This is a genomic window from Enterobacter cloacae complex sp. SYL003 (genome assembly GCF_049236925.1).
Classification (GTDB): Bacteria; Pseudomonadota; Gammaproteobacteria; order Enterobacterales; family Enterobacteriaceae; genus Enterobacter; species Enterobacter intestinihominis.
On sequence record NZ_JBMKJK010000013.1, the window covers coordinates 1 to 56,146 of the forward strand.

General features: G+C 56.2%; 58 protein-coding genes. 18 read left to right on the forward strand and 40 right to left on the reverse strand.

Annotation, left to right across the window (positions count from 1 at the left end; translation table 11 throughout):
* From ACOT1A_RS16550 to fkpA, 9 genes are all read right to left on the reverse strand, one after another.
* Positions 1-667: GTP-binding protein (locus ACOT1A_RS16550; RefSeq protein ID WP_074147656.1), on the reverse strand; the 667-nt coding region annotated here is incomplete at its 3' end.
* Positions 668-736: 69 nt separating this feature from the next.
* The gene (gene fusA / locus ACOT1A_RS16555; RefSeq protein ID WP_022649591.1) at positions 737-2,851 is read right to left on the reverse strand and encodes an elongation factor G; all 2,115 of its coding nucleotides are present in this window, start codon (positions 2,849-2,851) and stop codon (positions 737-739) included.
* Positions 2,852-2,947: 96 nt separating this feature from the next.
* Positions 2,948-3,418 carry a 30S ribosomal protein S7 gene (gene rpsG / locus ACOT1A_RS16560; protein WP_003861706.1) on the reverse strand — a complete coding sequence of 157 codons (471 nt, stop codon included), beginning with the start codon at positions 3,416-3,418 and terminating at the stop codon, positions 2,948-2,950.
* Between the two features lie 96 nt (positions 3,419-3,514).
* Positions 3,515-3,889: a 30S ribosomal protein S12 gene (rpsL, locus tag ACOT1A_RS16565; RefSeq protein WP_000246815.1), complete on the reverse strand. Its 375-nt coding sequence runs from the start codon at positions 3,887-3,889 to the stop codon at positions 3,515-3,517.
* Between the two features lie 124 nt (positions 3,890-4,013).
* A complete protein-coding gene (gene tusB / locus ACOT1A_RS16570) occupies positions 4,014-4,301 on the reverse strand; it encodes a sulfurtransferase complex subunit TusB (RefSeq protein WP_022649592.1) in 288 nt (95 codons plus the stop codon).
* A gap of 7 nt (positions 4,302-4,308) precedes the next feature.
* Positions 4,309-4,668 carry a sulfurtransferase complex subunit TusC gene (tusC, locus tag ACOT1A_RS16575; RefSeq protein ID WP_023298759.1) on the reverse strand — a complete coding sequence of 120 codons (360 nt, stop codon included), beginning with the start codon at positions 4,666-4,668 and terminating at the stop codon, positions 4,309-4,311.
* Positions 4,668-5,054: a sulfurtransferase complex subunit TusD gene (gene tusD, locus ACOT1A_RS16580; protein WP_193129826.1), complete on the reverse strand. Its 387-nt coding sequence runs from the start codon at positions 5,052-5,054 to the stop codon at positions 4,668-4,670. The genes tusC and tusD overlap by 1 nt, the downstream gene beginning before the upstream one ends.
* Positions 5,054-5,776, reverse strand: a complete 723-nt coding sequence (locus tag ACOT1A_RS16585) for a helix-turn-helix transcriptional regulator (RefSeq protein ID WP_003861697.1) — start codon at positions 5,774-5,776, stop codon at positions 5,054-5,056. The genes tusD and ACOT1A_RS16585 overlap by 1 nt, the downstream gene beginning before the upstream one ends.
* Before the next feature lie 167 nt (positions 5,777-5,943).
* Positions 5,944-6,762 carry an FKBP-type peptidyl-prolyl cis-trans isomerase gene (gene fkpA / locus ACOT1A_RS16590; RefSeq protein WP_003861695.1) on the reverse strand — a complete coding sequence of 273 codons (819 nt, stop codon included), beginning with the start codon at positions 6,760-6,762 and terminating at the stop codon, positions 5,944-5,946.
* Positions 6,763-7,000: 238 nt separating this feature from the next.
* Between fkpA and ACOT1A_RS16595 the strand changes: the two genes are divergently transcribed.
* Complete coding sequence (locus ACOT1A_RS16595; protein WP_023298761.1) at positions 7,001-7,219, forward strand: protein SlyX; 219 nt, start codon at positions 7,001-7,003, stop codon at positions 7,217-7,219.
* Positions 7,220-7,270: 51 nt separating this feature from the next.
* Here the strand turns inward: ACOT1A_RS16595 and slyD are convergent, their stop codons facing one another.
* From slyD to kefG, 4 genes are all read right to left on the reverse strand, one after another.
* A complete protein-coding gene (gene slyD / locus ACOT1A_RS16600; protein ID WP_003861691.1) occupies positions 7,271-7,861 on the reverse strand; it encodes a peptidylprolyl isomerase in 591 nt (196 codons plus the stop codon).
* Between the two features lie 94 nt (positions 7,862-7,955).
* On the reverse strand, positions 7,956-8,156 hold the full coding sequence (locus ACOT1A_RS16605; RefSeq protein WP_022649597.1) for a YheV family putative zinc ribbon protein: 201 nt from the start codon (positions 8,154-8,156) through the stop codon (positions 7,956-7,958).
* Positions 8,157-8,169: 13 nt separating this feature from the next.
* Positions 8,170-9,975, reverse strand: a complete 1,806-nt coding sequence (gene kefB / locus ACOT1A_RS16610; protein ID WP_003861688.1) for a glutathione-regulated potassium-efflux system protein KefB — start codon at positions 9,973-9,975, stop codon at positions 8,170-8,172.
* Positions 9,975-10,526 (reverse strand): glutathione-regulated potassium-efflux system ancillary protein KefG, encoded by a 552-nt coding sequence (gene kefG / locus ACOT1A_RS16615; protein ID WP_003861686.1) that lies wholly within the window; start codon positions 10,524-10,526, stop codon positions 9,975-9,977. The genes kefB and kefG overlap by 1 nt, the downstream gene beginning before the upstream one ends.
* Positions 10,527-10,658: 132 nt before the next feature.
* On the opposite strand from kefG, the gene ACOT1A_RS16620 reads away from it, so the two are divergent.
* Both ACOT1A_RS16620 and ACOT1A_RS16625 read left to right on the forward strand, forming a co-directional pair.
* Positions 10,659-12,563: an ABC transporter ATP-binding protein gene (locus ACOT1A_RS16620; protein WP_171936176.1), complete on the forward strand. Its 1,905-nt coding sequence runs from the start codon at positions 10,659-10,661 to the stop codon at positions 12,561-12,563.
* A gap of 15 nt (positions 12,564-12,578) precedes the next feature.
* Positions 12,579-13,511 (forward strand): LysR substrate-binding domain-containing protein, encoded by a 933-nt coding sequence (locus ACOT1A_RS16625; protein WP_022649599.1) that lies wholly within the window; start codon positions 12,579-12,581, stop codon positions 13,509-13,511.
* Positions 13,512-13,613: 102 nt separating this feature from the next.
* On the opposite strand, the gene mdcH is transcribed toward ACOT1A_RS16625, so the two are convergent.
* The 8 genes from mdcH to mdcA all read right to left on the reverse strand — a co-directional run bounded on the left by mdcH (position 13,614) and on the right by mdcA (position 20,660).
* On the reverse strand, positions 13,614-14,510 hold the full coding sequence (gene mdcH, locus ACOT1A_RS16630) for a malonate decarboxylase subunit epsilon (protein WP_171936177.1): 897 nt from the start codon (positions 14,508-14,510) through the stop codon (positions 13,614-13,616).
* Entirely contained in the window at positions 14,510-15,127 is a 618-nt protein-coding gene (locus ACOT1A_RS16635; RefSeq protein ID WP_171936178.1) for a malonate decarboxylase holo-ACP synthase, read from the reverse strand. The genes mdcH and ACOT1A_RS16635 overlap by 1 nt, the downstream gene beginning before the upstream one ends.
* A 2-nt stretch (positions 15,128-15,129) precedes the next feature.
* Complete coding sequence (locus ACOT1A_RS16640) at positions 15,130-16,089, reverse strand: AEC family transporter (RefSeq protein ID WP_023307100.1); 960 nt, start codon at positions 16,087-16,089, stop codon at positions 15,130-15,132.
* Between the two features lie 123 nt (positions 16,090-16,212).
* Positions 16,213-17,013, reverse strand: a complete 801-nt coding sequence (mdcE, locus tag ACOT1A_RS16645; RefSeq protein WP_003861675.1) for a biotin-independent malonate decarboxylase subunit gamma — start codon at positions 17,011-17,013, stop codon at positions 16,213-16,215.
* On the reverse strand, positions 17,013-17,846 hold the full coding sequence (locus ACOT1A_RS16650; RefSeq protein WP_003861672.1) for a biotin-independent malonate decarboxylase subunit beta: 834 nt from the start codon (positions 17,844-17,846) through the stop codon (positions 17,013-17,015). Before ACOT1A_RS16650 ends, mdcE begins: the two co-directional genes overlap by 1 nt.
* Complete coding sequence (mdcC, locus tag ACOT1A_RS16655) at positions 17,839-18,138, reverse strand: malonate decarboxylase acyl carrier protein (protein ID WP_000411786.1); 300 nt, start codon at positions 18,136-18,138, stop codon at positions 17,839-17,841. The genes ACOT1A_RS16650 and mdcC overlap by 8 nt, the downstream gene beginning before the upstream one ends.
* 9 nt (positions 18,139-18,147) lie before the next feature.
* Complete coding sequence (locus tag ACOT1A_RS16660; protein ID WP_022649605.1) at positions 18,148-19,005, reverse strand: triphosphoribosyl-dephospho-CoA synthase; 858 nt, start codon at positions 19,003-19,005, stop codon at positions 18,148-18,150.
* On the reverse strand, positions 19,005-20,660 hold the full coding sequence (gene mdcA / locus ACOT1A_RS16665; protein WP_023298766.1) for a malonate decarboxylase subunit alpha: 1,656 nt from the start codon (positions 20,658-20,660) through the stop codon (positions 19,005-19,007). Before mdcA ends, ACOT1A_RS16660 begins: the two co-directional genes overlap by 1 nt.
* Before the next feature lie 228 nt (positions 20,661-20,888).
* On the opposite strand from mdcA, the gene ACOT1A_RS16670 reads away from it, so the two are divergent.
* Genes ACOT1A_RS16670 through ACOT1A_RS16680 form a run of 3 tightly spaced genes read left to right on the forward strand, consistent with a single transcriptional unit; the run spans position 20,889 to position 23,025 of the window.
* Positions 20,889-21,911 carry a hydrolase gene (locus tag ACOT1A_RS16670; RefSeq protein ID WP_048966613.1) on the forward strand — a complete coding sequence of 341 codons (1,023 nt, stop codon included), beginning with the start codon at positions 20,889-20,891 and terminating at the stop codon, positions 21,909-21,911.
* Positions 21,908-22,126, forward strand: a complete 219-nt coding sequence (locus ACOT1A_RS16675) for a YheU family protein (RefSeq protein ID WP_022649608.1) — start codon at positions 21,908-21,910, stop codon at positions 22,124-22,126. Before ACOT1A_RS16670 ends, ACOT1A_RS16675 begins: the two co-directional genes overlap by 4 nt.
* A 29-nt stretch (positions 22,127-22,155) precedes the next feature.
* Positions 22,156-23,025, forward strand: coding sequence for a phosphoribulokinase (locus tag ACOT1A_RS16680; RefSeq protein ID WP_003861663.1), 870 nt, complete (start codon positions 22,156-22,158; stop codon positions 23,023-23,025).
* An 85-nt stretch (positions 23,026-23,110) separates the two neighbouring features.
* On the opposite strand, the gene ACOT1A_RS16685 is transcribed toward ACOT1A_RS16680, so the two are convergent.
* Positions 23,111-23,515 carry an OsmC family protein gene (locus tag ACOT1A_RS16685; protein ID WP_022649609.1) on the reverse strand — a complete coding sequence of 135 codons (405 nt, stop codon included), beginning with the start codon at positions 23,513-23,515 and terminating at the stop codon, positions 23,111-23,113.
* Between the two features lie 310 nt (positions 23,516-23,825).
* On the opposite strand from ACOT1A_RS16685, the gene crp reads away from it, so the two are divergent.
* On the forward strand, positions 23,826-24,458 hold the full coding sequence (gene crp / locus ACOT1A_RS16690) for a cAMP-activated global transcriptional regulator CRP (protein WP_000242758.1): 633 nt from the start codon (positions 23,826-23,828) through the stop codon (positions 24,456-24,458).
* 57 nt (positions 24,459-24,515) lie between these two features.
* On the forward strand, positions 24,516-26,603 hold the full coding sequence (locus ACOT1A_RS16695; protein WP_250116727.1) for a YccS/YhfK family putative transporter: 2,088 nt from the start codon (positions 24,516-24,518) through the stop codon (positions 26,601-26,603).
* On the opposite strand, the gene argD is transcribed toward ACOT1A_RS16695, so the two are convergent.
* From argD to ppiA, 4 genes are all read right to left on the reverse strand, one after another.
* The gene (gene argD / locus ACOT1A_RS16700) at positions 26,600-27,820 is read right to left on the reverse strand and encodes a bifunctional acetylornithine/succinyldiaminopimelate transaminase (protein ID WP_276170017.1); all 1,221 of its coding nucleotides are present in this window, start codon (positions 27,818-27,820) and stop codon (positions 26,600-26,602) included. The genes ACOT1A_RS16695 and argD overlap by 4 nt on opposite strands.
* Positions 27,821-27,907: 87 nt before the next feature.
* Positions 27,908-28,471 (reverse strand): aminodeoxychorismate synthase component 2, encoded by a 564-nt coding sequence (gene pabA, locus ACOT1A_RS16705; RefSeq protein ID WP_022649612.1) that lies wholly within the window; start codon positions 28,469-28,471, stop codon positions 27,908-27,910.
* A 30-nt stretch (positions 28,472-28,501) separates the two neighbouring features.
* On the reverse strand, positions 28,502-29,086 hold the full coding sequence (locus ACOT1A_RS16710) for a putative adenosine monophosphate-protein transferase Fic (protein ID WP_023298771.1): 585 nt from the start codon (positions 29,084-29,086) through the stop codon (positions 28,502-28,504).
* A gap of 105 nt (positions 29,087-29,191) precedes the next feature.
* Complete coding sequence (gene ppiA, locus ACOT1A_RS16715; protein WP_022649614.1) at positions 29,192-29,764, reverse strand: peptidylprolyl isomerase A; 573 nt, start codon at positions 29,762-29,764, stop codon at positions 29,192-29,194.
* Between the two features lie 278 nt (positions 29,765-30,042).
* On the opposite strand from ppiA, the gene tsgA reads away from it, so the two are divergent.
* From tsgA to ACOT1A_RS16740, 5 genes are all read left to right on the forward strand, one after another.
* A complete protein-coding gene (tsgA, locus tag ACOT1A_RS16720) occupies positions 30,043-31,227 on the forward strand; it encodes an MFS transporter TsgA (protein WP_038416837.1) in 1,185 nt (394 codons plus the stop codon).
* A 260-nt stretch (positions 31,228-31,487) separates the two neighbouring features.
* Positions 31,488-34,031, forward strand: coding sequence for a nitrite reductase large subunit NirB (gene nirB, locus ACOT1A_RS16725; RefSeq protein ID WP_022649616.1), 2,544 nt, complete (start codon positions 31,488-31,490; stop codon positions 34,029-34,031).
* On the forward strand, positions 34,028-34,354 hold the full coding sequence (gene nirD, locus ACOT1A_RS16730) for a nitrite reductase small subunit NirD (protein WP_022649617.1): 327 nt from the start codon (positions 34,028-34,030) through the stop codon (positions 34,352-34,354). The genes nirB and nirD overlap by 4 nt, the downstream gene beginning before the upstream one ends.
* A gap of 134 nt (positions 34,355-34,488) precedes the next feature.
* On the forward strand, positions 34,489-35,862 hold the full coding sequence (gene cysG, locus ACOT1A_RS16735) for a siroheme synthase CysG (RefSeq protein ID WP_022649618.1): 1,374 nt from the start codon (positions 34,489-34,491) through the stop codon (positions 35,860-35,862).
* Between the two features lie 146 nt (positions 35,863-36,008).
* Positions 36,009-36,179, forward strand: a complete 171-nt coding sequence (locus tag ACOT1A_RS16740; protein WP_003861638.1) for a YhfL family protein — start codon at positions 36,009-36,011, stop codon at positions 36,177-36,179.
* A gap of 134 nt (positions 36,180-36,313) precedes the next feature.
* On the opposite strand, the gene trpS is transcribed toward ACOT1A_RS16740, so the two are convergent.
* From trpS to pilM, 12 genes are all read right to left on the reverse strand, one after another.
* Positions 36,314-37,318, reverse strand: coding sequence for a tryptophan--tRNA ligase (trpS, locus tag ACOT1A_RS16745; protein ID WP_032626783.1), 1,005 nt, complete (start codon positions 37,316-37,318; stop codon positions 36,314-36,316).
* Positions 37,311-38,072, reverse strand: a complete 762-nt coding sequence (gph, locus tag ACOT1A_RS16750; RefSeq protein ID WP_017384158.1) for a phosphoglycolate phosphatase — start codon at positions 38,070-38,072, stop codon at positions 37,311-37,313. Before gph ends, trpS begins: the two co-directional genes overlap by 8 nt.
* On the reverse strand, positions 38,065-38,742 hold the full coding sequence (gene rpe / locus ACOT1A_RS16755; protein ID WP_003861634.1) for a ribulose-phosphate 3-epimerase: 678 nt from the start codon (positions 38,740-38,742) through the stop codon (positions 38,065-38,067). Before rpe ends, gph begins: the two co-directional genes overlap by 8 nt.
* A gap of 38 nt (positions 38,743-38,780) precedes the next feature.
* Positions 38,781-39,593: an adenine-specific DNA-methyltransferase gene (gene dam, locus ACOT1A_RS16760; RefSeq protein ID WP_022649620.1), complete on the reverse strand. Its 813-nt coding sequence runs from the start codon at positions 39,591-39,593 to the stop codon at positions 38,781-38,783.
* Between the two features lie 67 nt (positions 39,594-39,660).
* Positions 39,661-40,959 (reverse strand): cell division protein DamX, encoded by a 1,299-nt coding sequence (gene damX, locus ACOT1A_RS16765; protein ID WP_058645882.1) that lies wholly within the window; start codon positions 40,957-40,959, stop codon positions 39,661-39,663.
* 92 nt (positions 40,960-41,051) lie between these two features.
* The gene (aroB, locus tag ACOT1A_RS16770; protein ID WP_022649622.1) at positions 41,052-42,140 is read right to left on the reverse strand and encodes a 3-dehydroquinate synthase; all 1,089 of its coding nucleotides are present in this window, start codon (positions 42,138-42,140) and stop codon (positions 41,052-41,054) included.
* Between the two features lie 57 nt (positions 42,141-42,197).
* Entirely contained in the window at positions 42,198-42,719 is a 522-nt protein-coding gene (gene aroK, locus ACOT1A_RS16775; RefSeq protein WP_003861630.1) for a shikimate kinase AroK, read from the reverse strand.
* Positions 42,720-43,005: 286 nt separating this feature from the next.
* Entirely contained in the window at positions 43,006-44,244 is a 1,239-nt protein-coding gene (hofQ, locus tag ACOT1A_RS16780) for a DNA uptake porin HofQ (RefSeq protein WP_045308978.1), read from the reverse strand.
* Positions 44,156-44,560: a HofP DNA utilization family protein gene (locus tag ACOT1A_RS16785; protein ID WP_058645883.1), complete on the reverse strand. Its 405-nt coding sequence runs from the start codon at positions 44,558-44,560 to the stop codon at positions 44,156-44,158. The genes hofQ and ACOT1A_RS16785 overlap by 89 nt, the downstream gene beginning before the upstream one ends.
* Positions 44,550-45,002, reverse strand: a complete 453-nt coding sequence (locus ACOT1A_RS16790; protein WP_058645885.1) for a hypothetical protein — start codon at positions 45,000-45,002, stop codon at positions 44,550-44,552. Before ACOT1A_RS16790 ends, ACOT1A_RS16785 begins: the two co-directional genes overlap by 11 nt.
* A 3-nt stretch (positions 45,003-45,005) precedes the next feature.
* Positions 45,006-45,500 carry a PilN domain-containing protein gene (locus ACOT1A_RS16795; protein WP_023307110.1) on the reverse strand — a complete coding sequence of 165 codons (495 nt, stop codon included), beginning with the start codon at positions 45,498-45,500 and terminating at the stop codon, positions 45,006-45,008.
* Positions 45,500-46,273 carry a pilus assembly protein PilM gene (pilM, locus tag ACOT1A_RS16800; RefSeq protein ID WP_022649626.1) on the reverse strand — a complete coding sequence of 258 codons (774 nt, stop codon included), beginning with the start codon at positions 46,271-46,273 and terminating at the stop codon, positions 45,500-45,502. Before pilM ends, ACOT1A_RS16795 begins: the two co-directional genes overlap by 1 nt.
* A 120-nt stretch (positions 46,274-46,393) precedes the next feature.
* Between pilM and mrcA the strand changes: the two genes are divergently transcribed.
* Positions 46,394-48,946, forward strand: coding sequence for a peptidoglycan glycosyltransferase/peptidoglycan DD-transpeptidase MrcA (gene mrcA, locus ACOT1A_RS16805; RefSeq protein ID WP_045308980.1), 2,553 nt, complete (start codon positions 46,394-46,396; stop codon positions 48,944-48,946).
* Positions 48,947-49,039: 93 nt separating this feature from the next.
* On the opposite strand, the gene nudE is transcribed toward mrcA, so the two are convergent.
* Entirely contained in the window at positions 49,040-49,600 is a 561-nt protein-coding gene (nudE, locus tag ACOT1A_RS16810) for an ADP compounds hydrolase NudE (protein WP_003861622.1), read from the reverse strand.
* Positions 49,601-49,927: 327 nt separating this feature from the next.
* Between nudE and ACOT1A_RS16815 the strand changes: the two genes are divergently transcribed.
* The 4 genes from ACOT1A_RS16815 (at position 49,928) to hslO (ending at position 54,115) form a co-directional block, all read left to right on the forward strand.
* A complete protein-coding gene (locus ACOT1A_RS16815; RefSeq protein ID WP_276170016.1) occupies positions 49,928-52,066 on the forward strand; it encodes an intracellular growth attenuator family protein in 2,139 nt (712 codons plus the stop codon).
* Positions 52,067-52,130: 64 nt separating this feature from the next.
* A complete protein-coding gene (gene yrfG / locus ACOT1A_RS16820; protein ID WP_003861619.1) occupies positions 52,131-52,814 on the forward strand; it encodes a GMP/IMP nucleotidase in 684 nt (227 codons plus the stop codon).
* Positions 52,811-53,212: a ribosome-associated heat shock protein Hsp15 gene (gene hslR / locus ACOT1A_RS16825; RefSeq protein ID WP_003861618.1), complete on the forward strand. Its 402-nt coding sequence runs from the start codon at positions 52,811-52,813 to the stop codon at positions 53,210-53,212. The genes yrfG and hslR overlap by 4 nt, the downstream gene beginning before the upstream one ends.
* An 18-nt stretch (positions 53,213-53,230) precedes the next feature.
* On the forward strand, positions 53,231-54,115 hold the full coding sequence (gene hslO / locus ACOT1A_RS16830; protein WP_006812239.1) for an Hsp33 family molecular chaperone HslO: 885 nt from the start codon (positions 53,231-53,233) through the stop codon (positions 54,113-54,115).
* Between the two features lie 122 nt (positions 54,116-54,237).
* Here the strand turns inward: hslO and ACOT1A_RS16835 are convergent, their stop codons facing one another.
* Positions 54,238-55,833, reverse strand: a complete 1,596-nt coding sequence (locus ACOT1A_RS16835; RefSeq protein ID WP_276170015.1) for a DUF4153 domain-containing protein — start codon at positions 55,831-55,833, stop codon at positions 54,238-54,240.
* Positions 55,834-56,146: the final 313 nt, after the last annotated feature.

The following is a 56,146-nucleotide window of genomic DNA, read 5'->3' on the forward strand; positions in this document are numbered from 1 at the left end:
CGGAGATGGAGAATACGTCTTCGATTGGCAGCAGGAATGGCTTGTCAATCGCACGCTCTGGTTCTGGGATGTAAGAATCCAGGTAGCCAGCCAGTTCGATGATTTTCTCTTCCCACTCTGCTTCGCCTTCCAGCGCTTTCAGCGCGGAACCACGAACGATTGGGGTATCGTCGCCTGGGAAATCGTACTGAGACAGCAGTTCACGAACTTCCATCTCTACCAGTTCCAGCAGCTCTTCGTCATCAACCATGTCGCATTTGTTCAGGAACACGATGATGAAAGGAACGCCTACCTGACGACCCAGCAGGATGTGCTCACGAGTCTGAGGCATAGGGCCGTCAGTCGCAGCAACAACCAGGATCGCGCCGTCCATCTGCGCAGCACCGGTGATCATGTTTTTAACATAGTCGGCGTGGCCTGGGCAGTCTACGTGTGCGTAGTGGCGAGTCGGGGTGTCATACTCAACGTGAGAAGTGTTGATGGTGATACCACGAGCTTTTTCTTCTGGTGCGTTATCGATCTGGTCGAAAGCACGAGCAGCACCGCCGTAGGTTTTAGCCAGTACGGTAGTGATTGCAGCAGTCAGGGTAGTTTTACCATGGTCAACGTGGCCGATAGTACCAACGTTGACGTGCGGTTTTGTACGTTCAAATTTTTCTTTAGACACGGCTATATTCCTTACTATAGTGCTCTCCCCTTCGGAGAGAGCACGGGACTTAGGTTTTAATCCTGTGGATTACTTACCACGGGCTTCGATAACGGCCTGAGCAACGTTGTTCGGCGCATCATCATACTTCAGGAATTCCATAGTGTATGATGCACGACCTTTGGTCAGAGAACGCAGCTGAGTTGCATATCCGAACATTTCAGACAGCGGAACTTCAGCGTGGATCTTAACGCCAGTTACTTCGGATTCCTGACCACGCAGCATACCGCGACGACGGCTCAAGTCACCGATAACGTCACCGGTGTTCTCTTCCGGAGTTTCTACTTCAACCTTCATGATTGGCTCAAGCAGAACTGGTTTTGCTTTCTTAAAGCCTTCTTTAAAGGCAATAGACGCAGCCAGTTTAAACGCCAGTTCAGAGGAGTCAACGTCGTGGTAAGAACCGAAGTGCAGACGAACACCCATGTCTACAACCGGGTAACCAGCCAGAGGACCAGCTTTCAGCTGCTCCTGGATGCCTTTATCAACGGCAGGGATGTATTCGCCAGGAATCACACCACCTTTGATGTCGTTGATGAACTCGTAACCTTTAGGGTTAGAGCCCGGCTCCAGTGGGTACATGTCGATCACAACGTGACCGTACTGACCGCGACCACCAGACTGCTTAGCGTGTTTACCTTCAACATCGGTAACTTTCGCGCGAATCGCTTCGCGGTAAGCAACCTGAGGTTTACCCACGTTCGCTTCAACGTTGAATTCACGCTTCATACGGTCAACGATGATGTCCAGGTGCAGTTCACCCATACCAGCGATGATGGTCTGGTTAGATTCTTCATCAGTCCATACGCGGAATGATGGGTCTTCTTTCGCCAGACGGCCCAGAGCCAGACCCATTTTTTCCTGGTCAGCTTTGGTTTTTGGTTCAACCGCGATGGAGATTACCGGCTCAGGGAATTCCATACGCTCCAGAATGATCGGGTGATCCGGGTCACACAGGGTGTCACCAGTAGTCACGTCTTTCAGACCGATAGCAGCAGCGATGTCGCCCGCACGAACTTCTTTGATCTCTTCACGTTTGTTAGCGTGCATCTGTACGATACGGCCAAAACGTTCACGCGCCGATTTCACGGAGTTCAGGATGGTGTCACCGGAGTTAACCACACCAGAGTAAACGCGGAAGAAGGTCAGGTTACCCACGAATGGGTCGGTAGCAATTTTGAACGCCAGCGCAGAGAACGGCTCGTCATCACTTGCGTGACGCTCAGCCGGAGTATCTTTACCGTCGTCCAGGATGCCGTTGATCGCAGGAACGTCAACCGGGGATGGCAGGTAGTCAACTACCGCATCCAGCATTGCCTGAACACCTTTGTTCTTGAACGCAGAACCACAGGTTACCAGGATGATTTCGTTGTTCAGAACACGCTGACGCAGAGCAGATTTGATCTCTTGCTCAGTCAGTTCTTCACCACCCAGGTATTTCTCCATCAGCTCTTCAGAAGCTTCTGCTGCGGATTCGATCAGGTTCTGGTGCCATTCGTCAGCCAGGTCCTGCATCTCTGCCGGGATATCTTCGTATTCGAAGGTAACGCCCGCATCTGCTTCGTTCCAGTTGATGGCTTTCATTTTCACCAGGTCGATAACACCGGTGAAGCCTTCTTCAGCACCAATTGCCAGCTGAAGCGGAACAGGGTTCGCGCCCAGACGGGTTTTGATCTGGCCAACAACTTTCAGGAAGTTAGCACCCATACGGTCCATTTTGTTAACGAACGCGATGCGTGGAACTTTATATTTGTTAGCCTGACGCCATACGGTTTCAGACTGTGGCTGAACACCACCAACTGCGCAATAAACCATTACCGCGCCGTCAAGAACACGCATGGAACGTTCTACTTCGATGGTGAAGTCAACGTGCCCTGGGGTGTCGATGATGTTTACGCGATGCGGTTCGTACTGCTTAGCCATACCTGACCAGAAAGCAGTAGTCGCTGCGGAGGTGATAGTAATACCACGCTCCTGCTCCTGTTCCATCCAGTCCATGGTGGCTGCGCCGTCATGAACTTCACCGATTTTATGGTTTACACCGGTGTAGAACAGAATACGTTCGGTAGTAGTGGTTTTACCGGCGTCGATGTGCGCACTGATACCGATGTTACGGTAGCGTGCGATGGGTGTTGTACGAGCCATTTGATTCCTCGTTTATATCTTTAGGCGTTCAGTTAAGTTACCCAGAGCGGGCGGCTTCTCTGAAGCGCCCGCCTGGTGACTACGACTCCGAAGGGATTACCAACGGTAGTGTGCGAACGCCTTGTTGGCTTCTGCCATACGGTGAACGTCTTCACGTTTCTTAACTGCAGTACCTTTGTTTTCTGCAGCATCAGAAAGTTCGTTCGCCAGACGCAGAGCCATGGATTTATCACCGCGTTTACGAGCAGCTTCAACGATCCAACGCATTGCCAGAGCATTACGACGAACCGGACGAACTTCAACTGGAACCTGATAAGTAGAACCACCAACGCGGCGAGACTTAACTTCTACAGTCGGGCGCACGTTGTCGAGAGCGACTTCGAAAGCTTCCAGTTCATTTTTACCAGAACGCTGAGCCAGGGTCTCCAGCGCGCTGTATACGATTGCTTCTGCAGTAGATTTTTTACCATCTACCATCAGGATATTTACAAATTTTGCCAGCAGTTCTGATCCGAATTTCGGATCTGGAAGAATTTTACGCTGACCAATGACGCGACGACGTGGCATGGGATTACTCCGTTGTTAATTCAGGATTGTCCAAAACTCTACGAGTTTAGTTTGACATTAAGATAAATCAGTTTGGCCTTACTTAACGGAGAACCATTAAGCCTTAGGACGCTTCACGCCGTACTTGGAGCGAGCCTGCTTACGGTCTTTAACACCTGAGCAGTCCAGCGCACCACGAACGGTGTGGTAACGAACACCCGGAAGGTCTTTAACACGACCGCCACGGATCAGGATCACGGAGTGCTCCTGAAGGTTGTGACCTTCACCACCGATGTAGGAAGTCACTTCGAAACCGTTAGTCAAACGCACACGGCATACTTTACGCAGTGCGGAGTTTGGTTTTTTAGGAGTGGTGGTATATACACGAGTACATACGCCACGTTTCTGCGGGCAGGCTTCCAGCGCAGGCACGTTGCTTTTTGCAACTTTGCGTGCACGTGGTTTGCGTACCAGCTGGTTAACTGTTGCCATTAAATAGCTCCTGGTTTTAGCTTTTGCTTCGTAAACACGTAATAAAACGACCTCATACAATATGAGGACGCGAAATTTTAGGGCTACGTCGAAAAGGTGTCAAGAAATATACAGCGATCTCAAATCACCAGTTCATTTGACTGGCGTGCGTCACAGTAAGATTGACGAAATCAGTATAGCCAACCACGTCAATTTTGGCTGAAATTTGACCAGAAAGACCCCGCGCATCCAGATCCTCTTTAAGCGCAGAGACTGTTATGGGGGCATTAGCGAGGATTTCAACAAAACGGCTGCCATCAAGCGCCGCGAGCACGCCATCCTGAATCAGCAGCAGATCATCGCCTTCGCGCAGCATGCTCAGTAACGTGTCGATATCGCATTGCCACGGTGAACGGCTCAGGGTATGGAGCATGACAGCCTCAGAAAGTCAGAACGGTATCGTAGTGAGAAAGTTGTTCGCGCAGCGCAGAAGATGTCAGGATCGTCACGTCCAGCACGAACGGTATTTTCTCATTTAACCCACGAGCGGCCAGCGAGTCGGCGCACACATAGAAGGTTTCAATGTCATAGAGCGGCAGAACTTTAAAGGTCGCAATGTAGTCGCGCGCAAGAATAGCCTGCGGTTGTTGGCCTGCCAGAAGCTGGAATACGCCATCGCCTAAAAAGAAGACGCCAATATCTTCGGTTAAAGCCGAGGTCGCGAGCAATGCATCCAGCCCTTCCCGGCCTGAAGCGCTGCCATGCGGGGCAGAAGTAAAAACAAACGCTACGCGCTTCATCAAAATTGCACCACTCTGTCGCAGGTCAACGCCGCCTGTGCTAATGCGCCTAATCCGCTGAGCGAAAAGCCCGGTTGCAGGTTAGCCCCTGCCAGACGAAGGCGTTCGGCTTCAGTCGCATCCGTCACGCCGCGACGCAGTGCCGCCGCGACGCAGATATGCAGGTCGACGCCCTGCGTTTCGTTTAATTTTTGCCAGGCGCGCACAAGGTCAAACTCATCGCTCGCCGGGGACGTAAACTGGTTCGCGTTATAGACCCCTTCACGATAGAAGAAGACGCTTGCCAGTTCATGACCGGCATCAAGCAGCGCATGGGCAAACTGTAGCGCGCTGCTGGCCTGCTGGGTACCGTACGCCGGGCCCGTCACCATTAACGCAAAACGCATTACTTGTCTTGCCCCAGGAAGTCGCCGCTTTTGAACTGGCGAATATAGAGGTAAACCGTGTGTTTGGAGATATTCAGGCGATCGGCCACCTGGTTGATGGCATCTTTGATATCAAAAATCCCTTTCTCATAGAGGTTCAGGACGATCTGACGATTCTTGGCGTTGTTGGATACGTTGCGATCGGCATTCACCTCTTCAATGGTGAACTCCAGCGTCTGTGTCACGAGATCCTCAACAGAAGAGGCAAAGTTCACCGATGAGCCCACGTCCGGCGTTTCTGGCGGGATGAAGGTGCTCATGATTTGCGAGAATGGCACATCAAGGTTCATGTTGATGCACAGCAGACCGATCACCCGGTGTTCGCGGTTTCGAATCGCGATCGTTTCTGATTTCATCAGCACGCCGCTTTTGGCGCGGGTGAAATAGCATTTTGAGACGCTGCTGTCCGCGCCGGTCATGTCATGCAACATACGCAATGCAAGGTCGGTGATTGGCGAACCAATTTTACGGCCAGTGTGCTCACCATTCGCAATGCGGATAGCGGAACACTTAAGATCTTGCAGGGAATGCAATACGATTTCGCAGTGGGAACCAATGAGCATCGCTAACCCGTCCACTACCGCTTCGTAGGATTTCAGAATATCGAAGTCGGTCTGGTCAAATGGACGTTGATCCAGCAAATCAAGTTCACTGGTTTCGTTGGTTAAAAGCGACCTGGACATGAAAAAAACACTCCTTTTCAGGAGCCTGTCGTTAGGTTTTCAGGGCAGGCTCATTATCTACACGGACAACTAAATTAATACAGCGTGTATAACGCTTTCCAGTGTTAATTATATCTGCCCCACAATAAAAAAACCGCCGCCTGTAAAGGCGGCGGTTTTTTTCAGCATTACTTCTTAGCTGCTGCGGCTTTGTCGTCAGCCGGTGCGTCTGTTTTCGCATCCGCTTTCGGCGCCGGTTTGATGTCCAGCAGTTCTACATCAAATACCAGCGTAGAGTTAGCCGGGATACCCGGAACGCCGGTTTTGCCGTAAGCCAGATCCGGTGGGATGACCAGCTTGATTTTACCGCCTTTCTTGATGTTCTTCAGGCCTTCGGTCCAGCCCGGGATCACACCGTCCAGACGGAAGGAGAGAGGCTCACCGCGAGTATAAGAGTTATCGAACTCTTTACCGTCGATCAGCGTACCTTTGTAGTTAACTACAACGGTGTCGCTGTCTTTAGGCGCGTCGCCGGTACCTTCTTTCTCAACTTTATAGATCAGGCCAGTAGAAGACGTTTTAACGCCTTTCTCTTTAGCGAACTTATCGCGGTAGGCTTTGCCTTTCGCTTCGTTATCTTTAGCGTCTGCTTCCATCTTGGTCTGAGCGGCGCCTTTCACGCGCGCTTCAAACGCTTGCAGAGTCTGCTCGATTTCCTGGTCAGACAGTTTGCTCTTGTCTGCGAACGCATCCTGAACCCCTGCGATCAGCTGGTTTTTGTCCAGTTTGATGCCCAGTTTCTCTTGTTCTTTCAGAGAGTTTTCCATGTAACGGCCCAGAGACGCGCCAAGTGCGTAGGCGGATTTCTGGTCGTCATTCTTGAATGCCGCTTTGCTGTCTGTAGTCGCAGCAGGCTTCGCAGCAGTATCAGCAGCGAAAGACAGCGGCGCATTGAGCGCTACAGCCATAGTGGTCGCCAGCAGCGTAACTTTAAACAGTGATTTCATCCATATCTCCAGGACCTGAGGTCTCTCACCCCAGTGTTAAACGTAAATGAGTGACGTACTATAAAACGTTGTGGAAGAAATCTACAGACAGACTCCCCCGAATGTCGCTTCTTTTCAGACTATTTTTGTTTAAATAAGTTTCTTGTCAGGGAGATGGATACTGTACTTAAGGAAAAAGTCAGATAAACTTCGCCGCCGCTGGTCCATTATGGCGCATGAGAGATAAACGAGGTGAATGATGAAGGATACAACGATCGAAGCGAGACTGGCTGAGCTGGAAAGCCGCCTGGCTTTTCAGGACATCACCATCGAAGAACTGAACCAGACCGTGACGGCTCATGAGCTTGAAATGGCAAAAATGCGCGATTTGATGCGACTTCTTACTGAAAAAGTGAAGGCAACGCAGTCGTCGCACATCGCCTCTCAGGCTGAAGAGACGCCACCACCTCATTATTGAGGCGTAAAAAAAGCGGGATTATCCCGCTTTTTTATTTTCCGCAGTACGGAATCAGTGGCAGCCGCAGCCGCCGTTACCGCAACCACCTTTACCGTGGCCGTGGTCATGACCATGATCGTGGCCGTGACCACCGCAGCAGCCGTCGTGGCCGTGATCGTGGTCATGGTCGTGACCGTGCGCACCATGAACGTGGCCATGAGCCAGCTCTTCTTCGGTCGCTTCACGGATAGCAACAACTTCTACGTTGAACTTCAGGTTCTGACCAGCCAGCATGTGGTTGCCGTCAACCACAACGTGGTCGTCTTCAACTTCTGTGATTTCAACCGGAACCGGACCCTGGTCAGTTTCAGCCAGGAAGCGCATGCCAACCTGCAATTCGTCAACGCCCATGAACACGTCTTTAGGAACGCGCTGAACCAGGTTGTCATCATACTGACCGTAAGCGTCGTTCGCGCCGACAGCAACGTCGAATTTGTCGCCAACTTCATGACCTTCCAGCGCCGTTTCCAGGCCGGAAATCAGGGAACCGTGACCATGCAGGTAGTCCAGCGGCGCACTCACCGGAGACTCATCAACCAACACACCGTCTTCTGTACGTACCTGATAGGCCAGGCTGACCACCAGGTCTTTTGCTACTTTCATGATATCTCCTGAGCGTGGGAAAATTGCTGGCGCAGATTGTAGCGGAATTCTGCACCCGTGTACCCTTAAGCTTAAAAAAACTCAGAGCATATCGCTAGTCTGGATGAAAAATGCCGATCACTTGCTCTTCTTTGCGAACGTGATCGCGGGCTTCTTTGTCGGCCTCACGCATCTGGTGACCGCACTTAACACATTCAACAATATCGATATTATTCTCCCGCCACATGGCCAGCGTATCTTGCGCCTGGCAGGACGGGCATTTTGCGCCCGCGATAAAGCGTTTACGTAAAGCCATCTTTCGTTACCCTTTATTCAAATTCATCCCAGCCGTCGAGCTGGCGTCGTTCCTGTTGCATCTCACGCTGGAAGATCTCCTCCAGTTCGCGACGCGCTTCCCGCACGCGGGAGATCTGCGCCGTGTCGCTGTGCACAGGCATCAGTTCACGCAGCATTCGCATATCCAGCCGGCGGAAATGCATCTGGGCACGTTGCGCCTGGTGAGGATGCATACCCAGCGAAACCAGCGCCTTGCGCCCCAGCTCCAGCGCGCTGGAGAAGGTTTCGCGGGAGAAGTGTTTCACACCCGCCTGCAAAAGTTCGTGAGCCTCAACTCGTCCGCGCGCACGCGCCAGAATATGCAGATGCGGGAAATGCTGCTGGCACAGCTCCACCAGCTTCATTGTGTCTTCCGGATCGTTACAGGTGATGACGATGGACTCCGCAGCCTCTGCGCCCGCCGAGCGCAACAGCTCAAGCTGCGTCGCATCCCCGTAGTACACCTTATAACCATATTTGCGCATCAGGTTGACGGCGCTGATATCGCGCTCCAGCACCGTAATGCGCATTTTATTTGCCATCAACAGGCGACCAATCACCTGTCCGAAGCGGCCAAAGCCCACGACGATCACCTGCGGTTTATCATCTTCCACCCACGGCGCTTCGTCTTCATCGTCTGCGGGATTCAGGCGGCGCGACAGCAGTTTGTCCACCAGCTTCATCAGCAGCGGCGTGGTCATCATCGACAGCGTGACCGTCACCAGCAGCAGCGCCATCTGGTCATCTTTGAACAGCTTCTGAGACGACGCAGTGGAAAACAGCACAAACGCAAACTCTCCGCCCTGACTTAACACGCTGGAAAACTGCATCCTTTCCGAGCTGCGCAGCCCGTAAATTCGCGCGAGGAGATACAGCACCAGCGTTTTGACCGCCACCAGCACGGCGACACTCGCAATAACCCACAGCAGATGGGTATAGAGCACGCCAAGATTAAGCGCCATACCCACCGAGATAAAGAACAGCCCTAACAGCAGCCCCTTAAACGGATCGATGGCGGTCTCCAGCTCGTGGCGGTACTCGCTTTCCGCAAGCAGCACCCCGGCGATAAACGTCCCGAGCGCCATCGACAGCCCCAGCGCATCCATAAACAGCGCTGAACCAAGCACCAGCAGCAGCGTTGCGGCGGTGAAGACCTCGCGTACGCCGGATGCCGCAATAAACCGGAACACTGGACGCAGTAAAAACCGTCCGCCGATCAGCATCCCCGCGAAGGCCAGCACCTTCATGGAGATCTTCATCCAGTCGAAATGATCGTCTCCGGAGCCTGCCAGCAGCGGCACCAGCGCCAGCGCCGGGATCACCGCTAAATCCTGGAACAGCAGCACCGAAAAGCCCAGTTGCCCCGCCTCGTTGCGGTTCATCCCTTTGTCGCGCATCAGCTGAAGCGCCATCGCCGTCGACGACATTGCAAGACCGATCCCGCCAATCACCGCGGCCTGCCAGGAAAACTGCGTCAGCATCAGCAGGCCCGCCAGAATGGCGGCGCTGAGCAATACCTGCGCCGCCCCGACGCCAAAAATAGATTGCCGCAGTTGCCACAGCTTGGACGGATTAAGCTCAAGCCCGATGATAAACATCAGGAACACCACGCCCAGCTCGGAGAAGTGGAGAATTTCATCCACATCGCTGATAAACCCAAGCCCCCAGGGACCAATGGCTATCCCCGCCAGCAAATAGCCCAGCACCGCGCCAATGCCGAGACGCGCGGCAAGGGGGACCGCGACGACGGCGGCAAACAAAAACAGCACCCCGGCGAGGAGTAAATTCGAACCGTCCATTAGCGTCCTCCCGCCGGAATCGGTGACGCCAGCCATTCGCCATAGGCCCTGGCATGGCTCGCCAGCGCTTTCGGATCCTGCCGCCGTGCCCAGTAGATAATAATCGGGCTCATCCAGTGCATACGGCACATCGCCGCCGTCAGCTCAAACGGCCGCAGAATGTCGCTCATGGGGTAACGGTTCAGCCCGTCGTGACGGTAAGCGCTTTCCGGCTCACCGGTGGTGATGACACTCCGCCAGTACTTTCCCGCCAGCTGGTTGCCCCCCACCCCGCTGGAAAAGCCCCGGCTCAGCACGCGGTCCAGCCACTCTTTCAGCAGCGCCGGACAGCTATAGGTATAAAGCGGATGCTGGAACACAATCACGTCGTGCTGACGCAGCAGTTCCTGCTCGTAAGGAATATCAATAAAGAAATCGGGGTAGTGCGCGTAGAGATCGTGCACCGTTACGTTACTGAGCTGTGTGGCCGGCTTAAGCAGCACCCGGTTTGCCACCGAGTCCTGTGATTCCGGATGGGCATACAGCAGCAGCACTTTCGCTGTCTGAGACATCACTCCCCTCCCGGTTCTGTTTTTGTGTATTGTTGTCGTTTTGGGCTACCATGGCGGCCCGGTGGGGAAATTGGCCCACACCTTACATTATCATAATGACAAATTAACATAGTCGGAACATACGGCGCTTCTATGATTGTTTTCTCCTCGTTACAAATTCGTCGCGGCGTGCGCGTCCTGCTGGATAACGCGACTGCTACCATCAACCCGGGCCAGAAAGTGGGGCTGGTCGGCAAAAACGGCTGCGGTAAATCCACCCTGCTGGCACTGCTGAAAAACGAGATAAGCGCGGATGGCGGGAACTTTACCTTCCCGGGCAACTGGCAGCTCGCCTGGGTAAACCAGGAGACCCCCGCGCTGAGCGAACCGGCGCTCGACTATGTTATCGACGGCGACCGTGAATACCGCAAGCTCGAAGCGGAGCTCAACGCCGCCAACGAGCGCAACGACGGCCACGCCATCGCCACCGTCCACGGCAAGCTGGACGCCATCGACGCCTGGACCATTCGCTCCCGCGCCTCCAGCCTGCTGCACGGCCTGGGCTTCAGCAACGAACAGCTTGAACGCCCGGTGAGCGATTTCTCCGGCGGCTGGCGTATGCGCCTTAACCTGGCGCAGGCGCTGATCTGCCGCTCCGACCTCCTGTTGCTCGATGAACCGACCAACCACCTCGATCTCGATGCGGTTATTTGGCTGGAGAAGTGGCTCAAGAGCTATCAGGGCACTCTGATTCTGATCTCCCACGACCGCGACTTCCTCGACCCGGTGGTGGATAAAATCATTCATATCGAACAGCAAAGCCTGTTCGAGTACACCGGCAACTACAGCTCTTTCGAGCGCCAGCGCGCGACGCGCCTCGCCCAGCAGCAGGCGATGTATGAAAGCCAGCAGCAGCGCGTGGCGCACCTGCAAAGCTTTGTGGATCGCTTCAAGGCCAAGGCGTCAAAAGCCAAGCAGGCGCAGAGCCGCATCAAGATGCTGGAACGCATGGAGATGATCGCCCCGGCGCACGTGGATAACCCGTTCCACTTCAGCTTCCGCGAGCCGGAGAGCCTGCCGAACCCGCTGCTGAAAATGGAAAAAGTGAGCGCGGGCTATGGCGATCGCATTATCCTCGACTCTATCAAGCTCAACCTGGTGCCAGGTTCACGCATTGGTCTGCTGGGACGTAACGGCGCCGGTAAATCGACGCTGATCAAGCTGCTGGCGGGCGAGCTTAACCCGGTCAGCGGCGAAATCGGCCTGGCGAAAGGCATCAAGCTTGGCTACTTCGCCCAGCATCAGCTGGAATTTTTACGCGCCGATGAATCGCCGATCCAGCACCTGGCGCGCCTGGCGCCGCAGGAGATGGAGCAGAAGCTGCGCGACTACCTCGGCGGCTTTGGCTTCCAGGGCGATAAGGTGACTGAAAATACAGCGCGTTTCTCCGGCGGCGAAAAAGCGCGTCTGGTGCTGGCGCTGATCGTCTGGCAGCGTCCAAACCTGCTGCTGCTCGATGAACCGACCAACCACCTCGATCTCGACATGCGTCAGGCGCTGACCGAAGCGCTGATCGAGTTCGAAGGGGCGCTGGTTGTCGTTTCGCACGATCGCCACCTGATCCGCTCCACCACCGACGATCTCTATCTGGTTCACGGCGGCAAAGTGGAACCGTTCGACGGCGATCTGGAAGATTACCAGCAGTGGCTGACGGACGTGCAGAAGCAGGAAAACCAGCCGGAAGAGTCAGCGAAAGACAACGCCAACAGCGCCCAGGCGCGTAAAGACCAGAAGCGCCGTGAAGCGGAACTGCGCACCCAGACTCAGCCGCTGCGTAAAGAGATTACCCGTCTCGAAAAAGAGATGGAAAAGCTTAACGCCACGCTTGCCGCCGTCGAAGAGAAGCTGGGCGACAGCGAACTGTACGATCAGAGCCGCAAAGCGGAGCTGACGGACTGTCTGCAAACGCAGGCGAAAACCAAATCCAGTCTCGAAGAGTGCGAAATGGCATGGCTGGACGCGCAGGAACAGCTGGAAGCGATGCTGCAAGCCGACTAACACGCCGGGAGGGTTATGGGCTTCGATACCACGAGCGAGATTACATTCCGTAAGCTCAGCATCTTCATGACGTTCATGGACAAGGGCAATATCGCACGTACCGCCGAAACGCTCGGCCTGAGCGGTGTCAGCGTGCACCGCGCGCTGCATACCCTCGAAGAGAACGTCCGCTGCCCGCTCTTTGCTCACAAAGGGCGTAACCTGATTGCCCTCCCCTCCGCGTGGACGCTGCTGGAGTATTGTCAGGAGGTGATGCAGGTGATGGAGCGCGGGCTGGAAGAGTCGCGCAAGATTGCCGGTATCGGCCAGGGACGGTTGCGCGTCGGTACGCTTTACTCGCTGACGCTGGAAACCGTGCCGCGCCTGATAATGGGCATGAAGCTGCGCCGTCCGGATCTGGAGATGGATCTGACGATGGGCTCGAACGAAACCCTGCTCCATATGCTGGATGAGGGTTCGCTGGATGCGATTTTAATCTCTATCTCCGAGAGCGATATCGACCGTAACAGCCTCGAAGTGCTGCCCCTGTTCCATGACGATATTTTCCTTGCCGCACCGGCCTCTGCCACGCTGAATACCAGCGGTCCCGCCGATCTGCGTGACTATAAAGATCAGAAGTTTGTCGCCCTCGCGGAAGGGTTCGCCACTTACGCCGGGTTTCAGGAAGCGTTTCATATTGCCGGTTTCGAGCCGGAGATTGTGACGCGGGTAAACGATATTTTCTCGATGCTGAGCCTGGTACAGGCGGGGGTCGGGTTTACGCTGATGCCGGGCAGGATGAAGAAAGTGTACGAAAATTCGGTGCAGCTACTGAAGCTGGCACAGCCGTACCAGATGCAGCAGCTGATTGCGATCGTCTTTGCCCGCAACCGCGAGCAGGATCCGAGCCTGCGAGCATTGGCCGCGGAAGGGCGGATGTACGCCAGAAGTTTGCAGGACGGAGCCTGAGGCCTTGCCGGGTGGCGACGCGTTGCGTCTTACCCGGCCTACAAAATAATACAACCGAACCCGTAGGCCCGGTAAGGCGCAGCCGCCACCGGGCAAAAAAACTCACGCACGAAGCCGCCCCGCCAGATGCACCGCCACGTCCACCCCGCTGCGCTCCAGCGAAATAGATTCGCCTTCCCACGCCGCCTGCCGCGTCAGGCAGGTTAATATGCCTCCCGGCGGCATCTCAATCGCCAGCCGCGCTTCACGCTCGTTAGCGGAAATCACCGCCTCCTGCCAGCGCACGGTTCGCGCCATGTTCATTGCCAGATCGTCGGCAATTTTCTCCGGCTGCCAGAGCACGCGTCCGGTACTGCCGCTCAGGTACGCGCTGCGGGGACGGGAAAGCGTGACCGATTCAAACGCCGCTGCCAGCTTCTTCGCCGGTTCCGCCAGCAGCGCGCAGTGCGATGGCACGCTCACCGCCAGCCGTTTGGCCTTGCTTGCACCCTTCGCCAGCGCGCGCTCCGCCACCTGCGCCATACCGTCATCGGTTCCGGCAATCACGATCTGCGTTTCGGCGTTCAGGTTAGCGATATAGGTTCCAGACCCCTGAATCAGGTTTTCCACCTGCGGCAGGGTCAACCCCATAATCGCCGTCAGGCCGTAGCCGTGCGGATACGCCTGCTCCATCAAATCACCGCGCAGCGCCACCAGCTTCAGCGCATCCGTAAAGTCCAGCGAGCCTGCGATGACCGCCGCAGGATAAGCGCCAATGGACAGACCGCTGACAATATCCGGCGACACGCCGCGACGTTCCAGCTCGCGCGCCCAGGCCACGCCGGCAATCAGCAGTGAAAGCTGAACCGCACGGGTGTGGGTTAACGAGGATGCGCTGTCCAGGGTATCGACTTCCGCCCCCAGCACAGCACGGGCCTGCTCCAGCTCCGTTCCCGGCAGGTTTTGCAGCATACCTTCGTGCTGTGTGCCCTGCCCCGGAAAGGTAAACAGTATTTTCATTACTCCTCCCTGTGCCATGGATCCGCTACCAGGCGCGGTCCACATTGCGTTTTTAGCAGCGTTTTGCCGTCGCGTAACCATTCTGCCAGCGCGAATCCGCCCTCGGGCGTGTCCACCTGCGTATCCACCCGGCACAACGCACGGCTGAGCTGAGCCTGCCAGTCAGTAAACGCCTCAGGGGAAACGGTACGCGGGGTGCGGATCAGCAGATCGAGATCGCTATCGGCGTGGATCACCGGAATGCCGGTCGCCAGCGCGTAACCCGTACTGCCGGTTATCCCCCACGTCCACGGCCACGACTGCTGCGCAAGCTGAAGCGCCACCTGAACCGGCGGCTGAGTGACAAACGGCGAACGCAGCAGGTCGGCGGCAACGCTCAACTCTTCGGGCGACACCACGCGCAACACGTTCTCAGGCTTCACCCATCCGGCCGCCCGCTGGTTGCGGCGCAATCCGCGCACGCCAACGGGAATACGGCCTTCATTATCAACATCACGCCGCACCACTACCGGCAGCCCGGTATGCCAGGCCGCGTCTACCCAGGATTCGGTAATCCCTTCCAGGGCGTCGCGCGCGGTAAGCCAGATGAGGTCGTGTGGGCGTAATGTTGTGGTCATAATTACATTCCTGAAGTCAGCGAGATAAACAGCGGCAGCGACAGGATACACAGTATGGAGCTCAACAGCAGCACGGCTTCAGCATCCGGCGACTGCACGCCAAAGCGGTTACCGAACACCACGCCAAAGAAGCCCGCAGACAGCGCAATCATCAGGATGGCGGTGATCGCCACGGAGCCGTGCAGACCGAAGATTAAAACGATACCCCAGGCAATCGCTGGCTGGATCAGCAGCTTGGCGATAGTGGAAGTGATCACCATGGTGTTGATCTGAAGCTTACGCGCGGAGAGGATCACCCCGGTCAGGAACAGCGCCGCAGCGGTCGCGGACAGTCCCAGCGGTTTAATCGCCGCCAGTACCAGCTCTGGCATTTTGATGCCGATAGCGGACAGGATCACACCCAGCAGCGGGCCCATCACGATCGGTTTTTTAATGGAGCGCCACATCAGCACCGGCAGCATGGAAAGCGTTGAACCGGAGTTATTGCCTTCGGCGCGGGCTTTCTCACGCTCCAGAATAAGCAGGCAGAACGGGGTCATCAGCACCGAACCACAGGCGATGGAGACCGCCACGGAGAGTGAAGTAGAAGAACTTTCACCCAGCACGCTGCCCAGAATCGGCAGGCCGAGCGCCGCATAGTTTGGCAGAGCGACGGTCAGCGTCAGTACGGCCGCATCCTGCGGAGATTTTTTAAAGACTTTGGTGGCGAGGAAGTAGATGGCCGCATAGGTGATCCACATCGCCAGGGTGAGAACCAGGATCAGCGGCGACTGCGCCACAATGCCGGTCCACGGGGTTTGCACGGTGGCGCTGAACAACGCGGCAGGGAGTGCAAAATCCATAACGAAGATATTCAGCAGGGAAACATTTTTGTTATCGACCATCTTTGCTTTACCGGCCCAGAATCCCAGCAGCATGATGACGAAAATCGGTGCAAGAGCATGAACAATTACGTAAGTCATAAATCACCTGTAGTAAAAAAGTTTAAGCACTGGCGCGATGTTTATTATTTTCAGGATGCAGGTTCCCGCGTGGACGCAACGGGCGCGCCCACGGGGTAATGCATCTGGCAGGTCTCTTTTTACTTACCAGCTGGCTCGCATACGTTCACGTACGAGCGCCGAGCTGCGGCGGTTGTCAGCACCCAGACGGTTTTTCAACGTGGTGTCCTGACGAGCGTCGCTGATGGCCTGTTGCAGGGTAGTTTTCACCCGCGTCAGATCGCTTTCGGAAGGGGCATCCGGGTTGCTGATATCCAGCAGGTCGGAGAGCAGCCCCAGCGTGGCGTAGTTGCTGATGTCGTACGCCATTGGCGGAATGGTTGCCGCCAGTTTTTCCAGCGCCTCCACGGTACGCAGCGTAATGCGCGCCGCAGACTCTTTGCCCATGGCATGGATCAGCACGCCTTTATCGTTGAAGGCAATCAGGCGGTTGGCCTGATAGCCGTGCGCCAGAAACGCGCCGGACATGGCCTTACCGACGATAAGACCAATCACCGGATGCCCCGCCAGCCGCGCATTGGCATAGGCGGCAGCGGCGCCGGCCAGCGCCTGGTGGATACCAAACGCCTCTTCGCGACGGCCATAGGCCTGGCTTGGGACATCGATCACCGCCACAATCGGGCGCTTCACGGCTTTATCGGCGTCAGCGGCGACGGTTTCGCTGACCACTTTTGCCAGCGTCCATCCTTCCAGCAGGCCGACTTCACCCTGCGCCGCGCGCGGGAAGTGGTTGTTGGCGTCCGGCACCACGGCGACAAAGCGCACCGTTTCACCGTTCAGCTCGCCGTCTGCCGCCTGCACGGACGGGCATAACCCCTCCAGACGTTTCGCGTTCGGGGCCAGAGTTTCCAGCCAGAGTTCGCCACGGCTAATTGAGTTAGTCATCATTTCACCTCCCGGGCAAAAAGCGCTTTAATCTGTTCGGCATCGGCCTGTTTGCGGGTGTCGAAATTCGTCAGACGGTTCAGGTAATCGTCATAGTTATCGGTGCGATGTTTCGCCGGTACGCCTTTGGCGATGGCTTCGTTCATCGCGGCTTTCACCGCGTTCACGCCGTCGCCCACCAGCGCGTCCACCAGCCCACTTTCATAGCGCACTTCGCCGCCGGTCATGCTCCAGATAAACGGACGGTCGCGGGAGTCATACTCTTCAATGCCCGCTTCCTGCTCAATAACCTGCGGGCCGTTGAGGCCAAGACGCGCTTCGCGGGTCACAATCAGGTAGCTGCACAGCGCCGCGGCGATAGACATCCCGCCGAAGCAGCCCACGGTCCCGGCGACAATCCCGACAACCGGGGTATAGCGACGCAGGTCAACGATCGCGGCGTGGATATCGGCAATCGCCGCCAGGCCAAGGTTGGCTTCCTGCAAACGTACGCCGCCGGTTTCGAGGCACAGTACCGCCTGAGTCGGAATGCCGTTGCGGTTATCTTCCGCCGCCAGCTCCAGCGCCGCCGCCATTTTGGCACCGGACACTTCGCCCATGCTACCGCCCTGGAAGGTGCCTTCAATCGCCACCACCACTGCAGGCTGGCCGTTGATGGTCCCTTTCGCGACTACCATGCCGTCATCGGCCTGAGGAACAATCCCCTGTGGCCCAAGCCACGGAGAGATAATGCCTTCAAACGGATCCAGCAGTTCGCGGTAGCTGCCGTCGTCGAGCAGCGCCTGCGCACGCTGGCGCGCTTTTAATTCGATAAAGCTGCTGTCATCACGCATGGTTCACCCCTTCAAAAACCTGTTCGATACGAATGCGTGCCACGCCCGGCGTCGCGCCGAAGTCGTGGATGGTCAGCTTACCTGCGGGCAGGCTGCTGACGGTTTGCAGGCGATTGAACAACGCCTCCCAGCGCCCACGGCTGTTGTCGACGGAGGTGGTGATATCAATGGTTAAGGTCTGGCCCGGTTCGGCGGTGAAAAGCACCTCCATATCCCCGGAACCGACTACCCCTGCCAGCGCCCTGCCGCTTACTTCGCGGCTGGCGGGCACGGTCAATGTGATTTTTTCCATAACATCCTCTTAATGCTTTGAATAGGGCGTTTCGACGCGGTCAAGAAACAGCGTGGCGGCAAGCAGGTCTGCGGCTCCGCCCGGCGAGGCGTTAAGCGTCAGCATCTGACGGTCTAACCGCGCCAGCGCCTGCTGCCCCGCAAGTGTTGCGCATCCTCCCGCGTTCAGCACCGCACGGGCGCCGTTCTGCATGGCATCCAGCCCCTCCATGCCGGCGCGCGACAGCACGCAGGTGTCGGTGAGCGAGGTCATGATCGCCATCAGCGCGTCGAGTCTGGCCTGCGTTTCGCTGCTGCCGTTGAGACGGCTGAGGTGAAGCTGCGGCAGCGCGCGCTGCATGATGTGCGGAAACGCCTGCTGAGCCTCTTCACGCGCGCCCGGTACACGATAGCGGTGCGTGACGCGTAACCCCTTGCTGAATACTTTCGGCGCCGCGTCATCCGGCAGTTTCGCCAGCTGAGCGGCGGTGTTCGCGACGGTTTGCGCCCGGGCATCGCCGCCCAGCATCGCCACCGCGCTCACCAGCAATCCCAGCGCCCAGATCGCGCCACGGTGTGTGTTCACGCCGTCGGTAGCGGCCATCATCTGCCGTTCGCCTTCACGACCCAGGCGGCCAACGGTTTGCCTGAGGGCAATATCCGCCGGACGCTGCCAGCTCTGTTGCGCCAGCGCCTGAAACGTGGGGGTCAGGCTGTGAGCGGAGCGCTCCATCAGCGCAAGCGATAAATCGTGATGCGCGCCGTTCCCCCGGCTGTCCACCAGACCGGGCTTCGGGCTTAAACGTGCTTCGTCAATCAGACACTGCGTGGCGGTTCGCGCCAGCCATTCGGCACCGCCTTCAACCTGGATCTGGGGCAGAAGTTTCATTACCAGCTCCGGAATTTCGCAGGTGGGTTATACAGGCCGCCGGACCACTCAACGAGGTCAGCCACGCTGCCCGCAGCCAGCAGAGAGCGGGTGGCATCGGTACGACGAATGCCCATATCTTCCGGATACACAACCTTGCCGCTCTGGCGCAGTTCCGCCACGCGTTTGGCGTCAACGCCCAGACCGATATCGGTGATACCCGCCACGGCGGCGACCATGGCGCGACGCTCTTCCAGATCTTTTGCCCGGTAGAGGTAAGCAATCCCCTCTTCCGTCAGCACATGGGTGACGTCATCGCCGTAAATCATAACCGGCGCCAGCGGCATGCCGGAGGCTTTCGCCACGTCTACGGCGTCGAGTTTCTCCACGAAGGTTGGCTTCACGCCCGCCTGGAAGGTTTCCACCATCTGCACAACCAGCTTTTTACCGCGCTGCATCGGGTCAGGCTCGGTGATCATGTTCAGCCAGGCCGGTGTGGCGTGGCGACGACCGTGCGGATCGTGGCCCATGTTTGGTGCGCCGCCGAAGCCGGAGAGACGGCCGCGGGTCACGGTTGAGGAGTTAGCGTAACCATCAACCTGTAGCGTGGAACCGATAAACATGTCGACCGCGTACTGACCAGCCAGCTGACAGAAGGCGCGGTTAGAGCGCATGGAGCCGTCAGCACCGGTAAAGAACACGTCCGGACGGGCGCGGATGTACTCTTCCATCCCCAGCTCGCCGCCGAAGCAGTGGACGCTCTCCACCCAGCCGCTTTCGATGGCCGGGATCAGCGTTGGATGCGGGTTCAAAGTCCAGTGTTTACAGATTTTGCCTTTGAGTCCGAGCTGTTCGCCGTAGGTTGGCAGCAGCAGTTCGATCGCTGCGGTATTAAAGCCAATCCCGTGGTTCAGGGACTGCACCTGGTGTTCAGCGTAGATGCCTTTAATCGCCATCATCGCCATCAGGATGTGTTCCTGTTTAATCAGGCGCGGGTCGCGGGTGAAGAGCGGTTCAATAAAGAACGGCTTGTCCGCCACCACCACGTAATCGATCCACGAGCCCGGAATATCGACGCGCGGCAGGTCGCACTCGTCGTCCACCAGCTCGTTCACCTGTGCGATGACGATGCCGTCGTGGAACGCGGCGGCTTCCACCAGCGCCGGGGTATCTTCGGTACTCGCCCCGGTGTAGAGGTTACCTTTACGGTCCGCTTTAAAACCGGCAATCAGCGCCACGTTTGGCGAAAGGTCGACGTATAAACGTGAGTAGAGTTCGATGTAGGTGTGAATCGCCCCGATTTCGAGCTGACCATCCTCCAGCAGCTGCGAAATGCGCAGGCTTTGCGTACCGGAGAAGGAGAAGTCGAGCTTGCGGGCAATGCCTTTCTCAAAGATGTCCAGATGTTCGCTGCGGCCCACGCTCGGCATGATCATATGCAGATCGTGCACGATTTGCGGGTTCACTTCGGCCAGTGAACGGGAAAGGAAATCCGCCTGCTTCTGGTTGTTGCCTTCCAGAACGACTTTGTCGCCTGGTGCGATCAGTTTTTCCAGCATGGCGACAAGATCGCCGGTTGGCAGTACCTTGCCCTGCACCGGTACGGACGCCAGACGACGCGCTTTCTCGCTGCGTCGGGTGTTCCATTGCCGGGTGGGTGTTTGCCCAGATAACATTATTAACCTCCTGATTCAGCACATCATTCTGATTTGCTTAACGTTGAGTAAAGTGTGCGCTCTGGTGAGAAAGGCATCAATTAAGCGTAGGACGTAATCATTAGCCTGAGAGTAATAATCAAGGTAAAGAAATGTGATCGGGATCAGTTCATGTTTCGGAAAAACGGGCTAAACGGGGTACAATTCGGAAGGTATAGTTAATTTCTGACAAGAATCAGCATCGCCCTTATGACCCAAATCATTCCCTCAGACTTCGACATTGCAGCCGAAGAGAGCGCAGAGTTCGTGCCCATGCGCGGTGTGGCTAACCCTCACCTGCAAACCATGCTGCCGCGCCTGATCCGCCGCAAGGTGCAGTTCAACCCCCACTGGCAGCGCATTGACCTGCCGGACGGTGACTTTTTGGATCTCGCCTGGAGCGAAGATCCGGATCGGGCCAGACATAAACCCCGTCTGGTGGTGTTTCACGGCCTGGAAGGCAGCCTGCACAGCCCTTACGCACACGGTCTCATTGAGGCGGCGAAAGCCCGCGGCTGGCTTGGGGTGGTGATGCATTTTCGCGGATGCAGCGGCGAGCCTAACCGTCAGAAACGCATTTATCACTCGGGTGAAACCGAGGACGGCTCCTGGTTCCTGCGCTGGCTAAGAGACAATTTCGGCGAAGCACCAACGGCAGCGGTGGGGTATTCGCTGGGCGGGAATATGCTGGCCTGCCTGCTGGCGAAGGAGAGCGACGCCGTACCGCTGGATGCGGCGGTGATTGTCTCTGCGCCCTTTATGCTGGAGCAGTGCAGTTATCATATGGAAAAAGGGTTTTCGCGGGTCTATCAGCGCTACCTGCTCAACCTGCTGAAAGCCAACGCCGCGCGTAAACTTAAGGCCTATCCGGATACGCTGCCTGTGACGCTGCAACAGCTCAAACGCGTGAAGCGCCTGCGCGAGTTTGATGATTTGATCACCTCGAAAATTCACGGCTTTGCCGATGCGATTGACTATTACCGTCAGTGCAGCGCCATGCCTTTACTGAATCAAATCACGAAACCCACGCTGATTATCCACGCCAAAGACGATCCGTTTATGGATCATCACTCGATCCCCGCCCCTGACTATCTGCCGGATAACGTGGAGTATCAGCTCACCGAGTTCGGCGGGCACGTGGGCTTTGTTGGCGGCACGCTGCGTCGGCCAAAAATGTGGCTTGAGACGCGTATACCCGACTGGTTAACGGCCTATCTGGACGGTAAAAAATGATTATTCCCTGGCAGGATCTCTCTCCCGACACGCTCGATAATCTGATTGAAAGCTTTGTCTTGCGCGAAGGCACCGATTATGGTGAACATGAACGTTCGCTTGAACAAAAGGTCAGCGATGTGAAGCGCCAGCTTAAAAGCGGCGACGTGGTGCTGGTATGGTCCGAACTGCATGAGACGGTGAATATCATGCCCCGCAACGCGTTTCATGGCTGATCTTACACTTTTCCAGTCAGGGAGTTGCTATGTCTGCCAGACATCCGGTTATTGCCGTTACGGGTTCGAGTGGGGCGGGAACCACTACCACCAGCCTCGCCTTCCGCAAGATTTTCGCCCAGCTTAACTTACGGGCGGCAGAGGTAGAGGGCGACAGCTTTCACCGCTACACGCGCCCGGAGATGGATATGGCCATCCGCAAGGCGCGCGATCTGGGTAAACACATCAGCTATTTTGGCCCGGAGGCCAATGACTTCGGCCTGCTGGAGCAAACCTTCCGTGAATACGGGCAGAGCGGCACCGGGCAGTCCCGCAAGTATCTCCACACCTACGATGAAGCCGTGCCCTGGAACCAGGTCCCCGGCACGTTCACGCCCTGGCAGCCGCTGCCGGAACCGACTGACGTGCTGTTTTACGAAGGATTGCACGGCGGCGTGGTGACGCCTCAGCACGACGTGGCGCGCCATGTGGATTTGCTGGTGGGGGTGGTGCCGATTGTTAACCTTGAGTGGATCCAGAAGCTGACGCGTGACATGAGCGAGCGCGGCCATTCGCGAGAGGCGGTAATGGATTCGGTGGTGCGCTCCATGGAAGATTACATCAACTTCCTCACGCCGCAGTTCTCCCGAACCCACATTAACTTCCAGCGCGTCCCCACCGTGGACACCTCCAACCCGTTCGCCGCAAAAAGCATCCCTTCCCTGGACGAGAGCTTTGTAGTGATCCACTTCCGTAACCTGGAAGGCATCGATTACCCCTGGCTGCTGGCGATGCTACAAGGTTCGTTTATTTCGCACATGAATACGTTAGTGGTACCGGGCGGAAAAATGGGGCTGGCGATGGAGCTGATCATGACGCCGCTGGTGCAGCGGCTGATGGAAGGAAAGCAAATCGCGTGAGTTGTTTTGCCCGGTGGCGCTGCGCTTACCGGGCCTACGGGCGTGCTTTTGTAGGGCGGGTAAGCGAAGCGCCACCCGCCAAAAATTAAGCCTCGATCACTTCATACGAATGGGTGATGTTTACCGCTTTCTCCAGCATTAGCGCCACAGAGCAGTATTTCTCCGCAGACAGGTCAACCGCACGCGAGACCGCCGCATCCTTCAGTTCTTTGCCGGTGACGATAAAGTGCAGATTAATATGCGTGAACAGACGTGGCGCCTCTTCGCGACGTTCTGACGTCAGCTTCACTTCACAATCGGTCACGTCATGACGGCCTTTTTGCAGGATCGACACCACGTCGATCGCACTGCATCCACCTGCCGCCATCAGCACCATTTCCATCGGGCTGGGGGCTTTATCGCCGGAGTTGCCATCCATCAAAACCTGGTGCCCGGAAGCAGACTCGCCCAGGAACGTTAACCCTTCAACCCATTTCACACGCGCTTGCATATTCACTCACTCCAACGTTGCATTTTTTATGACAGATTACGTGTACGTTACATTTCTCGCAACGGAAGGCGACCTGCGTCATGCTGAAGCGAGACACCAGGAGACACGCGGCGAAAGCTATGCTAAAACACTCTGGATGCTACAGTAATACATTGACGTTACACATGTATGCAGAGGACATCAAACTTTACTGGCTGCGAAACGTTACGACAGCCGACTTCCCAGGTATGGGTAAGAATTCGATTGCAACCCCAGAGTCCGGATGCATCTTATGACTCTGGTGACAGCTTATAACAGAGGATAACAGCGCATGGTGCTTGGCAAACCGCAAACAGACCCGACTCTCGAATGGTTCTTGTCTCATTGCCACATTCATAAGTACCCATCAAAGAGCACGCTGATTCACCAGGGTGAAAAAGCGGAAACGTTGTATTACATCGTTAAAGGCTCGGTGGCCGTGCTGATCAAAGATGAAGAAGGGAAAGAGATGATCCTTTCTTATCTGAACCAGGGCGATTTTATCGGTGAACTGGGCCTGTTTGAAGAAGGCCAGGAACGTAGCGCCTGGGTTCGTGCAAAAACAGCATGTGAAGTGGCTGAAATTTCTTACAAGAAATTCCGTCAGCTGATTCAGGTCAACCCTGACATCCTGATGCGTCTTTCTTCCCAGATGGCACGCCGTCTGCAAGTGACCTCTGAGAAGGTGGGTAACCTCGCCTTCCTGGACGTGACCGGTCGTATCGCGCAGACTCTGTTGAACCTGGCGAAACAGCCAGACGCCATGACCCACCCTGACGGTATGCAAATTAAAATTACCCGCCAGGAAATCGGTCAGATCGTCGGCTGCTCCCGTGAAACAGTGGGCCGTATCCTGAAGATGCTGGAAGACCAGAACCTGATCTCCGCCCACGGTAAAACCATCGTGGTTTACGGGACCCGTTAATTCCGGTAAAACGGCGTGCCGCCGCAGGGTGGCACGCCGTTTTTGTCTCTACTCCTTATGTGGCGCAGGCTGATCTATCACCCGGAAGTTAACTACGCACTGCGACAAACGCTGGTGTTGTGTCTTCCCGTGGCCGTGGGCCTGATCCTCGGACATCTTCAGCAAGGCCTGCTGTTTTCCCTCGTGCCCGCCTGCTGCAACATTGCCGGTCTGGACACCCCGCATAAACGCTTTTTCAAACGCCTGATTATTGGCGGCTGCCTGTTTGCCGGCTGTAGCCTTGCCGTGCAACTCTTACTGGCCCGCGACATTCCTCTGCCGCTGATCCTGACCGTGCTGGCGATGACGCTTGGCGTAACCGCTGAAATCAGCTCGCTGCACGCCCGCCTGCTTCCTGCGTCGCTGATTGCCGCCATCTTCACCTTAAGCCTTGCGGGCAATATGCCGGTGTGGGAGCCATTGCTGATCTACGCCCTCGGCACGCTGTGGTACGGGCTGTTTAACTGGTTCTGGTTCTGGTTGTGGCGGGAACAGCCGCTTCGCGAATCCCTGAGCCTGCTCTACGTGCAGCTTGCTGAATACTGTGAAGCAAAATACACCCTGCTCACGCAACATACCGACCCGGAAAAATCCCTGCCGCCGCTGCTGACACGCCAGCAAAAAGTGGTGGATCTGATCAGCCAGTGCTATCAGCAGTTGCACATGCTTGCCGCCAACAAAAATCATGAATATAAGCGGCTGCTGCGTACCTTCCAGGTCGGGCTGGATTTGCAGGAGCATATTTCCGTCAGCCTTCATAATCCGGAAGAGGTGCAAAAGCTGGTGGAGCGCAGCCATGCGGAAGCGGTGATCCGCTGGAACGCGCAGACCGTCGCGGCGCGCCTGCGGGTGCTGGCTGACGATATCCTCTATCACCGCTATCCGACGCGCTTTAACATGGACAAACAGCTCGGCGCGCTGGAAAAGATTGCGCGTCAGCACGCTGATAACCCGGTCGGGCAGTTTGCCGCCTGGCATTTCAGCCGCATCGCCCGGGTGTTGCGCACCCAGCGCCCGCTTTATACCCGGGACCTGATGGCCGATAAGCAAAAACGACTGCCGTTGCTGCCTGCGCTCAAAAGCTACCTGTCACTGAAGTCTTCCGCCCTGCGCAACGCCGCAAGAATTAGCGTCATGCTCAGCATCGCCAGCCTGATGGGAATGGCCCTGCACCTGCCGAAACCCTACTGGATCTTAATGACCGTGCTGTTTGTCACCCAGAACGGCTATGGTGCCACGCGGGTGCGCATTCTGCATCGGGCGGGCGGCACGATGGCGGGGCTGATTATCGCGGGCGTAACGTTGCACTTCCACGTGCCGGAAGGGTATACGCTGGTCGGCATGCTGGCGATTACGATGGTGAGTTATCTGATCATCCGTAAAAACTACGGCTGGGCGACGGTGGGCTTTACGGTAACGGCGGTGTACACCCTGCAGTTGCTTACGCTCAACGCCGATCAGTTAATTATTGCCCGCCTGGTCGATACCCTGATTGGCTGCCTGATCGCCTTTGGCGGCATGGTCTGGCTGTGGCCGCAGTGGCAAAGTGGATTACTGAGGCAAAACGCCCACGACGCGCTGGAGGCGGATCAGCAGGCCATTCGCCTGATCCTGAGCGACGACCCGCAGCCGTCTCCGCTGGCCTACGAGCGCATGAAGGTCAACCAGGCGCATAATGCCCTGTTCAACTCCCTTAACCAGGCCATGCAGGAGCCGGGCTTCAACTCGCACTATCTGGCAGACATGAAGCTGTGGGTCACGCACAGCCAGTTTATCGTCGAACACATCAATGCCATGACCACGCTGGCGCGCGAGCACACCATGCTGACGCCGGATCTGGCGCAGCGCTATTTGCAGTCGTGTGAAATTGCCCTCCAGCGCTGTCAGCAGCGTCTGGAGTACGACGCGCCGGGCGAGTCAGGGGATTCGAACATTCTGGAAGCGCCGGAGACGCTGACCCACGGGCCGATGAGCACCCTTGAGCAGCATTTACAGCGCGTTCTCGGGCATCTCAACACCATGCACACCATTTCGTCGGTGGCATGGCGTCAGCGTCCGCATCACGGGATTTGGTTAACGCGCCGGTTAAAACGAACCGCGTATTAGCCTCTGACGATCTTCGCCACCGCCGCGGCAAAACGGGTTAACCCGTCTTCGATGTCTTTGTCTTCCACCACCAGCGACGGCACGAAGCGCATCACGTCCGGCCCGGCGTTGAGCACCATGACGCCTTCGTGCGCGGCGGCGTGCAGGAAATCGCGCGCGCGGCCTTTGTACTGAGGTTTCAGCTCGGCGCCGATCAGCAGCCCCATTCCGCGGATGTCGCTGAAGACATCAAACTGTTCGTCAATCTGCTGAAGATGATTCACAAAAAGGGCGCGTTTCGCATTCACGACATTCAGGACGTCCGGCGTATTAATGATGTCGAACGCCGCTCCCGCCACGGCGCACGCCAGCGGATTACCGCCGTAAGTGGAGCCGTGTGAGCCCACATGAAATGCGGAAGCAATATCCTGGGTGGTTAGCACCGCGCTGACCGGGAAACCGCCGCCGAGCGCTTTCGCGCTGGTCAGAATATCCGGCGTTACGCCGTAGTGCATATAAGCGAACAGGTCTCCGGTACGCCCCATCCCACACTGCACTTCATCAAACACCAGCAGCGCCTGGTGCTCGTCGCACAGTTCGCGCAGCCCTTGCAGAAATTCCGGGGTGGCCGCCGTGACGCCGCCTTCCCCCTGAATGGGTTCGACCACCACGGCACAGGTGTGATCGTCCATCACCGCTTTAACGGCGTGCAGATCGTTAAACGGCACGTGGATGATATCCGCAGGTTTCGGACCAAAGCCGTCGGAATACTTCGGCTGGCCGCCAACGGAAACGGTAAAGAACGAGCGACCGTGGAAGGCGTTATGGAAGGCGATGATTTTGGTTTTGTACGGACTATGACGCGTGGTTGCGTAGTAGCGCGCAAGCTTAAAGGCGGTTTCGTTGGCTTCGGTGCCAGAGTTCATAAACAGCACGCGTTCGGCGAAGGTGGCATCGATGATCTTACGCCCCAGACGCAGCGCCGGTTCGTTAGTGAACACGTTGCTGGTGTGCCACAGCGTTTCGCCCTGCGTTTTCAGCGCGTCCACCAGCGCAGGATGGCAATGGCCCAGCGCCGTCACCGCAATACCGCCTGCGAAATCAACATACTCATTGCCCTGCTGATCCCAGACGCGGCTGCCTCTCCCTTTCACCGGGATAAACTCAGCCGGTGCATAAATCGGCAGGATCACTTCATCGAATGTCGCGCGGGTAATTGCTGGTTGTTCAGTTGCCATGTCATGACCATCCATTTTTATGTCACAGTGATTGTGAAAATATAATCACAAAATATGCATAAAAAATCACAACAAGGCAACAGATATTCAGCGATTAAGGAAATTGGCCAGCAGTGCGTGCCCCTGTTCGCTGAGAATGCTTTCCGGGTGGAACTGCACCCCTTCCAGATCGTACTCGCGGTGGCGAATGCCCATGATTTCCCGGGTCTCACTCCAGGCGGTCACTTCAAAGTCTGCGGGCAGGGTCGGCGGATCAATCACCAGAGAATGGTAGCGCGTCACGGTTAACGGATTGTTTAGCCCCAGGAATACGCCGGTACCGGTGTGCGTGATCGGTGAGGTTTTGCCGTGCATGACTTTCGCGGCACGGACAATGCTGGCGCCAAAGACCTGCGCAATGGCCTGGTGACCCAGGCAGACGCCCAGAATCGGCAGCTTGCCCGCATAGTGGCGGATTACCTCCAGCGAGATGCCGGACTCCGACGGCGTACACGGCCCGGGCGAAATCACGATTTTCTGGGGCGCCAGCGCGTCAATGTCAGCCAGCGCGATCTCATCGTTACGGCGGACAACCACCTCTGCCCCCAGCTCACAAAAATACTGGTAAAGGTTCCAGGTAAAGGAATCGTAGTTATCAATCAGCAGAATCATGGCGGCTCCTGAAAAAATGGCCGCCCTATTTTACTCAGATCCCCGCGCTTCGCTCACAACTTTGGCAAAGATAGCATTCAGGGCGGTCAGATCACCCATCGCCCCGCTCTGGTTGGCGGATGCCCAGTCGTCCGGGTCGATCCCCTGCCAGTTCAGCACGTAGCCCGCATGGATCGCCAGCTGTTCAAAGAAGATCCGCTGAGCCACGCCATTACCGCTCATAAACGGATGTAGCATGTTGATTTCACAGTAGTAATGACTGATTCTGTCTGTAAACTCTTCTTTCTGAAGGCCCACCAGATATTTATCGCTTTCCAGCGAAGCCATCAGCTCATTACCCACCTTCTCGATGTACTCGAAATGGCAAAATGGAATGTCGCCCTTGGAGATATCGGCGGTTCGCAGCTCGCCAGCGCCTTTCATTTCGTTGCGGAATAAATGGCGGTGAATAAGGCAAAGATGGGGTAAACCCGGTGCAGAAGGCCCCAGTGCCAGCGTCTCGATATCGGGTTCAGCGGGACCCTTGCCTTTTTCAAGGAGGCAACTGGCCTGAAGATTGACGCTACGCTGTTGCTCCCAGAGTCGGGATTTTTGCTTGTCGGTGAGTTTTTTCACTACGCCTCCCTGAATAGTCCGTTTGCCACAAGTATAAGCAGCAAAACGCGCTTTCGCAGGGAGGGCGGAAAGACACGGGCAGGATGTGCCCGTGTGAGGGAACGATTACGGCAGCACTTTCGCGGAGAGAATCACCACTGGCTTAGACGGCACATTCTGGTATGGACCGACATCGTGAGTCTGAACCTGAGAGATCTTGTCCGCCACGTCCATGCCTTTCACCACTTTACCGAACACCGCGTAGCCAAAGTCGCGCTGGCCGTGGTCCAGGAAGGCGTTATCCGCCACATTGAGGAAGAACTGGCTGGTGGCGCTGTCTTTATCCGCCGTACGCGCCATGGAAATGGTGCCGCGCTTGTTCAGCAGGCCGTTATCCGCTTCATTTTTGATTGGCGGGTTAGGCTTTTTCTGCTGCATCTGCTCGTTGAAACCGCCGCCCTGAATCATAAAGCCCGGGATCACGCGGTGGAACGTGGTGTTGTTATAAAAACCACTGTTCACGTAGTCGAGGAAGTTTTTCACGGAAACAGGGGCTTTCTGGCTATCCAGCTCCAGCTCAATATTCCCCGCAGAGGTAGTCAGCAGGACGTGAGGGTCTCCTTTAGCTGCCAGCGCAGCAGGGGAAACGGCAGAAAGAGCAAACACAGCTGCGACAGCCGCCAGTGTTGATTTGAGCATGAGAATTCCTTAACAAAGCGCAGTATAAAAAGCGAATGGCTTGATTCTAAAGAGCAGTATGACCCCAGACCAGTCTTTTACCTAATTTTACGAAATTGAAACAATTATTACCGCGCAAACGATTGTTCACCCCGCGATATAATGTGATCTCCATCACGTTAAAGCCTGCAATTGTGCTCAATATTTTCTGAAAAGATTTAATTAGATCACTTTCGCGACTAAAATCTGCCCGCTCAAACGCAGTCATTGCGTTTTTCTTTACTTTTAACAGGCCAGACATGACTAACAGCAATCGCATCAAGCTCACATGGATCAGCTTCTTCTCCTACGCCCTGACCGGCGCGTTGGTGATCGTCACCGGGATGGTGATGGGAAATATCGCAGACTACTTCCAGTTGCCCGTTTCCAGCATGAGCAATACCTTCACTTTCCTGAACGCGGGGATCCTGATCTCTATTTTCCTTAATGCCTGGCTGATGGAAATCGTGCCGCTGAAAACCCAGCTGCGCTTCGGCTTCGTGCTGATGGTTGCCGCCGTGGCGGGCCTGGTGCTGAGCCACAGCATCGCCCTCTTCTCTGCCGCCATGTTCGTGCTGGGCCTGGTAAGCGGGATCACCATGTCGATCGGTACGTTCCTGATCACCCATATGTATGAAGGCCGCCAGCGCGGCGCGCGTCTGCTGTTCACCGACTCCTTCTTCAGCATGGCCGGGATGATTTTCCCGATGGTCGCCGCGTATCTTCTGGCGCGCAGCATTGAGTGGTACTGGGTGTACGCCTGCATTGGTCTGGTCTATGTCGCGATCTTTATTCTCACCTTCGGCTGCGAGTTCCCGGTGCTGGGCAAAAAAACGCAGACCACGTCTGAGCCAGTTGCGAAAGAAAAATGGGGTATCGGCGTGCTGTTCCTTTCCATCGCCGCGCTGTGTTACATCCTGGGCCAGCTGGGCTTTATCTCCTGGGTTCCTGAGTATGCGAAAGGTCTGGGCATGAGTCTGAACGACGCGGGTAAACTGGTGAGCGATTTCTGGATGTCTTACATGTTCGGCATGTGGGCGTTTAGCTTTATCCTGCGCTTCTTCGACCTGCAACGGATCCTGACCGTTCTGGCGGGTCTGGCAACCGTGCTGATGTATCTGTTCATCAACGGTTCCCCGGAGCATATGCCGTGGTTCATCCTGACCCTGGGCTTCTTCTCCAGCGCGATTTATACCTCGATCATCACCCTTGGCTCTCTTCAGACCAAAGTGGCCTCGCCAAAGCTGGTGAACTTCGTGCTGACCTGCGGCACCATCGGCACCATGCTGACCTTCGTGGTCACGGGCCCAATTGTGGCGCACAGCGGCCCGCTGGCGGCGCTGCATACCGCTAACGGTCTGTACGCCGTGGTGTTCATCATGTGCTTCGTGCTGGGCTTTGTGACCCGTCACCGCCAGCACAATACAGCAACGGCTACCCACTAATCGCCGTAACCCCTTTGCGTACTGCAAAGGGGTTTTCCCCTCCTCACCCGCCCTGCCCGCCGATGGGTAAAAAACCCCACCAAAATTGTGCGAAAAACAAGCAAGCACAAAAATCAAACAATATCCGTCACTTATAAAAATCCTGACAAATCATAGATATACCCCCTAAGGGGTAGGTGAAGGCGTATTTGATTTGCATCAATAAGTGCCCCTGCTGAATCGTTAAGGTAGGCAGTAATAGAAAAGAAATCGAGGCAAAAATGAGCAAAGTCAGACTCGCTATCATCGGTAACGGCATGGTCGGCCACCGCTTTATTGAGGATCTTCTCGATAAAGCCGATGCTAACCAGTTCGATATTACCGTGTTCTGTGAAGAACCCCGCAAGGCGTACGACCGTGTGCACTTGTCTTCCTACTTCTCTCACCATACCGCCGAAGAACTCTCTCTGGTGCGCGAAGGTTTCTACGAGAAGCATGGCGTAAAAGTGCTGGTGGGCGAACGCGCTATCACCATCAACCGTCAGGAGAAAGTGATCCACTCCAGCGCCGGACGCACGGTTTTTTACGATAAGCTGATCATGGCGACAGGCTCGTATCCGTGGATCCCGCCGATTAAAGGTTCGGAAACCCAGGATTGCTTCGTTTACCGTACCATTGAAGACCTCAACGCCATTGAATCCTGCGCACGTCGAAGCAAACGTGGCGCGGTTGTCGGCGGTGGTCTGCTGGGTCTGGAAGCGGCAGGCGCACTGAAAAACCTCGGCGTTGAAACCCACGTCATCGAATTTGCCCCGATGCTGATGGCGGAACAGCTGGACCATATGGGTGGCGACCAGTTACGCCGTAAAATCGAAAGCATGGGCGTGAAGGTTCACACCAGCAAGAACACTAAAGAGATCGTGCAGGAAGGCACTGAAGCGCGTAAAACCATGCGCTTTGCCGACGGCAGCGAGCTGGAAGTGGATTTCATCGTCTTCTCCACCGGCATTCGCCCGCGCGACAAGCTGGCCACCCAGTGCGGTCTGGCCGTTGCGCAGCGCGGCGGGATCATGATCAACGACACCTGCCAGACCTCCGATCCGGACATCTACGCCATCGGCGAATGCGCCAGCTGGAATAACCGCGTATACGGTCTGGTTGCACCTGGGTACAAAATGGCGCAGGTCGCCGTTGACCATATCCTCGGAAGCGAAAATGCCTTCACCGGCGCAGACATGAGCGCCAAGCTGAAGCTGCTGGGCGTGGACGTGGGCGGTATTGGCGATGCGCATGGTCGCACCCCGAACTCCCGCAGCTATGTTTATCTGGACGAAAGCAAAGAAGTCTACAAACGTCTTATCGTCAGCCAGGATAACAAAACCCTGCTCGGGGCGGTGCTGGTGGGCGACACCAGCGACTTCGGCAACCTGCTCCAGCTGGTGCTGAACGCCATTGAGCTGCCGGAAAACCCGGACGCGCTGATCCTCCCGGCGCACGCCTCCAGCGGTAAGCCGTCCATTGGCGTGGATAAACTGCCGGACAGCGCGCAAATCTGCTCCTGCTTCGACGTCACCAAAGGCATGCTGATCTCCGCCATTAACAAAGGCTGCCACACCGTTGCGGCGCTGAAGGCGGAAACCAAAGCCGGGACCGGCTGCGGCGGCTGTATCCCGCTGGTCACCCAGGTGCTGAACGCCGAGCTGGCAAAACAGGGCATTGAAGTGAACAACAACCTGTGCGAGCACTTCGCTTACTCTCGCCAGGAGCTGTATCACCTGATCCGCGTGGAGGGCATTAAATCCTTCGACGAACTGCTGGAGAAACACGGCCAGGGCTACGGCTGTGAAGTATGTAAGCCTACCGTCGGTTCCCTGCTGGCGTCCTGCTGGAACGAATATGTGCTCAAACCAGAACACACTCCGCTTCAGGACACCAACGATAACTTCCTGGCCAATATTCAGAAAGACGGGACTTACTCGGTGATCCCGCGTTCTGCCGGGGGGGAAATTACCCCTGAAGGGCTGGTCGCCGTGGGCCGTATCGCCCGTGAGTTTAACCTGTACACTAAAATCACCGGTTCCCAGCGTATCGGCCTGTTCGGTGCGCAGAAAGATGACCTGCCGGAAATCTGGCGTCAGCTGATTGAGGCGGGCTTCGAAACCGGTCACGCGTACGCCAAGGCGCTGCGCATGGCGAAAACCTGCGTGGGCAGCACCTGGTGCCGCTACGGCGTGGGCGACAGCGTGGGCTTCGGCGTCGAGCTGGAAAACCGCTACAAAGGCATCCGTACGCCGCACAAAATGAAGTTCGGCGTCTCAGGGTGTACCCGTGAATGTGCGGAAGCACAGGGTAAAGACGTGGGTATTATCGCCACCGAGAAAGGCTGGAACCTGTACGTGTGCGGTAACGGCGGGATGAAACCTCGCCACGCCGATCTGCTGGCTGCCGATCTCGATCGCGATACGCTGATCAAATACCTCGACCGCTTCATGATGTTCTACATTCGTACCGCCGATAAGCTGACCCGTACCGCGTCCTGGCTGGATAATCTCGAAGGCGGCATCGACTACCTGAAGTCAGTCATTATCGACGACAAGCTGGGCCTGAATGAACAGCTGGAATCCGAGATGACTCGCCTGCGCGAGGCGGTTATCTGCGAGTGGACCGAAACCGTGAACACGCCAGCGGCGCAGACGCGCTTCAAACACTTTATCAACAGCACCCAGCGCGACCCGAACGTGCAGGTGGTGCCGGAGCGCGAACAGCATCGTCCAGCGACCCCGTATGAACGTATTCCGGTGATGCTGGTGGAGGAAAACGCATGAGCCAGTGGGTAAACATCTGCAACATTAACGACATTCTGCCAGCAACCGGCGTCTGTGCCCTGCTGGGCAACGAGCAGGTAGCGATTTTCCGCCCTCGCCACGATGAACAGGTTTTTGCCATCAGCAATATCGACCCGTTTTTCGAGGCCAGCGTGCTCTCCCGCGGTCTGATTGCGGAGCACCAGGGCGAACTGTGGGTTGCCAGCCCGCTGAAAAAGCAGCGCTTCCGCTTAACCGACGGGCGCTGCATGGAAGATGAAAGCTTCTCGGTCAAACACTACGACGTCCGCGTGAAGGACGGCGAGGTGCAGCTGAAAGCGTAACCCCTCGCCTTTTCAATAGGAAAGGCTTATGACCCCTTATGGGTAACGGCAGGAAAAACCGTATGTTCTGTACGATTCCTGCTGTTATCCTGACGTCAATTCTTCCCCCGCCATGAATGCTGTGAGGTAACGTCGTGGATCACCTGCCGATTTTTTGTCAATTACGCAACCGCGACTGCCTGCTCGTGGGCGGCGGCGATGTGGCTGAACGCAAGGCGCGCCTGCTGTTAGAGGCGGGCGCCAGACTGACCGTTAACGCCCTCACCTTCGCCCCACAGTTTGACGTCTGGGCGCAGGAAGGGATGCTCACGCAAGTGCAGGGCGAATTTGATGAATCCCTGCTGGATACCTGCTGGCTGACCATCGCCGCAACGGATAACGATGACGTTAACCAGCGCGTCAGCGACGCCTGCGAAGCGCGCCGCATCTTCTGTAACGTGGTGGATGCGCCGAAAGAGGCGAGCTTTATCATGCCATCCATTATCGACCGCTCGCCGCTGATGATTGCGGTGTCGTCCGGTGGCCGCTCGCCCGTTCTTGCCCGTCTGCTGCGGGAAAAACTGGAAGCCGTGCTGCCTCAACACCTTGGTCAGATTGCGCATTATGCCGGGCAGCTGCGTTCCCGCGTGAAGCAAACCTTCGCAACCGTGGGCGAACGCCGTCGCTTCTGGGAGAAGTTCTTTGTCAACGACAGGCTGGCGCAGTCGCTGGCCAATCAGGACGCCAAAGCGGTTGAAGAGACGACCGAGCAACTCCTCTCTGAACCGCTGGATCATCGCGGTGAAGTGGTACTGGTGGGCGCAGGTCCCGGCGATGCGGGCTTGCTGACGCTGAAGGGTCTCCAGCAGATCCAGCAGGCGGACATCGTGGTATATGACCGTCTGGTCTCTGATGACATCATGAATCTGGTGCGCCGCGATGCTGACCGCGTATTCGTCGGCAAACGGGCAGGTTATCACTGCGTACCGCAGGAGGAGATCAACCAGATCCTGCTGCGGGAAGCGCAAAAAGGTAAGCGTGTGGTGCGTCTGAAAGGGGGCGATCCGTTTATCTTTGGTCGCGGCGGCGAGGAGCTGGAAACTCTCTGCAACGCGGGCATTCCGTTCTCCGTGGTGCCGGGCATTACGGCGGCATCCGGCTGTTCTGCCTATTCCGGCATTCCGTTAACCCATCGCGACTATGCCCAGAGCGTGCGCCTGGTGACAGGCCACCTGAAAACCGGCAGCGAACTGGACTGGCATAATCTGGCCGCTGAAAAGCAGACGTTGGTCTTTTATATGGGGCTAAATCAGGCAGCCACGATTCAGGCGAAACTGCTGGAGCACGGCATGGAAGCAGATATGCCGGTCGCACTGGTAGAAAACGGTACCGCCATTACGCAGCGCGTGGTCGATGGCGTACTGACGCAGCTGGGCGAGCTGGCGCAGCAGGTTGAAAGCCCGGCGCTGATCGTGGTGGGCCGCGTGGTAGCACTGCGTGAAAAACTGAACTGGTTCTCCAGCCACTAACGCACAATCTCTCTCCCGGGAGTAGTCTTGAAGCGGACTACTCCCTTCTTACCTCAGTCGATAACATACCGCCCGCGTAATGGAACTTTTCCATTTATTCCCTCGTGTTACATCCAATTTTTTGATTTTATTGACAAGGAATGCGTATGTTCAAACTGGCAAAAGCTGCCGTTCTGGTCGGCCTGTTAACAACTCTGACGGCCTGCACCGGTCACGTTCAAAATACTAAAAATAATTGCAGCTACGATTACCTGCTTCACCCGGCGATCTCCATTTCGAAGATCATTGGCGGTTGCGGCCCGGCGGCACAGCAGTAAGCGTTTTTCAGGCGTAAAAAAACCGGGGATTTCCCGGTTTTTTTTCGTCAGTTTTGTCGGGTGGCGGCTCCGCCTTACCCGACCTACACGGTCCCGTAGGCCGGGTAAGCGTAAGCGCCACCCGGCAAAGCGGCTTAAGGTTTCGCCACAAACCCAATCGCGTCGTACACCGCTTTCAGGGTTTCGGAGGCGCGCGCGCTGGCTTTTTCCGCGCCCTCTTTCATCACTTTTTGCAGGAAAGCTTCGTCGTTACGGTAACGGTGATAGCGCTCCTGCAACTCGGTCAGCATGCCGGAAACGGCGTCTGCCACTTCGCCTTTCAGGTGGCCGTACATTTTGCCTTCAAAGTGTTTTTCCAGCTCAGGGATGCTCTGTCCGGTCACACCGGAGAGAATGTCCAGCAGGTTGGATACGCCCGCTTTGTTCTGCACGTCGTAGCGCACCACTGGCGGCTCGTCGGAGTCGGTCACCGCACGCTTGAGCTTTTTCACCACCGATTTCGGATCTTCCAGCAGGCCGATAACGTTGTTGCGGTTATCGTCAGACTTGGACATCTTTTTGGTCGGCTCCAGCAGCGACATCACGCGCGCGCCGGATTTCGGAATAAACGGCTCAGGCACTTTGAACACGTCGCCGTAAAGCGCATTGAAGCGCTGGGCGATATCGCGGCTCAGCTCCAGGTGCTGCTTCTGATCTTCGCCCACTGGTACCTGGTTGGTCTGGTACAGCAGAATATCTGCCGCCATCAGCACCGGATAATCAAACAGACCGGCGTTGATGTTTTCAGAGTAGCGCGCAGATTTATCCTTGAACTGGGTCATGCGGCTCAGCTCGCCGAAATAGGTGTAGCAGTTCAGCGCCCAGCCTAGCTGCGCGTGCTCTGGCACGTGAGACTGAACGAAAATGGTGCTCTTCTCGGGATCGATACCGCACGCCAGGTACAGCGACAGCGTATCGAGCGTCGCCTTGCGCAGCTTCTCGGGATCCTGACGCGCGGTGATAGCATGCAAATCCACGATGCAGTAAATGCAGTGGTAGTCATCCTGCATGCTCACCCACTGACGTAACGCACCCATGTAGTTACCAATGGTCAGTTCACCTGAAGGCTGTGCGCCACTAAAAACGATGGGCTTAGTCATTATTCAATTCCTGATGTTCACTGTGCGAGAGCCCGAGTGCGGGCAACAAATCTTTGAAGTGGTCGAACACAACGTCCGGCTCACTCAGCGTAATGGCTTCACCGTAGTTGTAGCCGTAGGTCAACCCAACAGACGGGCAACCTGCCGCTCTGGCAGCCAGAATATCATTGCGGGAATCCCCGACAAAGAGCAGCTCCGCAGGCGCTAAGGATAATTTTCCTGCCACCAGCAATAGCGGTTCCGGATGCGGCTTTTTATTCTGCACGTCATCGCCGCCCACAATTACGGAGAAGTATTTCGCGATATCCAGCGCTTCCAGCAGAGGCGCAACGAACGGTGTTGGCTTGTTGGTCACCAGCCCCAGCGGGATGCCTTTCGCATGTAGCGCGCTCAGCGTTTCAGCGACATCCGGGAACAGGAAGCTGCCCTCTTCGACGGTCTCTTCGTAGAAACGGTCGAACAGTTTGCGCAGAATACGCTGCTGCTCATCCTGGGGAATATCCGCGTGGTCAACACTCGGTTTCCCTTGCGCAGAACGCTGAGAGGCACGTTCCTGACGAGCCCAAGTCAGCGCGCGCTCCATCAGCACGTCTGCACCGTTACCAATCCACGTCACGACGCGCTCTTCGCCCGCAACGGGGAGTTCAAGGGCATACAGCGCCTGATCGACGGCGCGGGTTAATCCTGGCGCGCTGTCGACCAGCGTGCCGTCGAGGTCAAATGCTACACCCCGAATAGCCTGCAATTTATCCATGACTTACCTTCGCCAGTTCACGGCGCATTTCATCAATGACTTTTTTGTAATCCGGTTGATCGAAGATGGCGGAGCCTGCGACGAACATATCCGCCCCTGCCGCCGCAATCTCACCGATGTTATTGACCTTCACGCCGCCGTCCACTTCCAGACGAATATCATAGCCAGACTCATCAATGCGGCGGCGCACTTCACGCAACTTGTCGAGCGTCTGAGGAATAAACGACTGGCCGCCAAAGCCCGGGTTGACGGACATCAGCAGGATCACGTCCAGCTTGTCCATCACGTAGTCGAGATAGCTCAGCGGGGTCGCCGGGTTAAAGACCAGCCCCGCCTTACAGCCGTTCTCTTTGATCAGCTGTAGCGTGCGGTCAACGTGTTCGGAGGCTTCCGGGTGGAAAGTGATGATGCTGGCACCCGCCGCGGCGAAATCAGGCACGATGCGATCAACCGGTTTCACCATCAGATGCACGTCAATGGGCGCGGTGATCCCGTAGTTACGCAGCGCTTTAAGCACCATCGGACCGATGGTCAGGTTGGGAACGTAGTGGTTATCCATAACGTCGAAATGGACGACATCTGCGCCAGCCGCGAGAGCTTTGGCAGTGTCTTCACCCAGGCGGGCAAAATCGGCCGACAGAATTGAGGGGGCAATCAAAAACTGTTTCATCCGCATCTCCTTGAAATGTGTTTACCGGCGGGCAAGGCTCAGGGTCGATAAAGCGCCAGAAGTTCGTCCACCTTTTTACGTGTGCCGCCGTTGCTGCTAATGCTACGCCGCACTTTTACCTGAAAATGCTTCGCGGCTTTGTACCATTCGCGCGTATCAGGCGTGTCGTGATTCGAAATTAACACCGGAATTCTTTTGCTGACCAGCTTTTCCGCCATCTCAGCCAGACGCGCCTGCTCGGCCGGGCTGAAGCTGTTGGTGTGGTAGGCGGTGAAATTTGCCGTGGCAGACAGCGGCGCGTAAGGCGGGTCGCAGTAGACCACCGAGTTTACGCCCGCCAGCTCCATGCACTCTTCATAGGAGAGACAGTAGAACTCGGCGTTCTGCGCTTTTTCAGCAAAGTGATACAGCTCGTCCTGCGGGAAATAGGGACGCTTATAGCGGCCAAACGGCACGTTAAACTCGCCACGCAGATTATACCGGCACAGACCGTTGTAGCCATGGCGGTTGAGATAAAGAAACAACAGCGCGCGACGGAACGGGTCCTGGCTCTGATTAAACTCAGCGCGGAACTGATAGTAAATGTCCGGGTTGTTGTTCTCTGGCGTAAACAGCTTCCGCGCCTCTTCCACATACTCATCGGTACGCAGTTTCACGATGTTATAGAGGCTGATAAGGTCGCTGTTGATATCCGCCAGGATATAACGAGAAAAATCGGTATTCAGGAATACCGATCCAGCACCCACGAAGGGCTCGATAAGACACTCGCCTTTCGGCAGGTGCTTTTTAATATCGTCGAGCAGGGGGTATTTCCCCCCTGCCCATTTAAGAAAAGCGCGATTTTTTTTCATGCTGACTAACTGATTACACCTTCTCCGGCTGTGGAGAAAGCTCCGACAGCATCCTGCGCTTTAAACATTACTTCAGATCGGCCTGCACCTGATGAATTGGCTTCGCCCACGGGTTTTTCGCCTGCACATCGGCAGGCAGCGTGGAGACGGCTCGTTTTGCTTCATCTTTTGAGGCATAAACTCCGCTTACCAGAACGTACCAAGGCTGTCCGTTACGGGTCGTCTGATAAACCACATAGTTTTTCAGATTCGATTTCTTCGCCCAGGCGTTGAGGTTGTCGTAGTTAGACGAACTGCTCAGCTGCAACGTGTAGTTGCTGGATGATGCGGATTTCAGAGAACCCACGTTACCCGTCGTTTTACCTGCCGCGGTGCTGGATGCGCTAGCGGTTGGCGTAGCAGCCGGTGCCGCAGTTACAGCAGGCGCGGTTGTGGTCGCCGTTGCTTTAGGTGCAGCGGTTGCCGCAGGCGTTGGCGCTTTAACCGGTTGGCTCACCGCAGGTTTTGTCTGCGCTGGCGCTTTCGTTTCTGGCGCTTTTGCCACGGTCTGCGGTTTCGTCTCACGCTTCGGCTCAATCACAGCCTGCTTACGCTCCTGACGCGGCGCAGTCTGGGTATGGCGCGGTTTGGTTTCCGTTGCCGCCGTTTGCTGCTGGGCATTGCTGCCATGAACTGGCGCAACGGTGGCAGGTTCAGTAGGCAGCGTGGAGTTCACCACGGCAGCGTTAACCTGCTCCTGATTCTGCGGCTGCGTCAGCGCGTTATTCAGATCGCCCTGAACTTCAACACGCTGCTGGCCCTCCGGCGTAACAGGCGCCTGGCCCTGAGTTGGGGTCGCAGAGACGGGCGGCAGAGAGATATCCTGACCGGCGCTGGTGTTACCTGCGGTCTGCTCTGCGGAAGTGGTGCCCGGCGCTGGCTGAGCGCCATTCGCCTGGTTGCTCGCATCGTTACCAGACAGGTTGATGCTCTTCTCGGCAGACGCTGTCTGCTCGGTAGAATGGGTAGAAGGTGCTTTTAGCGCGGAACCAATGCCGACAATCAGCAATACCAGAACCAAAACGCCAAGGCCCATCATGATGTACTGACGGGAGGCCGGTTTTGCCGCTACCGCTTTTTTACGTTTGCGCGGACGACGTTCAACAGGCTGTTCATCCATTAACTCTTCTTCGGATTCATACTCCTCGTCTTCACGCTCATTTCGCGCGTTACGGCTACGCGAAGGGCGACGATCGTCTGCATCCAGATCGACATCGTCAAAGTTGATCTGCGGCTCGTTATCACGTTCTGAAGATTGACGAGAACGACCAGTACGACGATCGCTGGGATCGGGTTTCAGCTCGTCTTCTGGTTTGAATTCATCCATTTAACACCCCACTCAAAGGCTTCTGCCAACGACTCTGCATTTACCTGAAGCTAAAACGACCACCTGTTACAGCAGCCTGACCTTTCTAGTTGTTACGCCTGCTGACAATCAGCAATAGCGCCAAGTACGACTTCGTGCGGCACTCCGCCGCGCACTTCACTTTTCCCTATTGCAAGCGGGAGTACCAGACGCATCTCACCTGCCAATACTTTTTTATCGCGCATCATGTGGGGAAGGTACGCCTGCGCAGACATTTCCTGCGGACCACTCACCGGCAAGCCAGCACGTTTAAGCAACGTGATGATACGTGCTGTCTCTTCCGGTCTGAACTGCCCCAGACGTTCAGAGGCACGGGCCGCCATGACCATTCCGGCAGCGACAGCTTCACCGTGAAGCCAGTTACCGTAGCCCATTTCGGCTTCGATCGCATGACCAAACGTATGCCCCAGATTCAGTAAAGCACGTAAGCCGGTTTCACGCTCATCTGCGGCAACGACTTCTGCTTTCAGCTCACAGCACCGGCGAATACAGTAGGCCATTGCCTGCCCATCGAGGCGCAGCAGCGCATCCATATTCTCTTCCAGCCAGGTGAAGAACTCACCGTCAAGAATAATGCCGTATTTGATCACTTCTGCAAGGCCGGACGCCAGTTCGCGCGCTGGCAAGGTTTGCAGACAGTCGAGATCCACCACCACCGATGCAGGCTGGTAGAACGCGCCAATCATGTTTTTGCCGAGCGGATGGTTAACCGCCGTTTTACCGCCCACAGAAGAATCGACCTGTGAGAGCAACGTGGTTGGAATTTGAATAAAGCGCACACCGCGCTGGTAGCTGGCGGCTGCAAAACCGGTCAGATCGCCCACAACGCCGCCGCCCAGGGCAAGCAGTGTTGTATCACGACCGTGCGGTTTTTGCAGAAGTGCGGTAAAGACGGTATCCAGTACCGTCAGGCTTTTGTACTGCTCGCCATCGGGCAGAATCACACTGTCGACCTTCACGCCCGCCTGCTCAAGCAGGTGGCGTACACGGTCGAGATAAAGCGGAGCCAGCGTCTCGTTGGTGACCAGCATCGCCTGATCACCCGCTTTCAGTGGTAAGAAGGAAGCTGGATCGTTAAACAAACCAGCCGCGATGGTGATAGGGTAACTACGTTCCCCGAGAGTAACTGTAATCCTCTCCATGACGCGACATCCACCTTAAATGCTTTTACCCGCAGGCGAGTGTATATAAAGCCAGAATCAGTTGCTTTCCAGCATATGAATAATCTGGTTTGCAACCACTTTAGCGCTTTGATCGTCAGTACGAATGGTCACATCAGCAATCTCTTCGTACAGAGGATTGCGTTCATCGGCCAAAGCTTCCAGAACTTCACGTGGCGGTGTTTCAACCTGCAACAACGGGCGCTTTTTATCACGCTGCGTGCGTGCCAGCTGTTTTTCGATGGTCGTCTCAAGATAGACCACTACGCCACGGGCGGAGAGACGGTTGCGGGTTTCGCGAGATTTTACAGAGCCGCCGCCTGTTGCCAGCACAATGCCCTGTTTTTCCGTGAGTTCGTTGATCACTTTTTCTTCTCGGTCACGGAAACCTTCTTCGCCTTCTACGTCGAAGACCCAGCCCACATCCGCTCCGGTTCGTTTCTCAATCTCTTGATCAGAATCGTAAAATTCCATATTGAGTTGTTGAGCTAACTGACGCCCAATAGTGCTTTTGCCGGCACCCATAGGCCCAACCAGAAAGATATTGCGTTTCTCTGCCATTTTTTCGGTACTACTAAGACTATTCGTTAATGGTAATCCCCGCTGCGCAGACACCCGGCGTAGCAGGACATGAACTGAAACCTCATTTGCAATAGAGCGAGAGTCAGACGAAAAATTATCTCAATACTCCGGCTTGTTTGGCAACTGATTAAATCACCGTTCCCGGCGCATAAGGAAATAAGACGTAAGTCCAACTCAAATCGGTACTCCTTGTATGCTAATTCATGCCCCACGTCAAACATCTGCAACAAACTGAATGCAAAATCATTGCGGGGATCGTTACCCATTAATGAATACTGACCAGACGTGGCGTGATAAACACCACTAACTCGCGCCGTTCGTTATCTTTTCCGTCATGGCGGAACAACTGACCCAGCCACGGAATGTTGCCCAGCACGGGCACGCTGTCGCGTCCGGTTTTATTCTTTTGCGAAAAGATCCCGCCCAGCGCGAGCGTTTCCCCACTTTTTACCTCTACCTGCGTTTCGATCTCCTGCTTATCAATCGCCAGCGTTTCGCCGTCCGCCTGTTGCAGCACCTGGCCAGGCATATTTTCACTGATATGCAGCTTCAGACGAACGCGGCCGCCCGGGAGCACCACCGGCGTGACCTCCATGCCTAATACCGCCTCTTTAAACTCAACGGAGGTCGCTCCGCTTTCGCCGCTGGAAACCTGATACGGGATTTCGCTGCCCTGCTTGATGCTGGCCGGCTGCATGTGCGACGCCAGTAGCCGCGGGCTGGCGATGATATCCACCTGCTGCTTTTGCTCAAGCGCCGACAACTCAAGATCCAGCATCCTGCCGTTGATGCGCCCGATATTAAACCCAACGTGTGTGGTTGCACTGGCCACCGACAGGTCAGCGCCCAACGTCGTGACCTGACCCACCTTACCGGCCTCCGTTGCGTCAGCGAGGTTCCATTTCACCCCCAGTTCACGCAGGCTTTTTTCACTAATGGTCACAATCTGCGCCGCCAGTTCTACCTGCTCGACGGGCAGATCCATCTGCGCTGCCCAGCGCTGGAGCATATCCACCACCGACTTGTTATCCCTGACCAGGAGACGGTTGGTGCGCTTGTCGACGGAGAGACTGCCTTTCGGGCTTAAGAGCTTTTCCGCCGCTTTTTGCAATTCGGCCGCATCCGCATAAGCAAACGGAATGCTGTGAGAGAGCAGCGGAGCGTCGAGCAGACGCTGGGCCCGCTCCTGCTCTTTACGCGTCTGTTGCTCCCGCTGCCAGGCCGCCGTATGCACATAAAAAATGCCGCCCTCTTCCCGCAATACCAGCCCGGCACTGTTCACTACCGTCTGAAGCGCCTGCCTCCAGGGCACCCGCGTTAGATTCAGCGAAAGCGAACCGCTGACATCCGGCGACACCACCAGATTGCGATCCTCCTGCGCTACCATCGCCTGTAATACCTGCACCACCGGGACATCATCCACCAGCAGGGTGACCGGTTTTGGCGTCGCGGCCCACAGGGGCTGGCTGAGTGCCGCGAGTAACAGCCCTATCCATATCTTCACTTTTTTTCGTTCCTTCTCGCTGCCATGTCCATCGTTTCGGCTCGCACATCTCGCCGACATCAACGGTCAGTTGTTGTGTATCTATCGCACTCACCCGCCAGCCTGGCGGTAACCGCATCTGCGTTTTTACCCGGTGCCAGCGGTTCTGCCCGTCCTGCATAAGGCCGATATCCCTGCTGCCGCTGACGACTCCCTGATACCGCCACTGGCTGAGTTGCCCTGCTGCGCAACGCTCTTCCGGCACGGAGAAGGGATCCCGCATCCCGGTCAGGAAAAGCGGAGAAAGCAGGATCAGCAAACGGGTTTTACTGCGCATGACCGATCTCCAGTTGCAGGCTAAGGCGTAGCTGTTTTCCCTGTGGGGTGATGGAAAACGCGCTCACCCGCACGTTCTCAAGCGCCAGCCGGGAAAAGAGCGCCGGAACTGCGCCCCACAAGGCATCCAGCGCCAGCTCTCCCCCACTCTGCTGCGGTTTCCAGTACACCAGCCTTGCGTCCTCACGCTGAAATGCCAGCGGAGAAAAGGGCTGCACCGGCTTCACTTGCGTAACCACAGGTCGCCGCCCGACCTTTGGCCACAGCGAGGCGTTGATTCGCTTCGCACTGCTGGCCTGCGCCTGAATATCGGCGTAGCACAGAGCAGCGGGTCTGAGCAGCGCTCCCCAAATCGCAAACGCAACGATCCCCGACGCGATCAACCAGCAAAGGACGCGCCGGGAAGGACGTGCATCTGTCCAGCGTTGATACCAGATGCCCACTGGCTACCTCCGGCTATGCAGTTGAAAAGAGAACATCCATCGCCCCTGGCTATCCTGTTGCAATTCGCCTGCCGGTCCGGGGTTAAACCCCGTCACCCTTTTCAGCGCATCGGTCATGGCGGAGAGCGTCGGGAGTGAGGTGGTATAGCCCGTCAGGATCAGCGAGGGTGGCTGATAACGCAGCGCCGTCAGCCACGCCTGCCGGGGCATTGCACTGGCAAGGGATTCAAGCGCGGGTTGCCATGCCACCGTCTCAGGCGGCTGCGAAAGGGGTTCCAGCCCCGCAGACTGCGGCTGACGGGCTTTCAATACCTTCTGCACCGCACGCGTTCCCGCCAGATCGCTCTGCAACGCCTGTGACGCGAGAGTCTGCGTCGCCCGAAGGCTGACGCCTCCCGCCAGCATCACCAACAATGAGGCGGTAAACAGCAGCCCCCAAAAACGCAGGCGCTGATTACGTTGCTGCCGACGCCAGGGTAAAAGATTGGGCATGCTCATTACGGCGCCTCGCTCATGGCCAGCGCCAGGGCGACGGTGTAATCAGCACCACATTCTGGCAACGGCGGCTGACACAGCGTCACCGCTTCCCAGGGATCCCGTGCAGCATCAAACACGGCGATATCAGAAGGAGAAAGTGCAAGCAACGCCGCCAGCTCATTCACCGTCGCCGCTTCTGTGGTGTAGCGCCGCCCCCACTGGTGACGCATCGCCCACAGCCACTGGTGTTTATCCCTCCAGGCTACGCACCGGACGGGGGCAACAGCAGAGAGAAGATTAGCCAGTGCGCCGGCATCCGGGACGATTGCGGCCAGGCGCAAACGCAGCGCTTTCGCCAGCGACAACAGGGTATCGACCTCTCTGTTTTGCGCGGCGGTAACCTGAAAAGTGTTGCTGAACGTATCCTGCGCGTAGTCAAAGCAGAGCGTATCGGGAGGCATCTCCAGCTCACGCGCTAATGCGGCGCCTACCCAGGTGAGCTGTTCGCTGTCACGCAAGGTAACGGATGGACGGGGCAACGCGCGTTGCAGAACGCGCGTTGCCGGAAATGAGAGAAATACCCGATGCGAGTGCGGCAATGTTTTCCGCCAGCCACGTAATGCGTTAACCAGTTGTTCTGGCTTAAGTATTTTGCCTTCACCGATAACCCCGTCCGACAGCGGCACCGCCCACCAGCGCCGTAAACGCCAGCCGGCCCGCTCTCTGGTCAGCGCCACGGCAATCACCTTATCCTGTTGAATATGAACGCCTGTTTGCCACGTTTTAAAAGCCATACTTCACGATCTCCTTATCGCCCGTCGGAGTGACGGCTATATCAATGAATCAGGCTTGCCTTTATACTACCGCGCGATTGTTTAGAAACTGCCCAGGCTAAACCAAATGGGAAATCTCCGGTGAAGTTCGTAAAGTATTTATTGATCCTTGCAGTCTGTTGCATTCTGCTGGGAGCAGGCTCGATTATTGGTTTGTACAAATATGTCGAGCCGCAACTCCCTGATGTCGCCACACTTCGTGATGTGCGGCTTCAGATCCCTATGCAGGTCTATAGCGCCGATGGTGAACTGATGGCGCAATACGGCGAGAAACGTCGTATCCCACTGACCTTAAATCAAATTCCACCCGTGATGGTGAAGGCTTTTATCGCCACCGAGGACAGCCGTTTTTACGAGCACCACGGTGTCGATCCGGTCGGTATTTTCCGTGCGGCAAGCGTGGCGCTGTTCTCCGGTCATGCCTCTCAGGGGGCAAGTACCATTACCCAGCAGCTGGCGCGTAACTTCTTCCTCAGCCCGGAAAAGACGCTGATACGTAAGATCAAAGAAGTATTCCTCGCGATCCGCATTGAGCAACTGCTGAGCAAAGACGAGATCCTTGAGCTTTACCTCAACAAGATCTATCTGGGCTACCGCGCCTATGGCGTAGGGGCTGCGGCTCAGGTCTATTTCGGTAAGTCGATCGATCAGCTCACGCTGAGCGAAATGGCGACCATTGCCGGCCTGCCAAAAGCGCCATCAACGTTTAACCCGCTCTACTCGCTGGACCGCGCCACCGCGCGCCGTAACGTTGTGCTATCGCGTATGTTGAGCGAAGGCTACATCAGCCAGGATGAGTACGATCGGGCACGCAGCGATGTGATTGATGCCAATTACCATGCACCGGAAATTGCTTTCTCATCGCCGTATCTGACGGAAATGGTTCGCCAGGAGATGGTGCGCCGCTACGGCGACAAAGCATATGAAGACGGCTATCGCGTTTATACCACCGTGACCCGCAAGGTGCAGCAGGCTGCCCAGCAGGCGGTGCGTAATAACGTGATGGATTACGATATGCGTCACGGCTATCGCGGCCCGTCCAACGTGCTGTGGAGAGTGGGCGAAGGCGCATGGGACAGCAAAAAAATCACTGATTCCCTGAAAGCGCTGCCGACCTATGGCCCGCTGCGTCCGGCGGTGGTCACCCAGGCCGATCCGCAGGAAGCGGTGGCGATGATGGCCGATGGTACATCCGTTTCGCTGCGTATGGAGGGTATCCGCTGGGCGCGTCCGTACCGTTCTGACACCCTTCAGGGGCCTACTCCACGTAAAGTGACGGATGTGGTACAAACCGGACAACAAATCTGGGTGCGTCAGGTAGGCGATGCCTGGTGGCTGGCACAGGTGCCGGACGTCAACTCTGCCCTGGTCTCCATCAATCCGCAGAACGGTGCCGTGATGGCGCTGGTTGGCGGGTTCGATTTCAACCAGAGCAAATTTAACCGCGCAACCCAGGCGCTGCGTCAGGTCGGTTCGAACATCAAACCGTTCCTGTATACCGCGGCGATGGACAAGGGGCTAACGCTCGCCAGCATTCTCAACGACGTGCCAATCTCCCGATGGGATGCCGGTGCGGGCTCTGACTGGCAGCCGAAGAACTCTCCGGCGCAATACGCTGGCCCTATCCGTCTGCGTCAGGGCCTTGGCCAGTCGAAGAACGTGGTCATGGTTCGCGCGATGCGTGCGATGGGCGTTGATTATGCGGCAGAGTATCTGCAACGCTTCGGCTTCCCGGCGCAAAACATCGTTCATACCGAATCTTTGGCGCTCGGCTCCGCGTCCTTCACGCCGCTCCAGGTCGCACGTGGCTACTCGGTAATGGCAAACGGCGGCTTCCTGGTCGATCCGTATTTCATCAGCAAAATCGAGAACGATCAGGGCGGCGTACTGTTTGAAGCGAAGCCGAAAATTGCCTGCCCTGAATGCGATATTCCGGTGATTTACGGCGACACGCCAAAATCCAATGTCCTTGAAAACAAGGATATGGAAGATGTTGCCATCTCTCAGGAACGTCAGAATCTGGCGGTGCCGCAGCCTCAGCTGGAACAGGCCAATCAGGCGCTGGTCGCCCAGAGTGGCGCGCAGGAGTATGCTCCACACGTGATCAGCACGCCGCTGTCGTTCCTGATTAAGAGCGCGCTGAACACCAACATCTTTGGCGAACCGGGCTGGCAAGGCACCGGCTGGCGAGCGGGCCGCGATTTGCAGCGCCGCGACATCGGCGGCAAAACAGGCACAACCAACAGCTCAAAAGATGCCTGGTTCTCAGGTTATGGCCCGGGCGTTGTCACCTCGGTCTGGATTGGTTTTGACGATCACCGCCGCACTCTGGGACGCACAACCGCTTCTGGCGCAATTAAAGATCAAATTTCCGGTTACGAGGGCGGGGCTAAGAGTGCGCAACCGGCCTGGGATGCTTACATGAAGGCCGCTCTCGAGGGCGTGCCGGAGCAGCCGCTAACGCCTCCACCGGGCATTGTCACGATCAATATTGACCGCAGCACCGGACAGCTCGCGAATGGCGGCAACAGCCGTGCCGAGTATTTCATCGAGGGTACGCAGCCAACCACGCAGGCGGTGCATGAGGTGGGTACCGAAATCATTGATAACGGCGAAACGCACGAGCTCTTCTGACGCCAACAAAAAAGCCGGGCGGTGGCGACGCCTGTCCCGGCCTACAGCGTAATGCAAAACGGCAACCATCGGTTGCCGTTTTTACGGGTGGCGCTACAAACGCCCCTGCCCCTTCAGCCACTCCCGCACCAGGAACAGTGCGCTCACGTTGCGTGCCTCGTTAAAGTCAGGATCTTCCAGCAAATCCATCAGATGGGCCAGCGGCCAGCGAACCTGCGGCAGCGGTTCCGGCTCATCTCCTTCCAGCGATTCAGGATAGAGATCTTCCGCGACAACAATGTTCATTTTGCTGGAGAAATAGGACGGCGCCATGCTCAGCTTTTTCAGGAACGTCAGCTCTTTCGCGCCAAAGCCGACCTCTTCTTTCAGCTCCCGGTTTGCCGCTTCAAACACCGTTTCGCCCGGATCGATCAGTCCTTTGGAGAAGCCCAGCTCGTAGGATTCTGTGCCCACGGCGTATTCACGAATGAGGATCAGGTGCTCGTCGACGATAGGCACTATCATCACCGCTTCACGCGAGGAGGGGCGCATACGCTCATAAACACGACGCACACCGTTGCTGAACTCCAGATCCACGCTTTCAACATTAAACAGACGCGATTTTGCGACGGTTTCAACATTCAGAATGGTGGGCTTTTGTAAGGGTTTGGTCATCTTGACGGGTCTTTGCTGGGTGAACTGGCTTTATTGTGCGATACGCCGCACGGTTTCGGCAATGTCAATTGCTCTTTATTTACATTTATGCAACGTAACTGTAGGCAATTCTCATTTCAAAACAAATGTCAAGAGGTTGAAAAGTTTCCAGGAATTTGCTGATATCGCGCCGGAACAGGCTTTGTTATCATTACCGGTCACTGGGATGCGCGTCAACATGCTCAAGTTAGACTCCATACTTGCCGATAGCCGACCACAGAATCTCATTCATTGTACAAAAGGTGCGACTGACAACACCTGTAAGAAGATAAGTAAGATGGGGAAAGCATGAGCACCATTTTGATTTTTCTCGCTGCTGTGCTGGCCTGCGCGTCGATTGCGGTGTGGGTATTCAGGCGCCGCGTACATCGCCGTTATCGGCTGCCCTTTTTGAACGCGTTTGCCGGGGCAAACACGCGCAAGCTTTCGCCAGAGGAACGCAGCACCGTTGAGCAGTATCTCGACACGCTGAACCGATCCCGGCTTTCGCCTGGCCCTACCGGCGCCAGCACCGCCCCCGTATCGCTCAACCTGAACGCCCAAAGCGACACCGTTCTGTGCGTAACGCGCTCTATTACCCGCTACGGCATCACAACCGACGATCCCAACAAATGGCGTTACTATCTCGACTCTGTTGAAGTGCACCTGCCTCCCTTCTGGGAGCAGTATATCAACGACGAAAACAGCGTCGAGCTCATCCATACCGATACGCTGCCGCTGGTTATCTCCCTTAATGGTCATACTCTGAGCGAATATGTTCAGGAAGCGCCACGCTTTGCGCTGGAACGCGCGAGCGGAACGCAGGCCTCTATTCGTGGTGAAGAGACAGAGCAGATTGAACTGCTCAACATCCGCCAGGAAACGCATGAAGAGTACGTCCTGAGCCGCCCGGATGGCATTCGCGAAGCGGTGCTGATTGTCGTCTCGTTCCTGCTCTTTTTCATCTGCCTGCTGACGCCGGACGTGTTTGTTCCGTGGCTCGCGGGCGGCGCAGTACTGCTTCTGGCCGCCGGGCTGTGGGGCATATTTGCCCCGCCGGCAAAAACGTCATTACGCGAAATTCACTGCCTGCGCGGAACCCCAAAACGCTGGGGACTGTTCGGCGAAAACGATCAGGAACATATCAACAATATCTCGCTCGGGATCATCGATCTTATCTATCCGCGCCACTGGCAGCCGTGGATTGCGCAGGACCTGGGCCACAAAACGGATATTGATATCTATCTCGACCGCCACGTTGTACGCCAGGGACGTTACTTATCCCTGCACGACGAAGTAAAAAACTTCCCGCTTCAGCACTGGCTTCGCAGCGCGGTGATTGCCGGTGGCGCCGCGTTAATCTTCCTCATGCTGCTGCTTTTCGTGCCGCTGGATATGCCGATTAAATTTACCCTGTCATGGATCAAAGGGGCGCAAACCGTGGAAGCCACCAGCGTACAGCAGCTCGAAGAAGCGGGTGTACGCGTGGGGGATACGTTGCGGCTGAAAGGCACCGGGATGTGTAATATCCACTCACCGGGCGCCTGGAACACGCGCCAGAACTCGCCGTTCGCGCCGTTCGACTGCTCTCAGATCATCTGGAATGACGCCTCTCCGCTGCCGCTTCCGGAATCGGATGTGGTCAATAAGGCCACCGCGCTCACCCAGACGATTAATCGCCAGCTCCATCCAAAACCGGATGATGATTCTCGCGTCAGCCCTGCCCTGCGTTCGGCCATTCAGAAGTCCGGCATGGTGCTGCTGGATGACTTTGGCGAAATCGTCCTGAAAACAGAAGATCTCTGCTCAGCTCAGGATGACTGTATCCGGCTGAAGAACGCGCTGGTCAACCTCGGCAACAGCAAAGACTGGGACGCGCTGGTGAAACGCGCCGAAGCGGGACGCCTCGATGGTGTGAATGTGCTTCTGCGTCCGGTCAGCGCCGAGTCGCTGGATAACCTGGTGGCGACCTCTACCGCCCCCTTCGTGATGCGTGAAACCACCCGTGCCGCCCAGGCGCTTAACAGCCCGGCGCCTGGCGGTTTTGTGATTGCCAGCGATGAAGGCAGCGACCTGGTGGATCAACCCTATCCGCAGGTTTCGCTGTATGACTATCCTGCCCAGGAGCAGTGGAGCGAATTCCAGCGTCTGGCGCAGATGCTGATGCAGACGCCATTCAGCGCGGAAGGGATCGTCACTACCCTCTTTACCGATGCCAACGGCACGCGTCATATTGGCCTGCACCGTATGCCGGATAGCGCTGGCCTGTGGCGCTATGTAGGGACATCCCTGCTGCTGATTGCGATGCTGGCGTGTATTATCTGGAACGGTTATCAGGCCGTACGCCGCTATCAGCGCTCCCGCACGCGACTGGCAGAAATCCAGGCCTACTACGAAAATTGCCTAAACCCGAAACTGGTCTCCTCTTCTGAGAGCCTAATCGGATAACGTCCCTGCGCGACAAGTTGTGCTACCCTGTCGCGCACGTTTCTTCTGGCTGGAGTTCCCCCTTATGCATCTTAATATCGACTGGCAGGCGGTCGATACCGTCCTGCTTGATATGGACGGCACGCTGCTTGATCTCGCCTTTGATAACTATTTCTGGCAAAAGCTGGTTCCGGAAACGTACGGTGAACAGCAGGGGATCTCCCCGGCGGAAGCGCAGGAATTCATTCGTTCGCAATATAGCGCGGTGCAGCATACGCTAAACTGGTACTGTCTTGACTACTGGAGCGAGCGACTCGGTCTGGATATTTGCGCCATGACCACCGCCCAGGGCGCACGCGCCGTACTGCGCGAAGATACGGTCCCGTTCCTGGACGCGCTGAAAGCCTGCGGTAAGCGCCGTATTTTGCTGACAAATGCGCATCCCCATAACCTGGCCGTGAAGCTGGAACATACCGGTCTTGCTTCACACCTTGATTTATTGCTTTCCACCCACACATTTGGTTATCCGAAAGAGGATCAGCGGTTGTGGCATGCCGTGGTGGAAGAGACCGGTTTACAGCCGGAACGCACGCTGTTCATTGACGACAGCGAGCCGATTCTGGATTCTGCGGCCGCATTTGGCATTCGCTATTGTCTGGGCGTGACCAATCCTGATTCCGGCCTGGCTGAAAAAAGCTATCTGCGACATCCGGGGCTGAACGACTATCGCCGGATGATCCCCTCACTCACCGTGAAGGAGACGCCATGAAAGAAAAACCCTCTGATGGGGTAAGACTGGATAAATGGCTGTGGGCCGCCCGTTTTTACAAAACGCGCGCCCTTGCCCGTGAAATGGTTGACGGCGGAAAGGTGCATTACAACGGTCAGCGCAGCAAACCGAGCAAGCTGGTTGAACTGAATGCCACGTTAACGCTTCGCCAGGGCAACGATGAGAAAACGGTGGTGGTGAAAGCCATTACCGAACAGCGGCGGCCCGCAACCGAAGCCGTTTTGCTGTATGAAGAGACGGCCGAAAGCATAGAGAAGCGCGAGAAAACCGCGCTGGCGCGCAAAATGAACGCGCTGACGATGCCTCACCCGGACCGGCGACCGGATAAAAAAGAGCGCCGCGATCTGATGAAATTTAAACACGGTGAGAGCGAGTAACCCTCACCTGCATGAGAGATGAAAATGGCCCAACACGACCAATTACACCGCTATCTGTTTGAACAATTCGCCGTGCGCGGCGAGCTGGTCACCGTATCCGAAACCTGGAAACAGATTCTGGAAAACCACAACTACCCACTGCCGGTAAAAACCCTGTTGGGCGAACTGCTGGTTGCCACCAGCCTGCTGACCGCCACGCTGAAGTTCGCTGGCGATATTACCGTCCAGTTGCAGGGCGATGGCCCAATGTCGCTGGCGGTGATCAACGGCAATAACCAGCAGCAGATGCGCGGCGTGGCGCGCGTTCAGGGCGATATCCCTGAAAATGCGGATCTGAAAACGCTGGTCGGAAATGGCTACCTGGTTATCACGATCTCGCCTGAAGAAGGTGAGCGCTATCAGGGCGTTGTCGGTCTGGAAGGCGATACGCTTGCCGCCTGCCTGGAAGATTACTTCATGCGTTCCGAACAGCTGCCAACCCGTCTGTTCATCCGCACCGGTGAAGTGGATGGTCAGCCTGCTGCCGGCGGTATGCTGCTTCAGGTTCTGCCTGCGCAGGATGCGCAGACCAATGATTTCGAACATCTGGCAACGCTGACGGAAACCATCAAAGCGGAAGAGCTGTTCACCCTGTCGGCGACCGACGTGCTGTGGCGTCTCTACCACGAAGAAGAAGTGACGGTTTACGATCCGCAGGCGGTGGAATTTAAGTGCACCTGCTCCCGCGAGCGTTGTGCTGGCGCCCTGAAAACGCTGCCGGATGAAGAGATCGACAGCATCATGGCGGAAGACGGTGAAATCGATATGCACTGTGACTACTGCGGTACGCACTACGTGTTCAATTCGATGGATATCGCGGAGATCCGCAATAACGCCTCTCCGGCGGATCCGCAGGTCCATTAAGGTTTGTGAGTTTTGCCCGGCGGCGCTACGCTTGCACGGGCCTACAATGAATTGTGCAATTTTTTGATATGATTGCTAATTGTAGGCCGGGTAAGCGTAGCGCCACCCGGCAAGCAAGAGCACTAACGCCGCCGCGCATTATTGTAACTGTCGTAGCTCATATCGACACGCTCCCCAAAAATCTCAATATCCGCCCAAGGCTTCACGACAGATTTCACTTTCCTCTGCCTTAATGCGCGGTCAAGTTCTTCTCTGGTCAATGCCTCCGGCATTTTCCACGCGTCCCCGGCGATCCTCCAGCCCGTGTTGGTTTGTGTGTAAGCCACGATCGTGCGATCGGTAAATTGAAATAGCACGGCTTCAGGCTTGCCGTCGCCGTTAAGATCCAGCGGCATGAGTAAACAGTTACTCTGGGCGCTATCGCAGCTCTCAAAGCGATACTGATTGCTGAGCATGGCTTGCCACAATGCCTTATCAGGACGAGCCATTCCCGGTGCGAGCTGGACCTGTTTTTCCAGCATCGCGGCGGTCATCTTACCTGCTCCGCCAGCGTTCCTGGAGAGAAGACCATTTATTTCACGCTGGCGTTTTGGGTTAGAGATAAACTGCGGATCGTTTTGCAGTGTGAGCATCGCCTCCCGCCCCTTTCGTCCAGCGTTACTGAGCATATACAGGCTGACTTGATCCGCCGTTATTCTGCCGTCCTGATAGCGGGCCATATGGCTTGCAACGCTTATTCGCCACGGATCCAGCACGGGGGTATGGATCAACGCCAGGAAGATGAGGGAAAGCAGCCCGGTCGTCGGGATGACGTACGCATGGATCTTCTGCGGCTCACGGCGCTGAATCAGAACGCTGGCGCAAAAACCGACCGCCCAGACCAGCGCCACGATGGTTATCAATACCCCGTACAGACGCTCGGGTGACCAGCCGTATTGCGAAATGCGTAGCCACAGCGCCCACCCCGCCAGAACCGGATACGCGGGTACGATAGCCACAGCAAGGCGAATCATCCCTCGCAGCGGGGCATAGTAAGGCAGCGTTTGACGCTGTGGATGCCACACTATCGTCACCAGGAATAACAGCAGCAGCGCTAAGGTGGTCAGCAAGCCCGCGGCGGATATTCTGGCTGAAATGGATTCAAAGCCGACAAAAGGCAACGCGCCAATAAAGAGCAGCGCCAGCGCCGCCATCAGGGGAAGCAGACCGGTGGCTATGAGGGTCAGCAGATTTTGCAGGGCAAGGATTAACCTTACCTGCATGCGCGTGAGCACGGCCGCACTGGCTGAAACCACGCCAATCGCCACTGAAATAAACCCGTCAGAATGAAAGAAAAGCCGATCAAAAAAGCCGATGCCGATAAGTTCGAAAAGCTCGGCCCAGAGGAAAAGCACCAGCCAGAAGAGACCATTAGAAACAAAAATAATGAGCAGCGTCAGCGCGTTATGCCAGTTTCGTTGATAAAAGTCGCTGTAGAACGAGGTAGTCGGGACGGGATCCAGACGCCGCTGAAGCCATGGCAACACGAACAGCGTCATCAGCAGCAGATGAAAGCCGAAAACGAGCATCTCATCTCTGAGATTCCAGCTTTCGAGTCCTGCAACGCTCCACTTAAGCCAGCCGCCCATACCCGCGACTGCCGCGCCGATCATCCCGAGTGACAGCCACAAAAATGGCTTTCTGAATGACGTCATGGCAAGAGACAACGTGGTTGTCATTACCAAACTCTGAAAATAGCTGACCCAAGAGACCTGAATCGTTTTCCCAATGTAACTCTTACGTAATTTTCTTTCATGTATGCGATTACATTCACATTCTTCTGGATAAATTCACCAGAAATTAACCTTTTAAGAACATTTTCCCCAACCAAAAAGCGATTCCTGCGATAATCTGCCCGCCCTGTGACTGGAGTCGCAGCGTTTTCCGTTAGTAAGGGTTTTGACCAGATACGTAAATCTATGAGCCCCGTCGCGGTTAACATCCCCAGAAAAACCCTACAATTTCAGGCAGTACATATTGGCTAAGGAGCAG

Excerpts from the sequence above, each read along its gene's own strand:
- yrfG (WP_003861619.1), top strand. The coding sequence starts at position 52,131 with ATGCATCTTAATATCGACTGGCAGGCGGTCGATACCGTCCTGCTTGAT.
- ACOT1A_RS16785 (WP_058645883.1), bottom strand. The coding sequence starts at position 44,560 with ATGCGCAGTAAAACCCGTTTGCTGATCCTGCTTTCTCCGCTTTTCCTG.
- ACOT1A_RS16795 (WP_023307110.1), bottom strand. The coding sequence starts at position 45,500 with ATGAGCATGCCCAATCTTTTACCCTGGCGTCGGCAGCAACGTAATCAG.
- damX (WP_058645882.1), bottom strand. The coding sequence starts at position 40,959 with ATGGATGAATTCAAACCAGAAGACGAGCTGAAACCCGATCCCAGCGAT.
- ACOT1A_RS16640 (WP_023307100.1), bottom strand. The coding sequence starts at position 16,089 with ATGACTTACGTAATTGTTCATGCTCTTGCACCGATTTTCGTCATCATG.
- mdcC (WP_000411786.1), bottom strand. The coding sequence starts at position 18,138 with ATGGAAAAAATCACATTGACCGTGCCCGCCAGCCGCGAAGTAAGCGGC.
- ACOT1A_RS16695 (WP_250116727.1), top strand. The coding sequence starts at position 24,516 with ATGTGGCGCAGGCTGATCTATCACCCGGAAGTTAACTACGCACTGCGA.
- kefG (WP_003861686.1), bottom strand. The coding sequence starts at position 10,526 with ATGTCTCAGACAGCGAAAGTGCTGCTGCTGTATGCCCATCCGGAATCA.
- aroB (WP_022649622.1), bottom strand. The coding sequence starts at position 42,140 with ATGGAGAGGATTACAGTTACTCTCGGGGAACGTAGTTACCCTATCACC.
- tusD (WP_193129826.1), bottom strand. The coding sequence starts at position 5,054 with ATGCGTTTTGCGTTAATGGTGACGGGCCCGGCGTACGGTACCCAGCAG.
- nirB (WP_022649616.1), top strand. The coding sequence starts at position 31,488 with ATGAGCAAAGTCAGACTCGCTATCATCGGTAACGGCATGGTCGGCCAC.
- ACOT1A_RS16740 (WP_003861638.1), top strand. The coding sequence starts at position 36,009 with ATGTTCAAACTGGCAAAAGCTGCCGTTCTGGTCGGCCTGTTAACAACT.
- ACOT1A_RS16680 (WP_003861663.1), top strand. The coding sequence starts at position 22,156 with ATGTCTGCCAGACATCCGGTTATTGCCGTTACGGGTTCGAGTGGGGCG.
- ACOT1A_RS16815 (WP_276170016.1), top strand. The coding sequence starts at position 49,928 with ATGAGCACCATTTTGATTTTTCTCGCTGCTGTGCTGGCCTGCGCGTCG.
- pilM (WP_022649626.1), bottom strand. The coding sequence starts at position 46,273 with ATGGCTTTTAAAACGTGGCAAACAGGCGTTCATATTCAACAGGATAAG.
- slyD (WP_003861691.1), bottom strand. The coding sequence starts at position 7,861 with ATGAAAGTAGCAAAAGACCTGGTGGTCAGCCTGGCCTATCAGGTACGT.
- ppiA (WP_022649614.1), bottom strand. The coding sequence starts at position 29,764 with ATGCTCAAATCAACACTGGCGGCTGTCGCAGCTGTGTTTGCTCTTTCT.
- ACOT1A_RS16620 (WP_171936176.1), top strand. The coding sequence starts at position 10,659 with ATGATTGTTTTCTCCTCGTTACAAATTCGTCGCGGCGTGCGCGTCCTG.
- ACOT1A_RS16660 (WP_022649605.1), bottom strand. The coding sequence starts at position 19,005 with ATGAAACTTCTGCCCCAGATCCAGGTTGAAGGCGGTGCCGAATGGCTG.
- nirD (WP_022649617.1), top strand. The coding sequence starts at position 34,028 with ATGAGCCAGTGGGTAAACATCTGCAACATTAACGACATTCTGCCAGCA.
- hslO (WP_006812239.1), top strand. The coding sequence starts at position 53,231 with ATGAAAATGGCCCAACACGACCAATTACACCGCTATCTGTTTGAACAA.
- fusA (WP_022649591.1), bottom strand. The coding sequence starts at position 2,851 with ATGGCTCGTACAACACCCATCGCACGCTACCGTAACATCGGTATCAGT.
- ACOT1A_RS16585 (WP_003861697.1), bottom strand. The coding sequence starts at position 5,776 with ATGTCCAGGTCGCTTTTAACCAACGAAACCAGTGAACTTGATTTGCTG.
- nudE (WP_003861622.1), bottom strand. The coding sequence starts at position 49,600 with ATGACCAAACCCTTACAAAAGCCCACCATTCTGAATGTTGAAACCGTC.
- trpS (WP_032626783.1), bottom strand. The coding sequence starts at position 37,318 with ATGACTAAGCCCATCGTTTTTAGTGGCGCACAGCCTTCAGGTGAACTG.
- crp (WP_000242758.1), top strand. The coding sequence starts at position 23,826 with ATGGTGCTTGGCAAACCGCAAACAGACCCGACTCTCGAATGGTTCTTG.
- ACOT1A_RS16635 (WP_171936178.1), bottom strand. The coding sequence starts at position 15,127 with ATGACCACAACATTACGCCCACACGACCTCATCTGGCTTACCGCGCGC.
- ACOT1A_RS16685 (WP_022649609.1), bottom strand. The coding sequence starts at position 23,515 with ATGCAAGCGCGTGTGAAATGGGTTGAAGGGTTAACGTTCCTGGGCGAG.
- argD (WP_276170017.1), bottom strand. The coding sequence starts at position 27,820 with ATGGCAACTGAACAACCAGCAATTACCCGCGCGACATTCGATGAAGTG.
- hslR (WP_003861618.1), top strand. The coding sequence starts at position 52,811 with ATGAAAGAAAAACCCTCTGATGGGGTAAGACTGGATAAATGGCTGTGG.
- tsgA (WP_038416837.1), top strand. The coding sequence starts at position 30,043 with ATGACTAACAGCAATCGCATCAAGCTCACATGGATCAGCTTCTTCTCC.
- ACOT1A_RS16835 (WP_276170015.1), bottom strand. The coding sequence starts at position 55,833 with ATGACAACCACGTTGTCTCTTGCCATGACGTCATTCAGAAAGCCATTT.
- fkpA (WP_003861695.1), bottom strand. The coding sequence starts at position 6,762 with ATGAAATCACTGTTTAAAGTTACGCTGCTGGCGACCACTATGGCTGTA.
- mdcA (WP_023298766.1), bottom strand. The coding sequence starts at position 20,660 with ATGTTATCTGGGCAAACACCCACCCGGCAATGGAACACCCGACGCAGC.
- ACOT1A_RS16675 (WP_022649608.1), top strand. The coding sequence starts at position 21,908 with ATGATTATTCCCTGGCAGGATCTCTCTCCCGACACGCTCGATAATCTG.
- aroK (WP_003861630.1), bottom strand. The coding sequence starts at position 42,719 with ATGGCAGAGAAACGCAATATCTTTCTGGTTGGGCCTATGGGTGCCGGC.
- kefB (WP_003861688.1), bottom strand. The coding sequence starts at position 9,975 with ATGGACGGTTCGAATTTACTCCTCGCCGGGGTGCTGTTTTTGTTTGCC.
- ACOT1A_RS16670 (WP_048966613.1), top strand. The coding sequence starts at position 20,889 with ATGACCCAAATCATTCCCTCAGACTTCGACATTGCAGCCGAAGAGAGC.
- gph (WP_017384158.1), bottom strand. The coding sequence starts at position 38,072 with ATGGATAAATTGCAGGCTATTCGGGGTGTAGCATTTGACCTCGACGGC.
- rpsL (WP_000246815.1), bottom strand. The coding sequence starts at position 3,889 with ATGGCAACAGTTAACCAGCTGGTACGCAAACCACGTGCACGCAAAGTT.
- mdcH (WP_171936177.1), bottom strand. The coding sequence starts at position 14,510 with ATGAAAATACTGTTTACCTTTCCGGGGCAGGGCACACAGCACGAAGGT.
- dam (WP_022649620.1), bottom strand. The coding sequence starts at position 39,593 with ATGAAAAAAAATCGCGCTTTTCTTAAATGGGCAGGGGGGAAATACCCC.
- ACOT1A_RS16625 (WP_022649599.1), top strand. The coding sequence starts at position 12,579 with ATGGGCTTCGATACCACGAGCGAGATTACATTCCGTAAGCTCAGCATC.
- rpe (WP_003861634.1), bottom strand. The coding sequence starts at position 38,742 with ATGAAACAGTTTTTGATTGCCCCCTCAATTCTGTCGGCCGATTTTGCC.
- pabA (WP_022649612.1), bottom strand. The coding sequence starts at position 28,471 with ATGATTCTGCTGATTGATAACTACGATTCCTTTACCTGGAACCTTTAC.
- ACOT1A_RS16595 (WP_023298761.1), top strand. The coding sequence starts at position 7,001 with ATGAAGGATACAACGATCGAAGCGAGACTGGCTGAGCTGGAAAGCCGC.
- rpsG (WP_003861706.1), bottom strand. The coding sequence starts at position 3,418 with ATGCCACGTCGTCGCGTCATTGGTCAGCGTAAAATTCTTCCAGATCCG.
- mdcE (WP_003861675.1), bottom strand. The coding sequence starts at position 17,013 with ATGACTAACTCAATTAGCCGTGGCGAACTCTGGCTGGAAACTCTGGCC.
- tusB (WP_022649592.1), bottom strand. The coding sequence starts at position 4,301 with ATGCTCCATACCCTGAGCCGTTCACCGTGGCAATGCGATATCGACACG.
- tusC (WP_023298759.1), bottom strand. The coding sequence starts at position 4,668 with ATGAAGCGCGTAGCGTTTGTTTTTACTTCTGCCCCGCATGGCAGCGCT.
- ACOT1A_RS16605 (WP_022649597.1), bottom strand. The coding sequence starts at position 8,156 with ATGGCTTTACGTAAACGCTTTATCGCGGGCGCAAAATGCCCGTCCTGC.
- ACOT1A_RS16650 (WP_003861672.1), bottom strand. The coding sequence starts at position 17,846 with ATGCGTGATGACAGCAGCTTTATCGAATTAAAAGCGCGCCAGCGTGCG.